Source organism: Anaerostipes butyraticus (assembly GCF_016586355.1).
GTDB classification, from domain to species: Bacteria; Bacillota; Clostridia; order Lachnospirales; family Lachnospiraceae; genus Anaerostipes; species Anaerostipes butyraticus.
In genome coordinates, this window is record NZ_BLYI01000062.1 from 115,344 (window position 1) to 173,014 (window position 57,671).

At 44.8% G+C, this 57,671-nt stretch carries 58 protein-coding genes and 1 tRNA gene (2 of these 59 cut by a window edge); 5 read left to right on the plus strand and 54 right to left on the minus strand.

Going from position 1 to position 57,671, the window contains the following annotated elements:
* From xylB to JMF81_RS13515, 14 genes are all read right to left on the minus strand, one after another.
* On the minus strand, positions 1-1,132 hold the 5' portion of the coding sequence (gene xylB / locus JMF81_RS13450) for a xylulokinase (RefSeq protein WP_201311949.1). 335 nt of this gene lie to the left of the window's left edge; 1,132 of the gene's 1,467 nt are visible here — the first part of the coding sequence; its start codon is at positions 1,130-1,132; its stop codon lies off the left edge, out of view.
* Positions 1,133-1,157: 25 nt separating this feature from the next.
* Positions 1,158-1,577 carry a hypothetical protein gene (locus JMF81_RS13455; RefSeq protein WP_201311950.1) on the minus strand — a complete coding sequence of 140 codons (420 nt, stop codon included), beginning with the start codon at positions 1,575-1,577 and terminating at the stop codon, positions 1,158-1,160.
* Positions 1,578-1,614: 37 nt separating this feature from the next.
* A complete protein-coding gene (locus JMF81_RS13460) occupies positions 1,615-2,157 on the minus strand; it encodes an RNA 2'-phosphotransferase (RefSeq protein WP_201311951.1) in 543 nt (180 codons plus the stop codon).
* Between the two features lie 15 nt (positions 2,158-2,172).
* The gene (locus JMF81_RS13465; RefSeq protein WP_201311952.1) at positions 2,173-2,922 is read right to left on the minus strand and encodes a nucleotidyltransferase domain-containing protein; all 750 of its coding nucleotides are present in this window, start codon (positions 2,920-2,922) and stop codon (positions 2,173-2,175) included.
* 152 nt (positions 2,923-3,074) lie between these two features.
* Positions 3,075-3,746, minus strand: a complete 672-nt coding sequence (gene deoC / locus JMF81_RS13470) for a deoxyribose-phosphate aldolase (protein WP_201311953.1) — start codon at positions 3,744-3,746, stop codon at positions 3,075-3,077.
* Positions 3,743-4,714: an adenosine deaminase gene (gene add / locus JMF81_RS13475; protein WP_201311954.1), complete on the minus strand. Its 972-nt coding sequence runs from the start codon at positions 4,712-4,714 to the stop codon at positions 3,743-3,745. The genes deoC and add overlap by 4 nt, the downstream gene beginning before the upstream one ends.
* A gap of 40 nt (positions 4,715-4,754) precedes the next feature.
* The gene (locus JMF81_RS13480) at positions 4,755-5,570 is read right to left on the minus strand and encodes a purine-nucleoside phosphorylase (RefSeq protein ID WP_201312097.1); all 816 of its coding nucleotides are present in this window, start codon (positions 5,568-5,570) and stop codon (positions 4,755-4,757) included.
* A gap of 24 nt (positions 5,571-5,594) precedes the next feature.
* A complete protein-coding gene (locus JMF81_RS13485; RefSeq protein ID WP_201311955.1) occupies positions 5,595-6,785 on the minus strand; it encodes a phosphopentomutase in 1,191 nt (396 codons plus the stop codon).
* A complete protein-coding gene (gene cdd / locus JMF81_RS13490; protein WP_201311956.1) occupies positions 6,772-7,212 on the minus strand; it encodes a cytidine deaminase in 441 nt (146 codons plus the stop codon). The genes JMF81_RS13485 and cdd overlap by 14 nt, the downstream gene beginning before the upstream one ends.
* Positions 7,213-7,222: 10 nt before the next feature.
* Complete coding sequence (gene udp, locus JMF81_RS13495) at positions 7,223-8,005, minus strand: uridine phosphorylase (protein WP_330611533.1); 783 nt, start codon at positions 8,003-8,005, stop codon at positions 7,223-7,225.
* 121 nt (positions 8,006-8,126) lie between these two features.
* Positions 8,127-8,681 (minus strand): DNA-3-methyladenine glycosylase I, encoded by a 555-nt coding sequence (locus tag JMF81_RS13500; RefSeq protein WP_201311958.1) that lies wholly within the window; start codon positions 8,679-8,681, stop codon positions 8,127-8,129.
* A gap of 23 nt (positions 8,682-8,704) precedes the next feature.
* Positions 8,705-9,208, minus strand: coding sequence for a methylated-DNA--[protein]-cysteine S-methyltransferase (locus JMF81_RS13505; RefSeq protein ID WP_201311959.1), 504 nt, complete (start codon positions 9,206-9,208; stop codon positions 8,705-8,707).
* Positions 9,209-9,297: 89 nt separating this feature from the next.
* Positions 9,298-9,597, minus strand: coding sequence for an MGMT family protein (locus JMF81_RS13510; RefSeq protein WP_330597418.1), 300 nt, complete (start codon positions 9,595-9,597; stop codon positions 9,298-9,300).
* 11 nt (positions 9,598-9,608) lie between these two features.
* Positions 9,609-10,286, minus strand: coding sequence for a Crp/Fnr family transcriptional regulator (locus JMF81_RS13515; RefSeq protein ID WP_201311960.1), 678 nt, complete (start codon positions 10,284-10,286; stop codon positions 9,609-9,611).
* 101 nt (positions 10,287-10,387) lie between these two features.
* On the opposite strand from JMF81_RS13515, the gene hcp reads away from it, so the two are divergent.
* Entirely contained in the window at positions 10,388-12,031 is a 1,644-nt protein-coding gene (gene hcp / locus JMF81_RS13520) for a hydroxylamine reductase (RefSeq protein ID WP_201311961.1), read from the plus strand.
* 52 nt (positions 12,032-12,083) lie between these two features.
* Here the strand turns inward: hcp and JMF81_RS13525 are convergent, their stop codons facing one another.
* Both JMF81_RS13525 and JMF81_RS13530 read right to left on the minus strand, forming a co-directional pair.
* Positions 12,084-13,640, minus strand: coding sequence for an ATP-binding protein (locus tag JMF81_RS13525; protein WP_243282674.1), 1,557 nt, complete (start codon positions 13,638-13,640; stop codon positions 12,084-12,086).
* Positions 13,641-13,646: 6 nt separating this feature from the next.
* A complete protein-coding gene (locus tag JMF81_RS13530) occupies positions 13,647-14,642 on the minus strand; it encodes a carbon-nitrogen hydrolase family protein (RefSeq protein ID WP_201311962.1) in 996 nt (331 codons plus the stop codon).
* 195 nt (positions 14,643-14,837) lie between these two features.
* On the opposite strand from JMF81_RS13530, the gene JMF81_RS13535 reads away from it, so the two are divergent.
* Entirely contained in the window at positions 14,838-15,725 is an 888-nt protein-coding gene (locus JMF81_RS13535; protein WP_201311963.1) for a LysR family transcriptional regulator, read from the plus strand.
* 8 nt (positions 15,726-15,733) lie between these two features.
* Here the strand turns inward: JMF81_RS13535 and JMF81_RS13540 are convergent, their stop codons facing one another.
* The 22 genes from JMF81_RS13540 to JMF81_RS13645 all read right to left on the minus strand — a co-directional run bounded on the left by JMF81_RS13540 (position 15,734) and on the right by JMF81_RS13645 (position 36,941).
* A complete protein-coding gene (locus JMF81_RS13540; protein ID WP_201311964.1) occupies positions 15,734-16,570 on the minus strand; it encodes an AIM24 family protein in 837 nt (278 codons plus the stop codon).
* Between the two features lie 151 nt (positions 16,571-16,721).
* Entirely contained in the window at positions 16,722-17,345 is a 624-nt protein-coding gene (locus JMF81_RS13545) for a hypothetical protein (RefSeq protein ID WP_201311965.1), read from the minus strand.
* Positions 17,346-17,373: 28 nt separating this feature from the next.
* Positions 17,374-18,678 carry an AAA family ATPase gene (locus JMF81_RS13550; protein ID WP_201311966.1) on the minus strand — a complete coding sequence of 435 codons (1,305 nt, stop codon included), beginning with the start codon at positions 18,676-18,678 and terminating at the stop codon, positions 17,374-17,376.
* Between the two features lie 219 nt (positions 18,679-18,897).
* Positions 18,898-19,107, minus strand: a complete 210-nt coding sequence (locus JMF81_RS16815; protein ID WP_334297471.1) for a type II toxin-antitoxin system RelE/ParE family toxin — start codon at positions 19,105-19,107, stop codon at positions 18,898-18,900.
* Between the two features lie 92 nt (positions 19,108-19,199).
* Positions 19,200-19,382, minus strand: coding sequence for a hypothetical protein (locus JMF81_RS13560; protein WP_201311967.1), 183 nt, complete (start codon positions 19,380-19,382; stop codon positions 19,200-19,202).
* Between the two features lie 150 nt (positions 19,383-19,532).
* Positions 19,533-21,437: a lysine--tRNA ligase gene (gene lysS / locus JMF81_RS13565; protein WP_201311968.1), complete on the minus strand. Its 1,905-nt coding sequence runs from the start codon at positions 21,435-21,437 to the stop codon at positions 19,533-19,535.
* A gap of 15 nt (positions 21,438-21,452) precedes the next feature.
* Complete coding sequence (greA, locus tag JMF81_RS13570) at positions 21,453-21,932, minus strand: transcription elongation factor GreA (protein WP_201311969.1); 480 nt, start codon at positions 21,930-21,932, stop codon at positions 21,453-21,455.
* 95 nt (positions 21,933-22,027) lie between these two features.
* Positions 22,028-23,023 carry a tRNA dihydrouridine synthase DusB gene (dusB, locus tag JMF81_RS13575; protein ID WP_201311970.1) on the minus strand — a complete coding sequence of 332 codons (996 nt, stop codon included), beginning with the start codon at positions 23,021-23,023 and terminating at the stop codon, positions 22,028-22,030.
* Positions 23,010-23,774, minus strand: coding sequence for a type III pantothenate kinase (locus JMF81_RS13580; protein ID WP_201311971.1), 765 nt, complete (start codon positions 23,772-23,774; stop codon positions 23,010-23,012). Before JMF81_RS13580 ends, dusB begins: the two co-directional genes overlap by 14 nt.
* Positions 23,775-23,778: 4 nt before the next feature.
* On the minus strand, positions 23,779-24,114 hold the full coding sequence (locus JMF81_RS13585; RefSeq protein ID WP_201311972.1) for a DUF6145 family protein: 336 nt from the start codon (positions 24,112-24,114) through the stop codon (positions 23,779-23,781).
* Between the two features lie 24 nt (positions 24,115-24,138).
* Positions 24,139-25,119 (minus strand): biotin--[acetyl-CoA-carboxylase] ligase, encoded by a 981-nt coding sequence (locus tag JMF81_RS13590; RefSeq protein WP_201312100.1) that lies wholly within the window; start codon positions 25,117-25,119, stop codon positions 24,139-24,141.
* A 4-nt stretch (positions 25,120-25,123) separates the two neighbouring features.
* On the minus strand, positions 25,124-26,068 hold the full coding sequence (gene argF / locus JMF81_RS13595; protein ID WP_201311973.1) for an ornithine carbamoyltransferase: 945 nt from the start codon (positions 26,066-26,068) through the stop codon (positions 25,124-25,126).
* A 55-nt stretch (positions 26,069-26,123) separates the two neighbouring features.
* Positions 26,124-26,795: an SGNH/GDSL hydrolase family protein gene (locus tag JMF81_RS13600; protein WP_201311974.1), complete on the minus strand. Its 672-nt coding sequence runs from the start codon at positions 26,793-26,795 to the stop codon at positions 26,124-26,126.
* Positions 26,796-26,934: 139 nt separating this feature from the next.
* Entirely contained in the window at positions 26,935-27,666 is a 732-nt protein-coding gene (locus JMF81_RS13605; RefSeq protein ID WP_201311975.1) for an amino acid ABC transporter ATP-binding protein, read from the minus strand.
* Positions 27,656-28,342, minus strand: a complete 687-nt coding sequence (locus JMF81_RS13610) for an amino acid ABC transporter permease (protein WP_201311976.1) — start codon at positions 28,340-28,342, stop codon at positions 27,656-27,658. The genes JMF81_RS13605 and JMF81_RS13610 overlap by 11 nt, the downstream gene beginning before the upstream one ends.
* A gap of 15 nt (positions 28,343-28,357) precedes the next feature.
* Entirely contained in the window at positions 28,358-29,122 is a 765-nt protein-coding gene (locus tag JMF81_RS13615) for a transporter substrate-binding domain-containing protein (protein WP_334297473.1), read from the minus strand.
* Positions 29,123-29,187: 65 nt separating this feature from the next.
* The gene (locus tag JMF81_RS13620) at positions 29,188-30,117 is read right to left on the minus strand and encodes an SPFH domain-containing protein (protein ID WP_201311978.1); all 930 of its coding nucleotides are present in this window, start codon (positions 30,115-30,117) and stop codon (positions 29,188-29,190) included.
* Positions 30,118-30,120: 3 nt separating this feature from the next.
* Positions 30,121-30,942, minus strand: coding sequence for an NfeD family protein (locus JMF81_RS13625; protein WP_201311979.1), 822 nt, complete (start codon positions 30,940-30,942; stop codon positions 30,121-30,123).
* 1 nt (position 30,943) lies between these two features.
* Positions 30,944-31,717 carry a TrmH family RNA methyltransferase gene (locus tag JMF81_RS13630; protein WP_201311980.1) on the minus strand — a complete coding sequence of 258 codons (774 nt, stop codon included), beginning with the start codon at positions 31,715-31,717 and terminating at the stop codon, positions 30,944-30,946.
* A gap of 86 nt (positions 31,718-31,803) precedes the next feature.
* Positions 31,804-32,793 carry a 6-phosphofructokinase gene (gene pfkA, locus JMF81_RS13635; protein ID WP_201311981.1) on the minus strand — a complete coding sequence of 330 codons (990 nt, stop codon included), beginning with the start codon at positions 32,791-32,793 and terminating at the stop codon, positions 31,804-31,806.
* A gap of 80 nt (positions 32,794-32,873) precedes the next feature.
* On the minus strand, positions 32,874-36,329 hold the full coding sequence (locus JMF81_RS13640) for a DNA polymerase III subunit alpha (protein ID WP_201311982.1): 3,456 nt from the start codon (positions 36,327-36,329) through the stop codon (positions 32,874-32,876).
* A gap of 3 nt (positions 36,330-36,332) precedes the next feature.
* Positions 36,333-36,941: a GerMN domain-containing protein gene (locus JMF81_RS13645; RefSeq protein WP_201311983.1), complete on the minus strand. Its 609-nt coding sequence runs from the start codon at positions 36,939-36,941 to the stop codon at positions 36,333-36,335.
* A 125-nt stretch (positions 36,942-37,066) separates the two neighbouring features.
* On the opposite strand from JMF81_RS13645, the gene JMF81_RS13650 reads away from it, so the two are divergent.
* Positions 37,067-38,422 (plus strand): UDP-N-acetylmuramoyl-tripeptide--D-alanyl-D-alanine ligase, encoded by a 1,356-nt coding sequence (locus tag JMF81_RS13650; protein WP_201311984.1) that lies wholly within the window; start codon positions 37,067-37,069, stop codon positions 38,420-38,422.
* Positions 38,423-38,860: 438 nt separating this feature from the next.
* Complete coding sequence (locus JMF81_RS13655; protein WP_201311985.1) at positions 38,861-40,552, plus strand: carbon starvation CstA family protein; 1,692 nt, start codon at positions 38,861-38,863, stop codon at positions 40,550-40,552.
* A gap of 90 nt (positions 40,553-40,642) precedes the next feature.
* Here JMF81_RS13655 and JMF81_RS13660 read toward each other — a convergent pair whose 3' ends face one another.
* From JMF81_RS13660 to JMF81_RS13670, 3 genes are all read right to left on the minus strand, one after another.
* A complete protein-coding gene (locus JMF81_RS13660) occupies positions 40,643-42,013 on the minus strand; it encodes a sodium-dependent transporter (protein ID WP_201311986.1) in 1,371 nt (456 codons plus the stop codon).
* A 66-nt stretch (positions 42,014-42,079) separates the two neighbouring features.
* Entirely contained in the window at positions 42,080-43,435 is a 1,356-nt protein-coding gene (locus tag JMF81_RS13665) for a sensor histidine kinase (protein WP_201311987.1), read from the minus strand.
* Positions 43,432-44,106: a response regulator transcription factor gene (locus JMF81_RS13670; protein WP_201311988.1), complete on the minus strand. Its 675-nt coding sequence runs from the start codon at positions 44,104-44,106 to the stop codon at positions 43,432-43,434. Before JMF81_RS13670 ends, JMF81_RS13665 begins: the two co-directional genes overlap by 4 nt.
* Before the next feature lie 135 nt (positions 44,107-44,241).
* On the opposite strand from JMF81_RS13670, the gene JMF81_RS13675 reads away from it, so the two are divergent.
* Positions 44,242-44,754: a membrane lipoprotein lipid attachment site-containing protein gene (locus JMF81_RS13675; RefSeq protein ID WP_201311989.1), complete on the plus strand. Its 513-nt coding sequence runs from the start codon at positions 44,242-44,244 to the stop codon at positions 44,752-44,754.
* Positions 44,755-44,856: 102 nt separating this feature from the next.
* On the opposite strand, the gene JMF81_RS13680 is transcribed toward JMF81_RS13675, so the two are convergent.
* The 13 genes from JMF81_RS13680 to JMF81_RS13740 form a co-directional block, all read right to left on the minus strand.
* Positions 44,857-44,929, minus strand: a tRNA-Thr gene (locus JMF81_RS13680).
* Between the two features lie 21 nt (positions 44,930-44,950).
* Positions 44,951-45,208 carry an HPr family phosphocarrier protein gene (locus JMF81_RS13685; protein WP_201311990.1) on the minus strand — a complete coding sequence of 86 codons (258 nt, stop codon included), beginning with the start codon at positions 45,206-45,208 and terminating at the stop codon, positions 44,951-44,953.
* Positions 45,205-46,131, minus strand: a complete 927-nt coding sequence (gene whiA / locus JMF81_RS13690; RefSeq protein ID WP_201311991.1) for a DNA-binding protein WhiA — start codon at positions 46,129-46,131, stop codon at positions 45,205-45,207. Before whiA ends, JMF81_RS13685 begins: the two co-directional genes overlap by 4 nt.
* A 3-nt stretch (positions 46,132-46,134) precedes the next feature.
* Positions 46,135-46,989, minus strand: coding sequence for an RNase adapter RapZ (gene rapZ, locus JMF81_RS13695; protein WP_201311992.1), 855 nt, complete (start codon positions 46,987-46,989; stop codon positions 46,135-46,137).
* 11 nt (positions 46,990-47,000) lie between these two features.
* Positions 47,001-47,909 carry a UDP-N-acetylmuramate dehydrogenase gene (gene murB, locus JMF81_RS13700; RefSeq protein WP_201311993.1) on the minus strand — a complete coding sequence of 303 codons (909 nt, stop codon included), beginning with the start codon at positions 47,907-47,909 and terminating at the stop codon, positions 47,001-47,003.
* 19 nt (positions 47,910-47,928) lie between these two features.
* Positions 47,929-48,864, minus strand: coding sequence for an ROK family glucokinase (locus JMF81_RS13705; protein WP_201311994.1), 936 nt, complete (start codon positions 48,862-48,864; stop codon positions 47,929-47,931).
* Positions 48,864-49,808: an HPr(Ser) kinase/phosphatase gene (gene hprK / locus JMF81_RS13710; protein ID WP_201311995.1), complete on the minus strand. Its 945-nt coding sequence runs from the start codon at positions 49,806-49,808 to the stop codon at positions 48,864-48,866. Before hprK ends, JMF81_RS13705 begins: the two co-directional genes overlap by 1 nt.
* A gap of 54 nt (positions 49,809-49,862) precedes the next feature.
* Positions 49,863-51,731 carry an excinuclease ABC subunit UvrC gene (uvrC, locus tag JMF81_RS13715; RefSeq protein WP_201311996.1) on the minus strand — a complete coding sequence of 623 codons (1,869 nt, stop codon included), beginning with the start codon at positions 51,729-51,731 and terminating at the stop codon, positions 49,863-49,865.
* Between the two features lie 124 nt (positions 51,732-51,855).
* Complete coding sequence (locus JMF81_RS13720; RefSeq protein WP_201311997.1) at positions 51,856-53,793, minus strand: FUSC family protein; 1,938 nt, start codon at positions 53,791-53,793, stop codon at positions 51,856-51,858.
* A gap of 226 nt (positions 53,794-54,019) precedes the next feature.
* Complete coding sequence (locus JMF81_RS13725) at positions 54,020-54,568, minus strand: Ger(x)C family spore germination protein (protein WP_201311998.1); 549 nt, start codon at positions 54,566-54,568, stop codon at positions 54,020-54,022.
* Positions 54,552-55,610, minus strand: a complete 1,059-nt coding sequence (locus JMF81_RS13730; RefSeq protein WP_201311999.1) for a GerAB/ArcD/ProY family transporter — start codon at positions 55,608-55,610, stop codon at positions 54,552-54,554. The genes JMF81_RS13725 and JMF81_RS13730 overlap by 17 nt, the downstream gene beginning before the upstream one ends.
* Entirely contained in the window at positions 55,600-57,111 is a 1,512-nt protein-coding gene (locus JMF81_RS13735; protein WP_201312000.1) for a spore germination protein, read from the minus strand. Before JMF81_RS13735 ends, JMF81_RS13730 begins: the two co-directional genes overlap by 11 nt.
* Positions 57,112-57,238: 127 nt before the next feature.
* Positions 57,239-57,671, minus strand: partial view of a GntR family transcriptional regulator gene (locus JMF81_RS13740; RefSeq protein ID WP_201312001.1) — the 3' portion only. 242 nt of this gene lie beyond the right edge of the window; 433 of the gene's 675 nt are visible here — the last part of the coding sequence; the start codon falls outside the window, past its right edge; its stop codon occupies positions 57,239-57,241.

A 57,671-nucleotide genomic window follows, 5' to 3' on the forward strand; every position in this document is an offset into this window, starting at 1 on the left:
AGTCTCTGAGTCCGAACGCAACGCCTTCCAGCATCGCCTGGGTCATATCTTCTCTGGTGGTGTCCATGCTCATTCCCACAAATGCTGCTCTGGCATCCGGATCATTGTGGGGCGATCTTTCACCCATCAAATATGGCAGATAAAATACCGGATTCTCTCCCAGTTTCCAGATTCCTTCCTGCTCTTTCTGATACTCTTTAGTTCTCAGAATTTCTTCCATCCACCATTTATTACAGGATGCCGCGCTCAGCATGCATCCCATTAAATGATAATTGCCGTCTGCATGGGCAAAAGAATGAAGGGCATTATGTTCATCCACGCCGAAATTTTTACTGGAAATAAATACGGTTCCGGATGTACCCACAGACAGGTTGCATTGTCCTTCGCCTACTGTTCCCGTTCCCACAGCCGCCGCTGCATTATCCCCTGCTCCGGCTATGATTTTTACATCCTGAGGAATTCCCAGTTCTTCCGCAATTTCCGGCTTTATGGCTCCGGTCGGTTCCCAGCTTTCATAAAGCTTCGGAAGCTGAGATTCTCTGACGCCGCAGATTTCCATCATTTTTTCTGACCAGCGCTTATGCTCCACATCCAGAAGCAGCGTGCCGGAGGCATCAGAAAAGTCTGTAGAAAATTCTCCAGAAAGATAAAATGCCAGATAATCTTTCGGCAGCATGATTTTTCGGACACGGGCAAAATTCTCCGGTTCCTTTTCCCTCATCCAAAGGATTTTCGGCGCCGTAAAACCTGCAAATGCAATGTTTCCAGTATAACGGGATAAAGTTTCCTTTCCAATCTCCTGATTCAGGTAATCCGTCTGTTTTCCCGTTCTTCCGTCATTCCAGAGAATGGCCGGCCGGATGACCTGATCCTTTTTATCCAGGACTACCAGACCGTGCATCTGCCCTCCAAAGCTGATTCCTTTGATCTGACTCTTGTCACACTGTGCGGTCAATTCTTTGATTCCCTCCATGCTCTGCCGGATCCAGTCCTGAGGATTCTGTTCTGACCATCCCGGCTGCGGGAAATACAAAGGATATTCCTTTGATACGACTTTATGGATTTTCCCCGTTTCATCCATTAATAACAATTTTACTGCCGACGTTCCGAGATCGACTCCAATGAATAACATATTCCGATTCCTCCTTTCAGCTCTTTCAATTTGTTTCCAGCTGTATCCTCATATCGCAGCTGCCGCACCCGATGGTTGTTTTCCCGTTTTCGCTGGATATCAGCCCGACCTTTCCTCCGCAGAAGGGGCAGATCCAGTCGATGTCTTTTCCTTCTTTTACCACCTCCATCATCGCGGTAAACTTAGGAATGTCCACTGTCCTGGATGTACACGTCTCGGTCCAGTTTTCATCCGGCACTTTTTGCAGTTTTTTCTCTTCATCCAGAATCACCTCGTCTCCTTCTTTGATTTCCCTTTGATACAGCATCTGGTCTTCCTGCCGGAGTGTGATTTCCATTCCTTCTTCGTCCCTTAAAGTCACAACTGCCATGACCGGCTGGTTTTCATCTCTTTCTTCGCATCCGTAATCGATGTCTTCGTCTATTCGCAATACCGTATATTTCATATGTTCAGCTTCCTTTTCTCTTATTTTCTGATATGTTTTATTCGCTTTTGATTTTTCTGAGAAACTCTGCCGGCACTTTCTTTGTCAGCCACACGCCGTTTACCGACTGATAAAATGTAAATCCCTGATCCGCCATCTCGCCTGCCAGCACTTGATAAATAACCGGTTTCCCGTGGCGGGCGCCTACTATTTTTGCTGTGGCTTCATCCGGAGACAGGTGCACATACAATCTGCCCCTTGGCAGCAGCCCCTGGCGGTCGATGGAATTTACAAATTTTTCACCGGTTCCATGGTACAGAATCCGGGGCGGCTTCTTTTCCGGAAGTTCTACGTCTACAGGAATCGAATGTCCCTGATTGGCACGAATCAGCGTCTTGTTTTCATTAAAGGAATACCGCTGCTTCTTGTCCGTGCGGACAATCTCTTCCAGCATTTCCATGGAAAACGGATGCCGTTTGGAGATGCCCTGAATCAGCTCATCTACCCTGGCCCACCCATGTTCATCCAAAGAAATCCCAATGGCTTCTGGTCTGTGTCTTAAAATCAGACTGATAAATTTACTCGTTTTCGTAAGATTCATTGACTGCCTCCTCTTTTATGATAACAGGGATTGGAAATAATGGTTCAGAGAATCCCAGGATGTTTCCGTTTTTGGCATGTCATCTGCCAGTTTTTTAAACTTTTCCAGATTTGACTCCACATATGCATTGATCTTCCGGCTTCCCGGTACCAGCTCCATTTCATCCATTTCTTTTTTCATAACAAGAAGCCGTTCTGTTTCCGGCTTTAAATCTTCCTCCAGCTCTGCTTCCATTAATTCTGAAAACAGCATCGGCGGCCATATTTTCTTTTCCGCAATCCACTTTGCCGCCAGAATCGGACGGAGGACATAAAAATATTTCTTTACTTTGATCTGGTCACACTGCAGAAACTTTCTGTAGTTGGATTCTGCCATATGAAGATAGTGGTACAGGCTCTTTTTCGGCGAAAAGTATGCTTTCCTTAACTGCTTCATCTGCTCAAATGCCTCACTGGTTCTATATACAATCGGCGACTCACACCACTCAAATACCGTAGGATTGGAATTGTGCATGAGCTGCAGCGCTTTCTTTACATCCCATCCATTGATATCCAGCACATCGTCCAGCTGCCAGTCAATGACATCCCGAACCGTATCCAGCCTCAGATAATCCTCCTTTTTCCTTACATAGATAAAACGCACATCGTAATCACTGTCCGGCGATGCAAATCCCCATGCCCGGCTTCCGGATTCCACCGCCATAAGAATGGTCACATTCTCTTTTTCTTCTATTTCTTTTAATTTATCTTTGATGATTTTCTGCATGGCTCTTCCTCCTCTCACAGGCATATCATACCATTCTCTTTTTTCCTTTTTGTTTTTTATATCTTGTAAATAAGTATAACAAAAAAGGCAGGGCATGCAAGTTAATGTCATGCAGCCTTACCTTTTTATCCTGTCCTTATACGAAGCTTGTTTTAATATCCGGCTCCTGCATCCGGGCTGTTTTTCATGATTTTAACCAGCCGGCTGGTTCCCAGGCGTTCTGCGCCGAGACGGATGAATTCCTCTGCATCATCAAAGGAAGAAATGCCGCCGGCCGCCTTTACTTTTACGTTTTCTCCCACATGTTTCCTCATGAGATCTACATCCTCAAACGTTGCTCCGGCTGTTGAAAATCCCGTAGATGTCTTGATATAATCCGCTCCTGCTTTTGTGACGATTTCGCACATTTTGATCTTTTCATCTTCTGTCAGCAGACAGGTTTCAATGATTACTTTTAATATTTTCTCACCGCAGGCTTCTTTGATCTGTCGGATCTCGGCTTCCACGTCCTGATACCGTTTATCTTTCAGCATGCCGATGTTGATGACCATATCAATCTCGGACGCTCCGTTTTCAATGGCATCCTTTGTCTCAAACACTTTGACTGCCGTGGTGCTGTAGCCGTTTGGAAATCCGATGACGGTACAGATCGGAAGTTTCCCTTCCACATATTCTGCTGACTGTTTTACATAGGCTGCCGGGATGCAGGCTGACGCAGTACTGTATTTGATTCCGTCATCCAGAATTTCTTTGATTTCTTCCCATGTGGCAGTCTGTGTCAGCAGTGTGTGATCTACATGTTTTAATACTTCATCTCGGTTCATTTTGAAAGTCCCTCCCATTTTTCTTTAAAAATATCCTGAATGTCAGGATCAAAGGCAGTTTCTGCCGCATTTTTCAGCAGTTTCATAATCAGCTGATCATCCTGTCCATATTGTTCATAAACTCTGATCAGCTCCTTTGTCATTGTCGTTCCGCTGACCGTCCTGTTATCTGTGTTGATACTTACTTTGATGCCCGCTTCTAAAAATTCCATCAGCGGATATTCTTCCCAGCTTTCCACAGCTTTGGTCTGAAAGTTGCTGGTCGGACACATTTCCACGCCGATTCCCTTTTCACTGTAACGTTTGATCAGTTCCGGATCATCTTTCAAGGCAATTCCATGCCCGATTCTTGCAGCCTGAAGTTCATAGGCTTCTCTGACATTTTCAAGACTTCCTGTCTCTCCGGAATGTATGGTGTACGGCATTTCCAGGCGTCTGGCTTCCCGGAAAATATCCCGGAATCCGGATGTCGGATACATGGACTCATCGCCTGCCAGATCCAGCGCGCAGACACCATGCCCGAGGAATTCCCTTGCACATCTTAACATTTCCATGTTCTTCTCTGTGGTATGACTGCGCATGGCACATACAATGATGCCATAGCGGACGCCAAAATCCTCTCTGCCCCGTTCCATTCCTTTTCTCACTGCTTCGATGACTTTACCGCAGCTCAGATCGTCATGGACTGAAAGCATCGGAGCGAATCTTACTTCGATATACTGCACATTTTCTTTGGCAATATCTTCCACAAAGGCATAAGCGCCTTCTTCCAGTCCCTTTTCATCCTGAAGGCACTGCAGCGGAAGATCAAATTTCTCCAGATATTCCGTCAGACTCCTGCAGTTGTCCGATACAGTCAGCTCACTTTCAGATACCGGACGGCCCAGATACCGTTCCATCATCGTTTTTACAAGAGATCCATCAAGATGACAGTGAAGTTCCAGCTTTGGCAGTTGTTGGATGTTCATTCATATAACTCCTTTCCCAGACCGTACCGCAGCGGCCTTGTTATTTCATATTTTCAATGACTGCTGTTATCAGTTTCTTAAATTCCCCGGATACCTTATCGGCAATTTCCTGCACTTCCTGATGATCCAGCGGCCGGTCAGATACCCCTGCAGCCATATTTGTGATACAGGAAATGCCGCAGACTTCCAGTCCCATATGCCGCGCCGCCATAGCCTCACAGGCCGTGCTCATTCCTACAGCGTCACCGCCCAGGATTCTGCACATTCTGATTTCTGCCGGCGTCTCATAATTCGGTCCTGTCAGCTGTATATACACGCCTTCTTTGAGATCAATGCCGCATTCACCGGCTGATTTTCTCACAATGTCCTGTAACTTTTTACTGTACACTTCGCTCATATCCGGGAACCTGGTTCCGATTTCATCCATATTCGGACCGATCAGAGGACTCGGTACATGAGTTGATATGTGATCTGTGATCATCATAAAATCTCCCGGAGAGAATGTCTCATTGATGCCTCCCGCCGCGTTGGTCAAAATAATTTTTTTCGCTCCCATCATTCCCATCAGACGGGTTGGCAGAACCACGTCTGACATATCGTATCCTTCGTAGTAGTGGACCCTTCCCTGCATGATCACCACCGGTGTTTCTCCTACATAACCAAACACGAACCGTCCTTTATGTCCTTTTACCGTAGACACCGGAAATCCTTCAATCTCTGCGTATTGCACAAATGTTTCCACTTTAATTCCATCTGCATAATCTCCCAGACCAGATCCCAGAATCAGACCGATCTCGGGTTTGAAATCCGTTTTTTCTCTTATGCTTGACAGGCATTTTCTCAATTTGTCATACATCATACTCTGAATCCTCCTGATCTGTTATTTTAAATCCGCAAGCAGCGAAGTTCCAATCGTACCTTCCGGCATGGATAATCCAAAATTGTCAAGAACTGTCGCTCCAATGACCGCAAAGGTTTCCTGTTCCGGCAGGACACCATTTTCTTCCATTGATTTTGAATATGCCAGAAATGGAACTTTTTCTCTCGTATGATCCGTCCCTGTGTACGTCGGATCATTGCCATGATCCGCTGTGATGATCAGAAGATCATCCTCCCGAAGTATTTCCATCAAAGTTCCAAGTTTCTGATCAAACGCCTCCAGTTCCTTTGCGTATCCTTTTGGATTTCTTCTGTGTCCCCATTTAGCGTCAAAATCTACAAGATTCACAAAACACAATCCATGAAAATCAGTCTCTGCAAGTTCTATGGTCTGTTCCATGCCGTGAACGGATGACCTGGACTTATGTCCTTCCGTAATTCCTTCCCCGTCAAAAATATCCCGGATCTTCCCAACGGAAATCACATCAAATCCTCCGTCTTTCAATACATTTAAAGCCGTTCTGACCGGCGGTTTCAGCGCATAGTCATGACGGTTGCTCGTTCTTTCAAACTCTCCCTTTTTCTTTCCGATATAAGGCCGCGCAATCACCCTTCCGACTCTCCATTCTTCCTTCATCGTCAGTTCACGGGCAATCTCACAGCAGCGGTACAGTTCCTTTAAGTCAAATGTTTCTTCATTTCCGCAGATCTGGAGCACTGAATCCGCAGAAGTGTATACAATCATATGACCTGTAGCGATTTCTTCTTCACCCAGTTCTTCAATAATTTCTGTCCCGCTGGCACTTTTATTTCCAATGACTTTATGACCGGTTCGTTTTTCCAGCTCATCGATCAGCTCTTTGGGAAATCCGTGTTCTGTAAAAGTCTTAAATGGTTTCTTTGTCTCAACGCCCATCATCTCCCAGTGTCCGGTCATTGTATCTTTTCCATTGCTCTTTTCCCGCAGAATCCCCCGGTATCCAATTGGCTCCTTCAGAGGCTTCACCTGTTTTAACGGCGTCAGATTCGCCATTCCAAGTTTTTGCAGATTCGGGATTTCAAAAGAATCTACAGACTCTGAAATATGTCCTAAAGTATTGGTTCCCGCATCTCCAAACCTTTCCGCGTCCGGCATTTCTCCGATTCCAAGAGAATCTATCACGATAACAAATATCCTTTTACACTTCTTCATGTCTTCCCTCCCGTAAATTACCTGGTCCAAATCCAAGAGGCATCAGATCTTTCAGTTTATACATCTTATAATCATCTGCTCCCTTTGCAAGAATGATCTCAAACTCTTCCGGTGAGCAGAATTCCATCATTACCTGACGGCATACGCCGCACGGAGCAGTATAGTCTGTTAATTTTCCATTCATACCCCCGGCAATACAGATGGCTTTGAACGTTCTGACCCCTTCACTGACCGCTTTAAAAAAAGCGGTCCGCTCTGCGCAATTGGTTGGAGTATACGCGGCATTTTCAATATTGCATCCTGTATAAATTGTTCCGTTCTCTGCCAGGAGCGCCGCCCCAACCTTAAAATGGGAATAAGGTGCGTAAGAATAAGAAAGCTGTCTGACTGCCGTTTTGATCAGTTTCCGAATCACTGCTTCTTCCATACCACCCCTCCTATTCTTCTGCTTCCTGATCCTGTCTGATCAGCCTGCGGATGGCTTTTACTGCTGTCTGAACTGCCATATCCGTATCATGAACCACAGGATTGTCCAGGCCTTCCTTTTCTCTCTCCTGATTCGCCATTACAAGAAAGCATGCACCTGCCCTTACTTTTAAGTGGCTTGCGACAACAAACAAGGCCGCGGATTCCATCTCGGAGGCAAGACACCCCAGCCTCTTCCATGCTTCCCATTTATTGAGAAGTTCATAGCTGACCGGTTTTGTCTCCGGCGAATGCTGTCCATAAAAAGAGTCTTTACTCTGCACCACGCCAATATGATATTTCTGTTCCAGTTCATCCGCTGCCTGCATCAGGGCATTGGTAACCCGGATATCTGCTACTGCCGGAAATTCAATCGGCGCATATTCCCGGCTGGTTCCTTCCATACGGATGGCTCCGCTGGCTATTACTACATCTCCGCTTTTTACGTCCAGCTGCATACCGCCGCAGGTGCCAATCCTGATAAAGGTATCTGCTCCTGACATAACAAGTTCTTCCATGGCAATCGACGCTGACGGTCCTCCAATTCCTGTGGATGTTACACTGACTTTAACTCCGTCCAGATAACCTGTATAGGTCGTGTATTCTCTGCTGTCAGCGATCAGCCTGGCATCATCAAAATATCGGGCAATCTTTTTACATCGTTTCGGATCCCCAGGAAGGATCACATATCTGCCTACGTCGCCTTTTCCTACCTGGATATGATACTGCTTATTCGCATCTTCTGAATAATTCACTGCCATACCTCCTTACCTGTTCTTATGTAACTGTTACTTCTATTTTAACTTTAAATGAAAACCAGCAAAAGATGTTTTGTATCCTTTTTTCATTTTGCGCGTTTTATGCTACTCTTCTGTTTCAATGTGCTAAAAAGCACGCATCGTCATGAGAATAAATAATGCCAACGGCCTGCATATAAGAATAAAGGATCGTCGTTCCCACAAACTTCATTCCCCGTTTCTTCAGATCTTCTGATACCCGGTCTGAAAGCTCTGAGCTGGTCTTTCCCTGTTCATAGATGACTTGGCCATTTGTCCAGTGCCAGATATAATTGGAAAAACTCTGATATTCCTTTTGTATTTTCCGAAAAATCCTGGCGTTATTGACGGCCGCCCGGATCTTCAGGCGGTTGCGGATGATTCCTGGATCTTCTTTCAGTCTTGCTTCATCCTCCTGGGTATAGGCGCAGACTTTTTCCAGATCAAAGTTGTCAAAAGCTTCTCGAAACGCCTCACGCTTATTAAGCACACATTCCCAGGACAAACCAGCCTGAAAAGATTCCAGCATCAGCATCTCGAACAGATGATGATCATCATAGGAAGGCACGCCCCACTCTTCATCATGATACCTTACATATGTCTCATTCTTTGGATTCGCCCACCGGCATCTTATCTTTCCATCTTTCCAGTCCATTCTCTTCTTTCCTTTCGTTAAAATTACAACACAGCCCCTTCATGTTCCAGAAGTTTTCTCTTCTTCTCAATTCCTCCGGCATAGCCTGTCAGATTTCCATCAGATCCGACTACCCGGTGACATGGTATGATGATGGAAATTGGATTATGGCCTACGGCTCCGCCGACTGCCTGAGCTGACATGCTCTCCAGTCCCCATTCATCGGCGATTCTCTGCGCAATCTCCCCATATGTTGTCACTTCCCCATACGGAATCTCACATAAAATCTTCCAAACGTTCTGTCTGAATTCCGATCCAATCGGACGCAGCGGCAGTTCTCTGATCTCCGGCCGTTTCCCTGTAAAATAACGTTCCAGCCAGTTTTTTGTTTCCCTGAAAATCTCCAGGCCGTCTTTTTGATGCATCGCTCCTGAGATGGACGCCGCAAAATATTTCTGTCCGTGAAACCAGAGACCGCATAAAGCATCACCATCGCTGGCAAGAGTCACTGTCCCCAGCGGTGTGATCAGTTCTGTTGAATAAAACATATGCTTCCTCCTATTATTCTTTATTATACTTCTCAAAATAACATATTACAATATTTTATCGAACATATTTTCGATTTCCAGATCTGAATTCAACATCCGTCCCATTGATATTGTTTCAGATCCACATGCCGGCTGTCCTTTAATTCCACTCCTTCCTGCTGAAGCAAAACCCCCTGGTCCGGCCAGCCCGGGACCAGTCTTCCGGCATGGTTTACAACTCTGTGACACGGATATTCCCCATATTTCTCTGCCATTCCAAGCACTTTTCCTATAAGCCTGGCGTTTTTATCTCTTCCGATCAGCCTGGCAATCTGTCCATAGGTGGCAACTTTTCCTTCGGGTATTTCAGCCACCACTGACAGTATTTCATAAATCAATGATTCCTCCACGATACCACTCCTTATCCCATAAACTCCATTCCATTTTCCAGCAGTTCAAAATGATTTCTCTTTACTTTTATCAACCCGTCTTTCTGCATTCTGCTTAATTCGCTGGACATGGCAGAACGGTCTACTCCAAGATAATCTGCCAGCTGCTGCCGGTTGAATACAATGTCAAACTCATTTTTCCCATAGATCAGCGCCTGGTCTGACAGATAAGACAATAATTTCGCACGGATTGTTTTCGGTGATGTATGAAAAATCCTTCGTGACAGACTCAGATTTTTCTGGGCTGAAATCGCAAGGAGATTTTTTATCAGCCTTCCATGAAACTGACAGGACTGAGGGCATGTTTCAATGACACGTTCAATATGAAAAAACAGCACTTTTACATCAGTTGCCGCCGCCACATTTACCATCAGCTTTTCTCCTGTCACGCATGCATAAGTTTCCGCAAAAATCTGTCCCGGACCAATCTGATCTAAAATACTTCGATTTCCCCATATATCATCATTTTCAATCAGAACGCTGCCTGATATGACCATTCCCAGAGACGATACTGTATCTCCCATACGCAGAATCATTTCACCCTTTTTGTATTTCTTTTCTTCAGTCCGCAGACAGTCCAGCATCAAATGAATCTCCGGCTCAGAAATTCCCTGAAACAACTTTGTATCCGATAATCTAATTTCTTTCATAATTTTCCCCTTTTGTTGTTTTTACAACATACCGTTATCAACAATTATATTATACTCTTGCCACAACATGAAACAAGTACAAATCAAGGAGGGTATGATTTATGAAACATACAGCAAACATGTTCTGCTACCAATGTCAGGAAACCGCAGGATGCAAAGGATGTACCATATCCGGTGTCTGCGGGAAACAGCCGGATGTTGCAGCCATGCAGGATTTATTAATATATGTGACCAAAGGACTTTCCGCTGCTGCCACACAGCTTCGCGAGGAGAACTCCTCTGTCCCTGCAGAAACCAGCCGGATGATTCTGACCAATCTGTTTACAACGATCACAAATGCTAATTTTGACAAGGAAGCGATCATTTCCCGCATCCATGAAACACTGAAGAGGAAAGAAGAACTGCTTTCCTCTGTAAAGAATCAAGATTCTCTTCCGGAAGCTGCTTTCTGGAATGGAAAAGAGGAAACCTTTGAAGAAAAGGCTTCTTCCGTCGGCGTTCTTTCCACAGAAAATGAAGATATCCGAAGCCTCAGAGAACTGATCACATATGGTCTGAAAGGTCTGGCAGCCTACGCAAAACACGCTGCTGCCCTTGGAAAAGAGAATCCGGAAATCAATGCATTTCTGGAACACACTCTGGCTGATGTCCTGAATGATAGTCTTTCTGCAGATGATCTGACGGCACTTGCTCTGAAAACCGGAGAATACGGCGTTCAGGTTATGGCTCTTCTTGATGAAGCCAATACACAGGCCTATGGAAATCCGGAAATTACAAAAGTAAAGATCAGCGCAGGAAACCGCCCTGGAATTCTCATATCCGGTCATGATCTCAGAGATCTGGAAATGCTTCTGGAACAGACAAAAGATACCGGTGTAGACGTCTACACTCATTCCGAAATGCTTCCGGCTCACTACTATCCTGCCTTTAAAAAGTATTCCCACTTTGTCGGCAATTATGGAAACGCATGGTGGAAGCAGAAAGAAGAATTTGAAAGTTTCCATGGTCCGATTCTTATGACCACAAACTGCATCGTTCCGCCAAAAGACAGCTACAAAGACCGGCTGTATACTACAGGCGCTGCCGGTTATCCGGGATGTCCGCATATTCCGGGAGGTGTCGGCGAGACCAAAGACTTCTCCGCCATCATTGAACATGCAAAACATTGCCAGCCTCCTAAATCCATCGAGGAAGGCGAGATCACAGGCGGATTTGCCCACGCTCAGGTTCTGGCTCTTGCGGATCAGATTGTAGAAGCAGTGACTTCCGGCGCAATTAAAAAGTTTGTTGTCATGGCAGGCTGTGACGGCCGCGCCGCATCAAGAAATTATTACACAGACTTTGCCAAAGCCCTTCCAAAGGATGCTGTCATCCTGACTGCCGGATGCGCAAAATATAAATACAACAAACTGAATCTGGGTGACATCAACGGAATTCCCCGCGTGCTGGATGCGGGACAGTGCAATGACTCTTACTCTCTTGCCGTTATTGCACTGAAATTAAAAGAAGTATTCGGACTTGACGATATCAACCAGCTGCCGATTATTTACAATATCGCATGGTATGAACAAAAAGCTGTGATCGTTCTTCTGGCTCTCCTGTCACTGGGCGTGAAAAACATCCATCTGGGTCCGACACTTCCTGCTTTCCTGTCACCAAACGTTGCCTCTGTTCTGACGGAAAACTTTGGAATTGCGGGGATTGGAACCGTTGAAGACGATATGAAATTATTCTTTGGAGAATAAAAAATGATATGCCGGCTTTTGGGAATATATCTTCTCAAAAGCCGGCATCAATTTAAGTATAATATAATTGTCTGGAACTGCTTGGTTTTTCCGGAATACTTAAATGAATCAATCCTCTTTCAATCAACGGATTTACATACTTCTGAATCGCATACGTGGTAGATGTCAGACCCAGAAAACCTGCTATTTCTTTTCGTGTCCGCGGCGTTTTACAAAAAATCAGCAGATTTTTTGTCTCATCCATATCCCGCAATAATGTATCCTCATATTTATTTTTATGTTTATACAAACGAACAACAAAAGTTCCTCTCTCCTCCGCAAATTCCGGAGCCGGGAGCTGATATTCTTTCATGGTTCTCCGCATTGTCGGTATCCCTGAATATCGATTTTCTGTTACTCCTAAAACTTCCAGTGCTGTAACGAGAACCGGATTCCTTGTGTCCGGCTGGACCATACCTAATTGATTCAGCTGCATCCTTCCATAGATTCCTCCCGGATTACGGATCTCCATCCGGTCTTCATACATGATCACCTGGATTGGCATTCCTTCTGTATGAATGCTGTAATCTCTATGGACCAGCGCATTTAATACTGCTTCTCTGACAGCAATCACAGGATAATCTGTCTGATCCACCCGCCTGCCTGTCGTCTCATCAATGATTGTTTTTGTCCTCATATTTTTTTTGACAAACTGCATTGTTTCATCCAGCATTGTCATAATATCCCCTTCGATTCTTTTATTATCTAAAAACCTTTCTCCCATATCTCCAATTCCGCCAATCTCTTTTCCCGGAACAACAACTGCATGGATACAAAGCTGAGGGAAATAAGCCTGAGGATACAAACTAAATAATAAAACAGAAGCTAATGTCGGAATGCGATTTCTGGTAATGCTCATTAACTCATACAGATCTTCTTCCGGAATATTTGATAAATTTGGTCTCCCCATCTTCAATTTTTTTACATATTCTTCCAGGCTATTTAGATTCATTGCTGAAAAAGTCGCTCTTGGTATTTCCCGGATATCATCCTGATACTTCTTACGGAATGCCTCATAGCTGTATATTTCATATTCCGTCATAGCTTCATCACTATCACCAATCCGAATATAAGACCCCTTTATCCTTCCGGTTCCTTTGTAATAACACGGCCGCTCTGCCAGATCTATTCCCGGAATTTCCGCAGAAACAAAACTCTTTCCATTCTTTTCCAGCACAGTCAGCAGCGGCCGGACAACCGGCTCCATCTGCAGGCACTGGGCATTGATCCTTTTTTGCAAATCCTGTGCATCATACACACCTGCTTCCTCAAAACCATTTTCTTCATCGATTCCAAAAACGATAATTCCTCCTTCATCCTGATTGGAAAAACTGGATAACGTATCAAATAACCTTTTCGGACATCCTCTATTGGCACTTTTTAATTCCAAATTTTGAGTTTCACACTGGTATTTTTGAATTTCTTTTAACAATTCTTCTAATTCTTCTGTTAATATTTCAAATTCCCCTCCTTTCATTTTAATTTTAACATCAAATTTTAAATTTTTCAATTCTATTTTTAAAAAAAGCTGCCGTTTACACGGCAGCCCCTGATTCAAATGCAATTCCATATGATTTTATTTCTCTTTCTGCAATTCTTCATATTTCACAGAGCATTCTTTCTCTTCTCCAGCAAAATTCACCACCGGCTGCGGATCCTGATCCACCAGCATCCGGAGCGTCTTATTGGAATAATGTCCCGCCGGATCAATCTGATATTTACAGTCTACAATCTTTTCCAGGTCTATATCCGCATATGCCAGTCCCTCGGCATTCTTCGGAAGCTTCTCTGTCAGAATCTTCCCATTTGGCCCGATAATGCAGGCATCTCCGCCGCCATATTCAACGAATCCTTCATACGCCGGCAGTCTGCCCATTTTTTCATAGATTTCCTGCGTGTGAATCTGTGTACTGCTGATGACGTAAGACTGTGTCGCCAGTGCATAGAATCTTGCGGATATTTCATTTGGCGCCTCTGATGTCAGCGCTTCGTCGTCGGGAACAAAACACGGCCAGGACGCCACATGCACCTGCTCATTTTTGGCGTTCATTGCCTGAATGTTCAGAGGAATCCAGTGTTCCCAGCACTGAAGCCCGCCAAGCCGTCCGATTTCTGTATCAAATACCGGCATCATGCTGGCCTCACCATCGCCCCATATGAGCCGTTCCCCTCCGGAAGGCTTCATTTTCCGGTGTTTTCCCATAAGATCTCCCAGAGGATTGAACCATAACTGTGTGAGATAAAGGGAACCCCCTTCCTTTTCTGATACGGAAATACATACGTAGATATTATTTTTTCTCGCAGCTTCACTCAGCTTCTTTACGACGGGCCCCGGAATTTCCACCGCATTTTCCATTAGTTTCTGCTGCAGCGGTGATCCTGTGATCGGATCCGTCAGCCATACCCACCACGGATATCCGGAAATAAATCCTTCCGGGAAACCAATCAGTTTCGCCCCGCCGGATGCTGCTTTTTCTATCAATTTACATGCTTTGTCTGCTGTTGCTTCTGCGTCGAGAAATACAGGCGCTGCCTGAACTGCTGCTGCCTTGAATTTTGGATAATCTGTCATGATACGCCTCCTGTACATAAAAAAATAAGGCGCCATTCCTGCAAAGAATGACGCCTTTGTCGTTTCGTTTCTATGTTCCTGATTATAGTCGGAATCATTTTCCAAATCAATCAGAATCTGGTTGACCCTTATCAACCTTTTTATTGATTCTGGCGCTTATTTTCACTATAATTTAATCAGAAAGGATGACTGCATATGACAACAAAAGAACTGGAATATTTTTTATCGGTTTATGAAACGCACAGTATAAAAAACTCTGCCGAAAAACTGTTTATCTCTTCCCAGGCACTCAGCAAATCCATCAAAAAACTGGAAGCTGAAATAAATACAACTTTGTTTACGCGAACCAGTTCCGGTCTGATTCCAACCCATTCCGCTGACAAACTGGCCGAACGCGCTCATGTCATTATCAATGAATTTGACAATATTACATCAGATTTCTCCGTTGCCGAATCCAACAGCAGTACGGTTCTTACTGTGGCCGCAACTTACGGCGTACTGGATTATCTCGGATACAATTTCGTAAAAAACTTTTATCTGCAATTTCCCAATATTAAACTGAACCTGATTGAGCTGCCAGAGACCCACATCAGCGAAATGCTTGCAAATAACCAGGTTGAAATCGCATTTATGCCGGCTCCCATTGATTACACAAAATTTAATGCCAAATTCTGTTTTTCCTGGAAACACTGTCTGATTATCAACCGAAAACATCCTCTTGCCGTTAAAAAGAAGATTCCATATTCTGATCTGGATGGTATTCCTCTGGCATTAAAAGGACGCTCTTATTCTGTCTTCCCAAGCAATATCAGCCGGTTTCTGAAAGAAGGCGTCAATCCGAATATCCTTCTTGAAACCACCTCAGAATCCCTGATTCACCAGGTTGCGGAAACAAACGCCGGCATTGGAGTTTCTCTGTCCTTTCTTGCCGAAAGAATACATTCTTCCAGTACCGTTATCCGGGAATTCGACGATCCCAACTGTCAGAAAGAAGTCTATCTCGTGACAAAAAAAGATATGATTCCATCCTCAGACGCCAGCTGTTTTGTAAGCTATCTTGACCGATGGCTGTCGCTGCATTAACTCCTGGTCTATTTCCCAAATGTATTGCTGTCTTTTGCCGCTGCTTTTGCGCTCAATGTATTGGTGGCTTCAAACAGAGAGCCTGTAGGCGCAACCGGACACATCAGAACTTTACCTGTTCCCCGGTAGACATTGACAAGTCCCTCTCCGCTGACAGCTGACCCAACCAGCGATTTTGTGCTTCTTTCTACCGTAAAATCAAGATTAGAAGACCAGCATACTGCCAGGTTTCCATCGATTTTCAGTTCATCATTTTCCAGAATAATCTCAATCAGCTCCTCTTCCGGAACATTTGATTCCAGTGCAACTGCACCATGACCCTGAAGGCTGAGATTAAAGAATCCTTCTCCGCCTAACACCGTAGATGAAATATTTTTCCTTGTCACAACGTTTTGTTTTACATTGGCATCACAGGCAAGAAACATGCCATCTTCGATCGTCATTCCCGCAGGGCCCCATTCTTCTACGTCTTCCAGGATAATATATTTGTATGTAGGTTCCAGAACAAGACATCCCTCACCGACATATTCCGGTTTTACCGCGGTTTCCTTGGTCACCGCTCCTTTCAGTGCCTTGCCGAACAAATCTCCGATTCCTTTGACTCCGGATGTTGCTTTTACCGCGCCGCCCATCCACTGCATAGCTCCTGCCTGAATGACTGCGGAGTGATTCTTATCAATATCAATGACAACCTGCCGTCTTCTTACATTCATCTTGCTCATAAAATATTCATTCAGCGCGTTGAACGGTGAAACACTGGCATCCTGTGTATATTCCAGGACATGGAAATTATCAATGGATTTGATGAATTTTCTGTTTTCATTCTGTAAGTTTTGAATCTTCATAGCAGCAACCTCCTCTTTTGCCTGAACTCTTTCTCAAGACTCCTTCGAGTCCCCACGAGGAATTTCTCCCCGTCTGATTACAGGATACCTTATTATATGACGGATAGCAAGAAATAGAAGTGCACATCTTCTCTTACACATACTGATTGTTCTATTTCTTACGTTTTATGCCCATTATCATCTTCCTGCATCGTTCCCAGAAAGACGAATTTCCTTTTCCATTTTCTTTCTGTGAAGTATCTTTATCCGCCGCGAATTTTCTTTCTATTTGTCCCGCTGCTGTTTCCTCCACTGTAATCCACGGATATAACTGCATGATCAGCATTTCCCACTGGACCAGTCCTTTCCTGCCGCCCGGCGGCACCTGCAGTTCCAGGGTCCATTCGAGATGCCGGACATTGACTGCTCCGTCCAGCTTTTCCAGGTAATTCAGCAAAGCAAACATAGTGCAGGCCATTACCGTCTGGATCTTATTTGTAAACCAGACATGAAATATCCCCTTTTGAAGATCCTGCTCGACCGATCCCAGACCCAGACCGGATAATACCTTTATCACTGTTTCCTTGTCTTCTTCCTCCAGATTATCAAATTGTTCCGGTGAAATCCTTCCGCCGGCGTCCGTCATCAGCAATCCGCAATTGGCTTTTGCTTCTGCGAGCGCCTGTATTTCCAGCTGTTCCAGCAGACGGCCAATGGACTCATTCTCCTCCGCCTTTTCATATACCAATTCTATTTCGTCAAATTCATAACTTTCCCATCCTATTTTTCGATTCATTTTTTATTCCCCCTGTCTCCCGGCGATTTTACAGCTTTGCCAGTGAAGCATTCTTGTATGCTTCGTCCTCTGTTACTTCCCGAATTACCTTTAGCATCTTCGGAAATCGGATCTCTTCCTCCGGATCCGATAATTCGATTTCCAGAATTGCCTGGTCATTCCAGAACGGATAAATATCAATTTCAAAATACTGATTTCCATCCGCCAGACAATATCTGTCTTTCCGTATAGGCATTCTTGTCGGGTCTGCGTCCATCAATCTTTCCAGATATTCATCCTTTGTCAGTCTTCGTTCTATCTCGATCCTTTTTAATCCGCTGATGGTCTTCTTGCGGGTTTCAAAATAAATATAATTTCCTCTGCTTCCCCTCTGCCGGATCCGCACTTCATCATCATGATCCGCCTGCAGATATGTCTGTATGATTTCTACCTTCTCACAATTCGGAAGTGCCTCAAGAGCACTGATTTCCGGATATTCGATCAAATATTTTCTTTCAATCTCATATGGCTCCGGCTCCCCTAAAAACAATGCGATTTCCTTGATGAGACATTTCATTTTCTCCTCAAACCCCTCTGCGTTATCAATGATTCTCAGATGCGGATGCCCGGTCCAGGCCGCAATCAGCTTATCATCAAGGGCTGCCGCCTCCTCCGGTGTCTCCGTGCGGGCTGTATTGTTAGCGGTTGTATAGAATTTCTGAGCTCCTTTTGCTGCTGTCACAAGGTGAAATACCGCATCATATCCGTCTCTTAATTCTACCTCATTTGCCCCGACATAATTTGCTGCCACGGCAAACTCGGCGTCCGTCATATAAGCCTTATTATCCAGCGCGCCCCGGTCACAGACAATCAATATCTTTTCAGAATCCATTGTCCTGGCGGCATATTCAAATACCTTTTCTTTCTCCATCTGCAGCTTTAACTGGCATTTCTGGTACTCGCCGTTGGACCCACAGGTCCATGGCGCCACCCCGCCTGAGATCAATTCCGTTGCTATTTCCGGAATGAAAAGTACCGTATAGCCTCTTTCTGTAAAGGCATTCTGAATCCAGCTCATGCCCGTTGTTTTGCCGGCGCAGGGACCTCCCGTGATTACAATCTTTGAAATGCTCTTTTTCTTTTCACCTTCCCGAATCCTCAGCAGTTCCTCAATCGAAACATTCCAGAGGGCTGCAAGTTTCCTCAGAATCTCCGTCTTTGGCTTTGCCGCGCCGTTTTCCCATTTAGAAACTGCCTTTCCTGTTACGCCCAGTTTACGTCCCAGTTCATTTTGGGATTCCCCGGTTTCTTTTCGCTTTTCATACATGTAATTTCCAAAAGAATAATCATTCATACAACCACCTCCCGATTACATCATATCAATATTAATGCCGGAATGGAAGAAACATATCGTCGAATATTGGTAGAATTTATACATTATGATTTTAAACTATCATTTATTTTTTATAACAGAGCAAATTATAGATAAGTGCAAAAAAAGATGGCCAATAGCAGCCATCTTTTTTTGTATTGTAATAAAATTTAATCAAGGATTATGAAACATACCGCTGTATTAGATCATCCGCTTTTCATAATCCTGCAATTCGTGAAAAATATTATCTACAAACACAACATCTTCAACAATCCGATACATTATAAAATACCTGTGTGAATGAAAATTAATCCTTCGATATCCCAATTTTTTTAATCGAAGATTATCACATAATTTCAGACTTCCTGCAACATTTTCTAGGCTTCGAATTGTCTCTCCAAAATCATCCAAAACATTTGTCGCTGTCTGATCATTTTTCCACTATAAGCAGATATTGGATATATCGATTTAAATCTTCTTCTGCATCTTCTGTTACTACGACTCTATATTTCAAACTTTCTCCTCATATCAGCAATCACATCCTCCGAAGTTCTATAATTACCTTGTAAAGCAGATTTCCTGGATTGCTCCAGTTTCTTCATTAACATATCAATACCAAGATCCTTGAACAATTGATCTGATTTTTTCTTTAATTCATCATCTGCACACTCTCGAATTTCAGCCATCCTCCATTTTCCCTCCATTCTCTCTTATATTATAATATAAATTATTACTATTTCACCATTAATTTAATATGAATTTTAACAACAAAAAAGATACCTTCCGTATTTCTCGAAAGGTATCCTTCTGTTAGCTTATGTTTTCTTATTCATTTTTTAGTACAGCTTTGCTCCTGCCGGGATTCTGTCATCTACCATCAGAAGGTTCAGTCCTTCTTCTCCGTCATTTTCATATACTGCTGAAATCAGCATACCGCAGGAATCAATTCCCATCATCTTGCGCGGAGGCAGATTTACAATGGCGATGCATGTCTTTCCAACCAGTTCTTCCGGCTCATAATAATCATGGATTCCGCTTAAGATCACACGATCTGTTCCTGTTCCGTCATCCAGAACAAATTTCAAAAGCTTTTTGCTCTTTGGAACTGCTTCACATTCTTTTACTTTCACTGCTCTGAAGTCAGATTTGCTGAAGGTATCAAAATCTACCATCTCTTCAAAGAGCGGTTCAATCTTCACTTTGGAGAAGTCAATCTTCTCAGACGGCGCTGCAGGCTGGGCTGCTGTTTTGTTGGTGCTCTTTTTGGCATCCAGAGATTTCATGGTCGGGAATAATAACACATCTCTGATGGCCTGAGAATCTGTCAGCAGCATAACCAGACGGTCAATTCCATAGCCGATACCTCCTGTCGGAGGCATTCCGATTTCCAGTGCATTTAAGAAATCTTCATCTGTATGCTCTGCTTCCTCATCTCCCGCTGCCGCATTGGCATCCTGCTGTGCAAAACGCTCTCTCTGATCGATCGGGTCATTTAACTCAGAGTATGCATTGCACATTTCCCATGTATTGATAAATAATTCAAAACGCTCTACTTTATCCGGATCTGACGGTTTCTTCTTCGTCAATGGAGAAATTGCCAGCGGATGATCCATAACAAAGGTAGGCTGAATCAGTTCTTTTTCACAGAATTCTTCGAAGAACAGGTTGATGATATCACCTTTGGTATGACGTTCTTCATATTCAACATTATGCTGATCTGCCAGCGCTTTTGCCTCTTCATCTGTCTCTACGGTATCAAAATCAACGCCTGTGTATTTTTTGATGGCGTCATTCATTGTAATACGCTCGAATGGTTTGCTGAGATCAATTTCTGTTCCATTGTAGCTGATAACGGCACTGCCGCAGACAGTCTCTGCCAGATAACGGAACATGCTTTCTGTCAGCTCCATCATTCCTTCATAGTCTGTGTATGCCTGATATAATTCCATCAGAGTAAATTCCGGATTGTGTCTTGTATCTACGCCTTCGTTACGGAATACACGTCCGATTTCATAGACTTTCTCCAGTCCTCCGACGATCAGTCTCTTCAGATAAAGTTCCAGAGAGATGCGGAGTTTTACATCTTCATTCAGCGCATTGTAGTGAGTTTCAAACGGCCTTGCCGCAGCTCCTCCTGCATTGGACACCAGCATTGGGGTTTCTACTTCCATAAATCCGCGTCCATCCAGGAATTTGCGGATTTCCTTGATGATCCTGGAACGCTTGATAAATACTTCTTTGGATTCCGCGTTCATGATCAGATCCACATATCTCTGACGATATCTTGTGTCGGTATCGGTCAGGCCATGGAACTTCTCAGGAAGCGGACGAAGGCTCTTGGATAATAAGAGAACTTCTGTCGCATGGATAGATTTTTCTCCTGTCTTTGTTGTAAAGACAGTTCCCTTGATTCCCACGATATCTCCGATATCCATTTTCTTGAAATCTTTGTATTCTTCCACGCCGATTTCATCTCTTGCAACGTATGCCTGGATACTTCCCTGAAGATCCTGTACGTTGCAGAAGGAAGCTTTTCCCATCACGCGTTTGAACATTAAACGTCCTGCTACGGATACTTCTTTTCCTTCCAGCTCGTCATAGTTGTCTTTGATTTCCACAGAATGATGGGTCACATCATATTTTGTGATCTCAAAGGGATTCTTCCCTGCTTCCTGCAGGTCCGAAAGCTTCTGCCTTCTTACTTTGATTAATTCGTTTGTATCTTTATTCTGCTGTGCCACTTTTCCAACTTCCTCTTACTTTCTCTGTACATCAATGACTCTGAATTCATTGACCTGATCAACGCCTTCAACCTGAACGACATCCCCGATTTTCTTTCCGAGAAGCGCTTTTCCAATCGGCGCCTCATTGGAAATCTTATTCTGAAGAATGTCTGCCTCTGTAGAACCTACAATATGATATGTTACTTCTCTTCCAAGAGAAATATCTTCCAGAGTCACCAAACATCCAAGGCTGATTACACCTTTTTCAAATTTCTCATCGATTACAACAGCGTTCTTTAAGATCTGTTCAATCTCTTCGATACGGGCCTCCATATCTCGCTGTTCGTCTTTTGCTGCATCGTATTCTGCGTTCTCTGATAAGTCTCCCTGTTCTCTCGCTTCTTTGATTTTCTGTGCAATCTCTTTACGTCTTACGACTTTTAATTCCTGTAATTCATCCTCTAATGCTTTTAAACCAGCCGGTGTTAAAATATTCTTCTTTGCCTCTGCCATAACACTCTTCCTTTCGTTCTAAATGTTAACTGATTAATTATAGCTTACATAACTTTCGTTTGTCAATTGATATTCTCGCTATTTCACGTATCCGCCTATCTTCGGCTGGATTCCAGATAATTTGTCAGAAGTTCTTCCAGATCCTGATAGGTCTCCGTGTGATTTACTTTATCTCTCAGCTTCGCTGCTCCAGGGAACCCGAAGGTATACCATGAAACATGTTTGCGCATTTCTCTTACGCCGATGTACTCTCCTTTGAAGTCAATCATCATGCGGCCGTGACGCAGCATCATAGCCACGACTTCTTCCAGAGACGGCCTTGGAAGTGTTTCTCCGGTTTCAAAATAATGAATCATTTCTTTGAAAATCCAGGGATTTCCCTTGGCTCTTCTGCCGATCATAAAGCCGTCGCAGCCAGTTTCCTCATACATATGCAGGGCATCTTCCGGGCAGGTGATATCACCGTTTCCGATGACCGGGATGGATACCGCATCTTTTACTCTGCGGATAATGCTCCAGTCTGCCTTTCCGGAATAATACTGCTCCCTGGTCCTTCCGTGAACCGCAATAGCTTTTGCGCCGTTTTCTTCCGCAATCTGTGCCATTTCCACCGCATTGATATGATCATCATCGAATCCTTTACGGATTTTTACTGTTACCGGCACTTTGACCGCAGACGCCACTGCTTTTATGACCTTCCCTGCCAGTTCCGGCTGCTTCATCAGCGCGGAACCGTCACCATTATTTACGATCTTTGGAACCGGACATCCCATATTGATATCGATCATCTGGAATTTGCCATTATCTACTTTTGCCGCCATCTCTCCCATGATATCCGGATCGGATCCGAAAATCTGAAGAGCCGCCGGCTGTTCTTTTGGATCTGTCGCCATCAGCGGTTCGGATTTGCGGTTGCCGTAATACAGACCTTTGGCGCTGACCATTTCCGTGCACATAAGCCCTGCTCCCTGTTCTTTGCACAGAAGTCTGTACGGCAGGTCTGTAACTCCTGCCATCGGCGCCAGGGTAAATGGATAATCGATTACCACATTTCCAATCTGGAGCGGTTTTAATCTGTTATTGTTTTTCATATATTAACTCTAATCCCTTCAATGTCAGCATTCCATCATAGTAGTCGATCTCTTCTACTTCTTTGGCGATCATTTTGCCCAGACCTCCGGTTGCAATGACTTTAAGATTTTCAAAACCTGTCTGTTCTTTCATCTGCGCGATAATGTGTTTTGTCTCACCGACCACACTGTAGAACAGGCCCGCCTGCATACAGCTTACGGTTCTTGTGGCAAGAATCGTATCCGGCTTTACAATCTCAATCTCCGGCAGTCTTGCCGCTCCCTGAACCAGAGCGTTGGCAGATGTACGGATTCCCGGTACGATCACGCCTGCAAGAAATGTCCCGTCATCGGTTACGACATCATATGTTGTCGCCGTTCCATAATCAATGACCAGTGCCGGTCCTCCAAATAATTCATATCCGGCTACCAGATTGACGATTTTATCAGCTCCGACTTCTCCTGGATTCATACGGCTCAAATTGATGCCTGTTTTAACGCCAGGTCCTACAATGATCGGTTTAATATTGAAATATTTCACAATTCCATTGACCAGCGAATGCATGATATTCGGAACAACCGAACAGATAATAGCCGCCTTTACTTCTTTACAGTCTTTCCCTTTGGTCTGTAAAAGGTCTGAGATGATCATTCCGTATTCATCCGATGTTCTCTGGATCTTTGTCGTAATACGGAAAGACTCTATGATTTCTTTCCGGCGGAATACACCGATCGTAATATTTGTATTCCCAACGTCCAATGCTAATAACATATTTCTATACCTCTTCCTCTTCTCCTAAAAAGAATACTTTGTAATATAATTCCAGGGATTCCCACAGATCCCTTTTTTCCTGCTGCATCTGCTTTATTTTCAGAGCTCCGCCGATCTCATCGTAGAAAAAATCATTTTCTTCTGCCTGAGTCACAAATGACAGTTTCCCATCTTCATCAAATTCAACCGTGAGAATTCCTCCCACTTCCTCCGTGTACAGCACACAGGCAATTTTCAGTTCATCTTTTACCTGATCCGGAAGTCCCTGAAAGTCTTCATTCAGATAATATTTCTTCTGATATGCGTTGGAACCGCACAGGGTTACCTTTTTCTGATACATAACAACTCCTTGTCATTTTCCTTTTTAAACATATCCCAAAATTCCGCGCACAGATACTTCACCGGACAGCACTGTGGTCTTCCTTCCGGCGTCATCTTCCACCATCAGCTCCCCTTTGTGATCGATTCCCCTCGAAATATAAAAATCCTCCCTGGATTCTCTGACCACACGGATTCGCTGGTTCATATGGACCAGCAGACGGTTGTAATCATCTGCAAAGGCAGACAAATCTTCTGTTTTAAGAAACTGCTCATAGTACTGTTCAAAATACTCCAGCACCCTGGCTGCCAAAGGGGCTCTTCGCACCTTCCGGCCTGTCTCTATCTGGATGGAAGTCGCTTTCTCTTTTAAGTCTTCCGGAAATTCCTTTACGTTTACATTGATTCCCAGACCTACAACGACATAATTCAGTTCATCCATCTGCGCGCTTAATTCTGTCAGGATCCCGCAGACTTTTCTGCCTTCTGCAATAATATCATTCGGCCATTTGATCTGGCACCTGAGACCTGTCTCCTCCATGACCGCTTTCTGCACCGCCAGGGCGGCGATCAGCGTCAGCATGGAACTGTTTTCTACCGCAATCTGCGGCCGCAGCAGGAAACTCATCCAGATTCCGCATCCTGCATCTCCCAGCCAGCTGCGTCCTCTTCTGCCTTTTCCGCTGGTCTGCTTCTCCGCAACGACCGTCGTTCCATGGGGAGCTCCTTCTTCCGCCAGTCTCCGGATTTCCAGATTGGTGGAATCCAGGGTCTCATAAAATCTGAAATTTCGTCCCAGCCATTTTGTATGCAGACTGCTTCCGATTTCTTCTGCCGTGACACTGTCCGGCATACTTAAAAGCTTATACCCTCTGTTGGTGACAGAATCAATTCCATATCCTTCTTCTCTCAGTGCATTCATATATTTCCACACTGCTGTTCTGGATACCTGAAGTTTTTCGCAAAGTTCCTGGCCGGAGACATAATCCCCGGCCTCTTTTAATTCCTTTAGAATCCTGGTTTTCATCATCTTAAGCCTGTTCTCCTAATGTGGCTACCATGACCGCTTTGATCGTATGCATCCGGTTCTCCGCTTCATCGAAAATAACATCTGCATTTTCCTCAAACACATCTTCTGTAATCTCATTTCCTTTGACAGCCGGCAGGCAGTGCATAACAATGGTGCTGTCTTTTCCAGTCTTCGCCAGCATCTCTTTGTTTACCTGATATGGTCTTAAAATCGCCATACGTTCTGCAGATTTTTCTTCTTCTCCCATGGAAACCCATACATCTGTGTAAATACAGTCCGCACCTTTCACCCCTTCATCTACATCTTCCGTAAATGTAAGTTTGGCTCCGGATTCCTCTGCATAGCCTTTGCACAGTTCAATCAGTTCTTCTTTCGGCCAGAGACTCTTCGGCGCCAGACAGGTAAAGTTAACTCCCATCTTGGAACATCCGATCATCAGGGAATTACCCATGTTATTTCTTCCATCTCCTGCAAATACAAAGTTAAGACCTTTTAATTTTCCAAACTGTTCTTTTAATGTCAGGAAATCTGCCAGGATCTGTGTTGGATGATAGTCGTCTGTCAGACCGTTCCACACTGGCACACCGCTGTACTTAGCCAGCTTCTCCACATTTTCATGTTTGAAGCCGCGGAATTCAATACCGTCAAACATTCTTCCAAGAACCCGTGCCGTATCTTCTACTGACTCCTTATGGCCCAGCTGAATATCATCTTTTCCAAGATATTCCGGATGACCGCCCTCATCGATGCATCCGATGGTAAAAGCACATCTTGTCCGTGTACTTGGTTTTTCAAAGATCAATGCGATATTTTTACCTTTTAAACTGTTTCCTGTAATTCCTTTCTTCTTGTCTGCTTTTAATTTAGCCGCAAGTTCCAGTAAATATTCAATCTCATCCGGCGTGAAATCTTTCAGCGTCAGAAAGTTTCTTCCTTTTAAATCCATCTTTTGTTCCTCCGGTTTTTTACTTATTTATCTGCTATTATATATGAACCATTCTTCAATGACAACCCTGCCAGGCCTGTATTCCAAGGATTTCTGCACATTTTGCAGCCACTGCCTCCCCTAAGGAATGATGGCTTTCTGCTGACAAATGACAGGCGTCAAGATCAGATGCCCTGGCATACCTGGCCGCGTCCAGAAATTCTATTCCATGAAACCGGGCCCATTCCTCATAAACAGGCGCCAGCCTTCTGGAGTATTTTATGCCTCTCTCAAATCCCATCTCTTCTCCTGATGGAATTTCACACAAATTTTCTCCCAGATGCGGCGGCGACATCAAAAGAATCTTTGCCGGCATTCCATCCAGGCGTTTCTGGGGAGTCACCGATAAAATCGTACGAATCAGCCGGTCCACCGCCTTGCCGATATCCGTCGGCGTCAGCTGGAACCGGATTTTCAGGTCATTGGTTCCGAGCATCAGCACCACAAGATCAATGGGACCGTGGCTGTGCAGACATGGTTCCAGATAGGAAAATCCATTTCTTCCCGGCCGTATCTCATCTTCAAAACAGGTGGTTCTGCCGTTCAGTCCTTCTGGAATCACCAGCACGCTGTTTCCCAGCCGTTCCTGCAGGATCGTTGTCCATCTTTGCTCATAGGGATAGCGAAAACCTGTGGCCGGGTCATAACCATAAGTATTGGAATCCCCATAACACAGAATCGTCTTCATGATACTCCTCCTTTTTCTATTCTGCATTCATCTCTCTGTCTCATATTTCTTATTCCATAAACGATTTCTGTAAAATCTCCTATGGAATAAAAAATATCCCTGCAAAACCATCTTGCATGTTTTACAGGGATGTACTTCCTTATAATACCTGGTTTAAGAAATTGATCGTTCTTTCTTCTTTTGGATGTCCGAGAACTTCTTCCGGAGTTCCTTCTTCTACAATATAGCCTCCATCCATAAAGATGATACGGTCTGCGACTTCCCTCGCAAATCCCATCTCATGTGTTACAACGACCATGGTCATTCCTTGTTTTGCCAGTGTCTTCATAACATTCAGTACTTCTCCGACCATCTCCGGATCCAGAGCAGATGTCGGTTCATCAAACAGCATAATATCCGGATGCATCGCAAGAGCTCTCGCGATCGCCACACGCTGTTTCTGTCCTCCGGAAAGCTGTGCCGGATATACATCGGCTTTCTCTGCCAGTCCGACTTCCTTCAGCAGGCTTTCTCCGACTGCTTCTGCCTGTTCCTGTGTCATCTTCTTTAATTCCACAGGCGCCATTGTAATGTTTTCCATGACGGTCTTATGTGGAAACAGATTAAAGTGCTGGAATACCATTCCGATATTTTCACGCACTTTATTGATATCTGTGTTCTTATCTGTAATATCATATCCATCGATGATAACCTGTCCGCCTGTAATGGATTCCAGCCGGTTCAGACATCTTAAAAAAGTACTTTTTCCTGATCCGGAAGGCCCGATCAGACATACAACCTCACCGTCTTTTACTTCGACGTCCATGCCTTTTAAGACTTCCAGATTTCCAAAATTCTTTACCAAACCTTTGACGATTACTTTATTTTCCATATGACATTCTCCTTTCCAGAACTTTAGCCACCTTAGAAAGGATTGTACAGATTACAAGATAATAGATCGCTGCAATCACGTACACGTATAATACTCCGGCTGACTCATTGGCTGAAATCATCCTTGCGTTCATTGTCAGCTCCCGGATACCGATAACGGAAATCAGGGATGTATCTTTTAATGAAATAATAAACTGGTTGATGATAGACGGAAGCATCGTGCGGATTGCCTGCGGAAGGATTACCTTGCGCATGGCTTTTCCATAAGTTAATCCAAGGCTTCTCGCAGCTTCCATCTGGCCTTTGTCTACCGCTTCAATACCGCCTCGTACAATCTCTGCCATATAGGCACCTGCATTTAAGCTGAGAGCGATACATCCAGCGGTGAAAACTCCTCCCAGATCGTTCCAGCTGATGCCGAAAACCGGTCTTAAGATCGTTCCTCCTACACCATAATACATGATGAACACCTGCACGATCAAAGGCGTTCCTCGTATGATATCTACATAAATACTGGAAATCACATTCAGCACCTTATTGTGGGCGATACTGAACATTCCAAATATAATTCCCAGAATGCTGGCACAGATCAGAGATACGATCGTCAGCTGCAGTGTGAGAATCAGAGCTTCGTTAAAGGTTGGTGCATAATATGAAAATAATTCTATAAAATTCATGTCCTAACCTCAGTTCTAATTTTCTTTTGCGTATTTATCAATAATTTTCTGATATTCGCCGTTTTCCTTGATCTTCTTCAATCCACTGTTGAACATATCGATCAATTCACCGTTTTCACCTTTTAATACGGCAAATCCATATTCGCTTCCTTCATCGGAAATAAACGGAACTTCCAGCGGCTGTCCGTTCTCTTTAATCTCGTAGTTCATAACAGGGTAATCTTCGAAACATGCTACTGCGTTGCCTGAAGTTACTTCCTGGTACATCATTGCGGAACTCTCTACCTGTTTCACACTGAAGTCATATTTCTTTGCCATTTTTTCTGCATAGCTTGCTCCAACAGTTCCGACTTTGGCTACAACATCTTTTCCTTTCAGATCTTCCAGACTGTCAATGTCAGATCCCTTTTCTGTTGCAAAACATACTTTTGATGTATAATAAGAATCAGAAAAATCATATTTTTCTTTTCTTTCATCTGTAATAGACATTCCGGCGATCATTCCGTCACTCTGTCCATTTTCCACAGATGCCATTGCCGCATCAAATCCTACAGCGTCAATTTCATACTTAAAACCTTCTTCATCGGCAATTGCTTTCAGCAATTCCAAGTCAATTCCTACTCTCTTTCCATCTTTGTTTTCGAATTCAAACGGTGCGAATGTTGTATCAGAAGCAATCTTATATGTTTTTTCTCCCTTACTTTCGTCTGAATTTCCGCCACATGCTACAAGGCTCAGCCCCATAATCGCAGCCAGAGACAATGTCAATAACTTTTTCAATCTCATGTGTCTTCCTCCTATTTTCTTAAATCTTCGTTAAGTTTCTATTAACGCATCGTAATGTATTATACATTAATTTCTTCATTTTGTCCAATTTCAGTCACAGATTTTACCATTCCGGCCAGACTTTGAATCTCAGAAGGAATGATAATCTTTGTTGCCTTGCCGTCTGCGGCCTTGGCAAACGCTTCCAGACTCTTGAGCTGGATCACTGCATCGTCCGCTCCTGCACTCTTAATAAACTCAATTCCCTGAGCGTTGGCCTTCTGCACTGTTCTTATGGCTTCCGCCTGTCCTTCCGCTTCTCTTATGGTTGCTTCCTTCTTGGCTTCTGCTCTTAAAATTGCGGATTCTTTCTCACCTTCCGCTTCCAGGACAACGGATTCTTTATGTCCCTCTGCCCTCAGAATCGCTGACTTCTTCTCTCCTTCCGCGATCAGGATGGCTTCTCTTCGTTCTCTTTCTGCCTTCATCTGTTTTTCCATGGCATCCTGAATAGCTGCCGGCGGAATGATGTTCTTAAGCTCTACCCTGTTGACTTTGATCCCCCACGGATCGGTTGCCTCATCCAGGGTCGCTCTCATCTGTGTATTAATCGTCTCCCTGGAAGTCAGTGTCTCGTCCAGTTCCAGATCCCCGATTACATTTCTCAGTGTTGTGGCTGTCAGGTTCTCAATGGCCATGATCGGATTTTCCACTCCATAGCTGTAAAGCTTTGGATCTGTAATCTGAAAGTATACTACCGTATCAATCTGCATGGTAACGTTGTCTTTGGTAATAACCGGCTGCGGCGGAAAATCAACAACCTGCTCTTTTAAATTCACTTTTCTTGCTACTTTATCAAAAAACGGAATCTTAATATGAAGTCCTACGGACCACGTTTCCTTATAAGCACCCAGCCTCTCTACCACATAAGCGTAGGCCTGAGGCACGATCCGGACTGTCGATAAAATAATAACAACTGCCAGTATAATGAAAATAATCAATAAAATCATCTCTTACTCCTCCTTCTCCTCTTCCTGCTGTTCTATGGAATCTTCCGGTTCCTCCTGGATATCTTCGATCTGTTCTATGAAATCTTCCGGTTCCCCCTGGATATCTTCGATTTCTTCTTCGTCCGGTGCTGTTTCGGGCTCCTCTTCCTCTGTTTCCGTTTCGTCTTCCTCTATATCTGTCTCGTCCTCGTCTTCTTCGATGTCTCGTGTTTCCATCTCATCCTCATCGTCATCTTCTTCCCAGATATTTTCCACCGGTTCTTTTTCTTCTTCTGAAGCCTCAGAAGTTTCTTCTTCCTCTCTCCAGATTTCAGGAATTTCTTCTTCCTTCGGCGGAATATCCTGCATTTCCTCTTCTTTAACGACCCGGAATCCTTCTTCTTCCTGTTTCTTTGGCACAGGCAGCGCTTCCACGATCAGCTTCACTCCCTGAATCTTGTGGATCACTACTTCTGTGTCTTCTGATATTTCTTCTCCATTCAGCGACCGGGCTGACCAGTCCATTCCATTGACATAGACCAGTCCTTTTCCGTGATTATTATCAATCGCTTCTTTTACGATGCCATGCTGCCCGATCATCGCTTCCACATTTGTCTTTTCCACGCTGCTGTTCAGATATTTCTGCGCCAGAGGTCTCGTAAAAACAAACAGCAGACAGGATGCCGCGACAAATATGACCATCTGAAGCAGAAGAGGCGCTCCTAAAAACGCCGCAGCTGCTGCCAGCACAGCACCTCCCGCAAACCATATGCTCGTCAGGCCGAGAGTCAGAATCTCAATCAGCAGCAAAACTGCCGCTGCTCCCATCCAGTATACTGCAAACATATCAATCTCCCCCTTCCTCTCTTTGGCGCCGCGCTTCATACATCAAAAGCCCTGCCGCCATTGCGGCATTTAATGATTCGACGTTTCCACTCATAGGAATTTTGATCTTCCGGTCTGCAGCCCGGGTCAGTCCATCGCTCAGCCCGTTTCCTTCATTGCCGATAAAAAAGGCAGAACTTTTCCTGTAATCTTCTTTTGTATAGTTTGTTCCGTCCAGATGCGCGGCATACGCGGTAATCTGATTTTTTTTGAGAAATTCCATAACCTGTTCCATATTATCTGCATAAACAAAAGGCACCCGGAAAATGGATCCCATCGTTGAGCGTATGACTTTTGGATTATAAATATCCACAGTATCCCGGCTCATAATAATTCCTGTCACCCCTGCTCCTTCTCCCGTCCGCAGAATCGTCCCCAGATTCCCAGGGTCCTGCAGATTCTCAAGCACTAAAAGCAGTGCGTTCTCCTCTGCCAGCTGTTCCATTTGAAATTCCTTCATTTTTACCAGCGCCAGCACTCCCTGCGGCGTCATCGTATCAGAAATTTCCTTCATAACCTGAGGAGAAACCAGTTCCGGTTCCATCTTTGAAAACATCTCCTGGTGGGCTTTTTGAAATTCCTCTGTCGCATAGACTTTGTAAAGACGGTCTGCTGGAATTTCTTCAAACATACGGATGCCCTCCACAAGGAACAGCTGTTCCTTACGGCGTTCCCTTGCGCTTTTCTTCAGTTTTAAGATCCTTTTTACCTGCTTGTTCTGACTCGTCGTAATCATACTCTTCACCAAATCTAAATGAGAAAAAAGGAAAGCATGACGCCCTTCACGGAAAAGGCCATGCTTTCCTAGATGTCCTGTTTGTTTTATTTACCTAACAAATGAGCAATCTGCAGCTGATAATCATCGATATGCTTTGTCATAGCAAGACCTTCCTGGATATCCATGTCCATAAATTTACCATTCTGATATCCAACGACACGATTGCTCTTTCCTGCGCAAAGCAGATCAACCGCGTAAGCACCCATCATGGACGCATACATTCTGTCTTTTGCCGTCGGGCTTCCGCCTCTCTGCATATGTCCAAGGATTGTCGCTCTTGTCTCAATTCCTGTTGCAGATTCAATTCTCTTTGCCATGCTGTAGGAATGTCCCACACCTTCTGCGTTGACAACCAGATGATGTGTCTTTCCTCTTGCTCTGTTGCGGAGCAGATGTTCAATGATCTGCTGCTCTACTTTTGGAAGGTTGCCGTCGAAACTTTCCGGAATCAGGATATCCTCAGCTCCTGTCGCAACACCGCACCATAAAGCGATATATCCGGCACCGCGACCCATAACTTCTACGATACTGCATCTCTCATGAGAAGTTGATGTATCACGGATCTTGTCAATTGCCTGCATTGCAGTATTGACTGCCGTATCAAATCCGATCGTATATTCTGTACATGCAATGTCCAGGTCGATCGTTCCCGGTACGCCAATGGTGTTGATTCCCAGCTCGGCAAGTTTTCTTGCTCCCTGGAAGGATCCGTCTCCACCGATAACAACCAGTCCTTCGATTCCATGTGCTTTGCAGACTTCTGCGCCTCTCTTCTGGCCTTCTTCTGTCTTGAATTCGTCACATCTTGCAGTTAAAAGGATTGTTCCTCCACGCATGATGCTGTCTGCTGTTACCTTTGGAGTCATATCAATGATCTCTTCGTTCAGCAGTCCATTGTATCCCTTCTTGATACCTTTGACATTCAGTCCTCGTTCCTTACCAATTCTAACGACCGCTCTTACTGCGGCATTCATTGCCGGTGCATCTCCACCACTGGTCAATACACCAATTGTTTTAATTTTTGGTTTTCCCATGTTACATCCTCCATTTAGCTCATACAATTCTTAGCTAGGATTATTCTAATCCATTTGCCCTGATTTTTCAATAGTCTTTGTTATAATCCTAACGAACGAAATCTGATATTTTCTTTTCCATACCACTCTTCCAGTTCATATATCAGATCCGGATCCGGCTCCACCATCCAGTCATGTCCCAGACGATTGACTGCCCGCTCCGCCTTGCAGTATACGACCACTGCGCTCTTGCCCTGATATGTCCGAAGAGATTCTTTCAAATGCTTTTCTTCACGGAAAAACGCCTCTTTCGTTGGAAACTGGATCCACAGTTCCCTGACAAGTCCGTCAAACGGAATGATCTGATTGCAGATCAGCTTGCTTTCCTCCTCCGATACAGAAGCGGTTCCTTTGATAAATACTTTTGCATCTTCTTTCAGCAGTTCCTGATATGCTGCGTATTGTCTTGGGAATACAAGGACTTCCACTGTTCCTCTCAGATCCTCCAGGGTTAAAAACGCCATATTCTGATTCTTCCTTGTCAGTTTCACGTTCAGTTCACTGATAATGCCTCCCATCACACAGCTCTGCTGGTCTTTTACCACCGTCCTTCCTGTCTCTTCATCTATGAGAAAATCCGCCGTACTGGCGCTGGTGCTCTGCTCCAGCAGCCTGATATCATCATCCAGAGGATGACCGCTTACATAGATTCCAAGCACCTCTTTTTCCATAGACAGAAGCTGATCTTTGTCATATTCTCCTACATCCGGATAAGTGATCTGAAAGGATGTCTGTTCCTCCTCTGAAAGCAGATCCATCAGACTCATCTGTCCTTCAATTTCATTTTTTCGTTCTTTCTGAATGCTGTCCATGATCTCCGCATACACAAACATCTGCTGCTTTCTCGTTGCGCCAAAACTATCCAAAGCACCTGATTTGATCAGATTTTCCGCTGTACGCTTATTGATCTCCCGGCTGGAAAGCCGTTCTACCAGATCCTGGAAATCCCGGTATTCTCCGTGAGCCTTCCGCTCCCGCAGAATTGCTTCGATCACCGGTTTCCCAAGACTTTTAATCGCCGTGAGTCCATACCGTATGTTTCCGTGATCGACCGAAAATCCTCCTTCTCCCCGGTTGATATCCGGCGGAAGGATCCGGATCCCAAGTTTCTTGCACGCATAACTATATTCCGCGATCTTTGACGTATTACCCAATACTGATGTCAGAAGAGCTGCCATAAATTCCACCGGATAATGGCATCTCAGATACGCAGTCCGGTAAGCGACAACCGCATAGGCAGCCGCATGAGATTTGTTGAATGCGTATTTGGCAAAATCCAGCATCTCATCCCAGATCTGGTTGGCTGTTTTCTCATCAATTCCATTCTGAATGCATCCCGGGATTCCTTCTTCTTCATTCCCGTAAACAAAGTTCTGGCGTTCTTTCAGCATTACATCGCCCTTTTTCTTGGACATGGCACGCCGTACCAGGTCGCTTCTTCCCAGGGTATAGCCCGCAAGCTTCATAACAATCTGCATAACCTGCTCCTGGTATACGATACAGCCGTACGTAGGCTCCAGAATCTCTTCCATCTCTTCGCATTCATAATGAATGGAATCCTGGTTGTTCTTTCCTTCAATATATCGAGGAATAAAGTCCATCGGTCCCGGACGGTAGAGGGAAATTCCCGCAATGATGTCTTCCATGTTCTCCGGCTTTAATTCCTTCATGAATGTCTTCATACCCGAACTTTCCAGCTGGAAAACCCCTTCCGTATGTCCGTTTCCAATCATCTCATACACTTCTTTGTCATCCGGATCTACCGTGGTAATGTCAAAATCCGGAATCCGTTCACGCACCATTTTCTCTGCATCCTGAATCACCGTCAGGGTTCTTAATCCCAGGAAATCCATCTTCAGAAGCCCCAGTTCCTCAATGGTCGTCATGGTAAACTGTGTCATGACCGCATTATCCGCGCCTGTTGCAAGAGGCACATATTCGTCAATCGCAGTTTTGCCGATCACAACGCCTGCCGCATGCATGGACGCATGCCTTGGAAGTCCTTCCAGACGTTTGGACATATCGATCAGATATCTGGTCTCGTCATCTTCCCCATATGCTTTCTTCAGATCGGGACTTATTTTTAACGCTTTATCAATCGTAATATTCAGTTCATTCGGCACCATTTTAGCAATGCTGTCTACTTTCGCGTATGGAATATCCAGCACCCTGCCTACATCACGGATGACCATTCGTGCCGCCATGGTACCGAAGGTAATAATCTGTACCACCTGATCTTTTCCGTATTTTTCTACGACATAATCAATGACTTCCTGCCGCCGTTCATAGCAGAAGTCCACATCAATATCCGGCATGGAAACACGCTCTGGATTCAGGAAACGCTCAAAGAGCAGCTGATACCGGATCGGGTCGATATCCGTAATCTCCAGACAGTACGCCACAATACTTCCTGCCGCGGATCCTCTTCCAGGGCCAACCGCAATGCCATGCTGTTTGGCATAATGGATAAAGTCCCAGACGATCAGAAAATAATCCACATATCCCATATTTTCTATGGTTTTCAGCTCGTAATCCAGCCGTTCTCTCAGCTCATCTGTTACTTCTTCATACCGGCGCACGATTCCTTCTTCGCACAGATGCCTCAGATATTCCACTGCGGTATATCCTTCCGGCACATCATATTCCGGCACTTTCTGCTCACCAAATACGATCTCTACATTACACCGCTCTGCGATCTTTCCCGTATTCTCCAGCGCTTCCCTGGCATAAGGGAACAGTCTCTGCATCTCTTCCGGTGATTTCAGATAATACTGTCCGCCTTCATAGCGCATCCTGTCTTCATCCTGGACTTTTTTCCCTGTCTGAATGCACAGCAGGATATCATGAGCCTCAGCGTCTTCTTTAAAGGTATAATGAATGTCATTGGTCGCCACCAGACCGATCCCGGTCTCTTTTGACATCTTAAGGAGTGCCGTATTTACTTTTGTCTGGGCGCTGATTCCATGATCCTGCATCTCCAGGAAAAAGTTTCCCTCTCCGAAGATCTCCTGCATCTTAAGCGCTGCAGACTTTGCCTTCTCATAGTTATCTTCACAGATATAAGAAGCCACCTCTCCTGCCAGACAGGCGCTTAACGCGATGATTCCTTCATGGTAGCGTTCCAGCACCTCATAATCCACTCTCGGCTTATAATAAAAACCTTCCGTAAATCCCCTGGAAACAATCTTCATCAGATTATGGTATCCCTGATCATTTTCCGCCAGCAGCACAAGATGGTAGTATCTGTTCTCTCCCTGTCTTGCCTCTTTCTGGAACCTGGATCCTGTCGTCACATAAATCTCACATCCGATGACCGGCTTAATCCCTTCTTCTTTTGCCGCCTTATAAAAATCGATCACGCCGTACATAGCGCCGTGATCTGTAATGGCAATGCTGTCCATTCCAAGTTCTTTTGCCTGATGGACCAGCTCTTTGATCTTGCTGGAACCATCCAGAAGACTGTATTCCGTATGAACATGTAAATGTGTAAAACTCATTCGTCAGTTAACTCCTATCGGTTCGTCATATGTTTTATTTCCTGTTTCCAGCGGATGTCCATTTGTATAAAAGTAAAACTGGTCTGCTCCAAGATTCCTGCAAAACGTCTTTGCGACCGCTTCCGCTCTCATATTCGCTTCTTCCGGCGCCATCCGCATCAGAAGGACTCCGCATTCCGAATTAAAATCCACCTTAATCGTGTCCCCGTCTTTCTCATAAGAAAGAATCTTGCAGGACTCATCCAGCACCTCTTCATCCTGAAGAGCCGCCATGATCTTATTCTCGTCCACCGGCGTTTCCATCCGGATACTCTTCTCTTTGATCTCATTCGGCTCAAACACCGGGTAAAAAACTGCCGCGGACGTAAAGCTCACCTGACCTCCATCAGAAGATTCCGCTGCCGTCTGGCTTTCTGCCGCTTCTGTGGACGCCGTGGAAGCTGTCGTTGATGCTGCTGCCGTATCCTGGGATGATGCTGTCTCACTGGCAGCCTCAGAAACCGCTTCTGTCGTACTTCCTGCAGAAGAACCTTTCTCTCCGGTTCCGGAACATCCCGCTAACGATACTGTCATTATCACTGCCAGTATCCCGGTTATCATTCTTTTTTTCATACTTTTCTGCCTTTCCCTACTGACCTGTCACAAAAAAATCTTATCGATATAATTTTAACATAATATGATAAGTTATGCTATAATCACAAGAGAAGAAAATATTATGTTTAGAGCAGAGGTTTATTATGGAAAATATTACAATTCAGGACATTTTAAAAGCAACTGGCGGCACCCTGCTGTGCGGCGATCCTTCCATGAAGATCGACCGGATCAGCACTAATTCCATGGAAATGGGCCCGAACACCTTGTTCGTTCCTATTATCGGAGAGAGAGTTGACGCTCATGTCTTCATTCCAAGCGCTCTGGAAAGCGGCGGCGCCTGCCTGACACAGGAACATGACGAAGCATCCGGAGACGCCCCTTATATTAAAGTTCCCGATACGTTAAAAGCCATGCAGCAGATTGCAGCTTATTACCGGAATAAAATGTCTCTTCCGATCATCGGAGTCACAGGAAGCGTTGGAAAAACAACGACAAGAGAAATGATCGCACATGTACTCAGGGGAAAATACAAAGTATTTGAGACCATCGGCAACCAGAACAGCCAGGTGGGTGTTCCTCTGACTCTGGATCATCTTTCTTCCAATGATGAAATCGGAGTCCTGGAAATGGGAATGAGCGAACCTGGACAGATTACAATTTTAGGTGAGATCATCCATCCGAATATGGGGGTTGTTACTAACGTCGGTGTATCCCACATTGAAATGATGGGCTCACGCGACAATATCTGCCGTGAAAAACTGGATATCCAGAATGGTCTCCCGGAAGACGGATCCCTTTTGCTAAACGGGGATAATGACATGATCCGGAAACATTTATCTTACGTCAAGAAACCATATGAATTCTATGGTTTCGCGCCGGACTGCACCTACCGTGCGGAGAATATCCGGGAAGAAAACGGCCAGACTCATTTCACTTTCTGTTATAACGGTCAGAGAGAGGATGTCACTCTGAATGTACTGGGTGAACACAATGTGTCCAACGCTCTGGCAGCTATCGCCATCGGACTAAAATACCAGGTTCCAATGGAGGCTGTGAAACAGCAGCTGTCCACATTCTCCGGCCAGCGTCAGAATATTATCAACACCAATGGCTATACAGTGATCGATGACTCTTATAACGCAAGCCCGGATTCCATGAAAGCAAGTCTTAAGATCCTGTCTGATTTCCATGCAGACGGGCGCAGGATCGCCGTTCTTTCTGATATGCTGGAACTGGGGCCTGACGCTCCTTCCTACCACAAAGAGGTCGGACGTTATATCGCCTCCACTAAAGTAACAGATCTGTATATTACAGGAGAACTATCCCAGGAATACATCACCGAAGCAGCCGCCGGAAATCCGTCCATCCGAACCCGGCATTTCTCCTCCAACAGTGATCTGACCGGGTTCCTGAAGGACTATCTTTCTGAAGGGGATGTGGTTCTGGTCAAAGCCTCAAACGGCATGAATTTAAAAGAAGTCGCTGCCGCCTTGATCTAGATTGTATCAAAAAATGTACATCTTTTTCTCTTGACATCGTGATTTTCGAGGTCTACAATAAGTGCCAACGAAATACAAGAATACAAAATGCAATGAGCAGGACACGGAAGCTGCGGATTCCTTTTTGCAGAAAGCTGCCGGTTGATGTGAGACAGTAAAAGCCCGTTCCTTTCATCCCCTGCGAGCAGTCAGCTGAAAATGCAGAGCATGAGTAAGTGGAACCGGATTCCTTCCGTTATCAGGGGACTCATTACAGGATGAGCAGAGAGATTACAGTTGATGTAATAAAATGAAGTGGTACCGCGGAGAATTTTTCGTCTTCTAAAATGCTGAAGCATTTTAGAAGGCGTTTTTTATTCTTTTCAATGTCTTATCCCGACAAACTGTATCCGGTATTTCGTTTATGAGTTTATCAGAATTTTTAGAGGAGTGATTAAAATGAATAGTTTGACAATCATTGCCATCGCCATCGTTGCGCTGGCTGCCGGTTACATTCTTTACGGACGCTGGCTGGCAAAATCATGGGGCATCGATCCAAAAGCCAAGACCCCGGCTTATACCCATGAAGATGGAGAAGATTATGTCCCAACACCGAAACTTGTTGTATTTTCACACCAGTTTTCTTCCATCGCAGGAGCCGGTCCTGTCACCGGTCCAATCATTGCCGCAATGTTTGGATGGCTTCCGGTTCTTTTATGGCTGATCATCGGAGGAATTTTCTTCGGCGCCGTTCAGGATTTCTCTTCCCTTTACGCTTCTGTAAAGAATGAAGGAAAATCCATGGGTGTGCTGATTGAAAAATACATCGGAAAAACAGGAAAGAAGCTGTTCCTTTTATTTGCATGGCTGTTTACACTGCTTGTTATCGCTGCCTTCACCGACATCGTTGCAAGTACATTTAACGGCTTTACCGCAGACGGAGCCAAGAGCTCACCAAACGCTGCTGCTGCTTCTATTTCCATGCTGTTTATTGTTGTTGCCATCTTATTCGGTCTTTTCACAAAATATGTAAAACCGAATCAGGTAACTGAATTTATCATCGGAATCGTTCTTCTGCTCGCAATGCTGGCAGTCGGAATCGCTTTTCCGCTGTATTTTGACAAAAATGTATGGCTTGGTGTTATCATGGCTTACTTATTCCTGGCTTCTGTTATGCCAATGTGGCTTTTAATGCAGCCAAGAGATTACTTAAGCACTTTCCTTCTTGTAGGTATGATCATTGGTGCTGTGCTGGGCGTTTTCGTTGCTCATCCAGCTATGAATCTTCCTGCATTCAACGGATTTACAGTTTCAGGAAGCCACCTGTTCCCTACATTATTTATTACGATCGCCTGCGGTGCTGTTTCCGGATTCCACAGCCTGGTTTCTTCCGGTACATCTTCCAAGACGATCAGCAATGAAAAAGATATGCTTGCAGTAGGATATGGATCCATGATGGTAGAATCCCTTCTGGGAGTTGTTGCCCTGGTTGTTGTAGGAGCTGCAGCCGTAGGCGGAAAAATGCCGTCCGGCACTCCGTTCCAGATTTTCTCTTCCAACGTGGCAGGATTCCTGACACTGCTTGGAATTCCGGCACATGTTGCTACCTGCTTTATGACCATGTGCGTATCCGCTCTTGCGCTGACATCTCTGGATTCTGTCGCACGTATCGGACGTATGTCATTCCAGGAATTATTCTTAGGTGAGGCCGCTGACGGTTCTGACCTGACAGGTATCCGCAAATTGTTTGCGAATAAGTATTTTGCAACTGTAATTACTCTTGTATTTGGCTTCTTATTATGCCTTGGCGGATACAACAATGTATGGCCGTTATTCGGAGCTGCCAACCAGCTTCTTGCATCTTTAGTTCTGATCGCTATTTCTGTCTTCCTGTTAACAACCGGAAGAAAAGGATGGATGCTGTACGCACCAATGTGCATTATGCTGGTCGTTACTTTCACAGCCTTAGTTCAGGCAGTTATCGGCATCTTTACAAAGATCTTCGTTACCGGAGGATTTGTCTTTATGATCGACGGACTGCAGCTGATCGTAGCACTGCTCCTGATGGCGCTTGGACTTATGGTCGCTATTTCCTGCTTCAAGAAACTCTTCCATAAGGATAAAGTGCAGGAACCTGTTACAGCAAAATAGAATTTCTCAATAAACAAAAAGGAGAACCGCAAATCTTTCATGATCTGTGGTTCTCTTTTTTCTTCTATATTTTATAGTCTTTGATTTTTTCTAGAAAAACTTATCCGCGTATCCCTGGATCAGCAGGAATAATACAATCAGCGGCAGAATATACGTTACATATCTTCTTGCCCATTTCGGGAAACGGATTCCTTTTCCTGCATTCGCTTCCGCCAGGAAATTCTTCCATCCCCATCCATATCTTGTCACACAGAATAACAGATAAACCAGCGATCCCAAAGGAAGGATGTTATTGCTGACAATAAAATCTTCCAGATCCTGTATGGTAGTCCTTGCACCAAGCGGCTGGATAAAACTAAACATATTAAATCCCAGAGCACACGGCAGAGATAAAACTGTAATGATCACTGCGTTAAAGGCAATGGCTTTCTTCAGATCCCATCCCCAGAGATCCTGGGCAAAAGAAATAATATTCTGGAAGACCGCAATGATCGTAGATAATGCCGCAAATGTCATAAACAGGAAAAACAAAGCTCCCCAGATCCTGCTTCCAGGCATCTCGTTAAATACATTCGGCAGTGTAATAAACACCAGTTTCGGTCCACTGTCCGCGCTGACTCCAAACGCAGAACATGCAGGGAAGATCACCAGTCCTGACATCAGCGCCACCAGAGTATCCAGAACACCAACACTGATGGCTTCCCCTGTCAGTCTTCTGCTTTTATCAATATAACTTCCAAAGATAGCAATAGCTCCGATTCCAAGACTTAACGTAAAAAATGACTGGCCCATGGCCGCCGAAACTACCGTCATGATTCCCTGCTCTTTCATCGCCTGGAAATTCGGTACAAGATAAAATTTCAATCCCTCTGCCGCACCTGGAAGTGTAACGCTGCGGACGATCAGGATTACGATTACTACAAACAGACAGGACATCATTACCGTTGTGATCTTTTCCACACCGTTTTGAAGTCCTCCGGAACATACCAGAAATCCAAGAGCAATCACGACCAGCATCCAGAAAATCTGAAGGCCCGGATTCCCCATCAGATCATTAAAAATTCCTTCTACCTGCACCGTTGTTTTCTGTACAAAATCTCCTTTGAGCATTTTAAAGAAATAGCACAGCATCCATCCTGTAATGACCGTATAGAACATCATCAGCAGATAGTTTCCCGCCATTCCGATATAGCTGTACCAGTGCCACTTACTGCCTTTCGGCTCCAGCTCCTGAAAAGAAAGGGCAATGCTTCTCTGGCTGGCCCGTCCTACAGAGTACTCCATGACCAGGATCGGCAGTCCCAGAATCAACAGGAAGAACAGATAGACCAGCACAAACGCCGCCCCTCCATACTGTCCCGTAATATACGGAAACCGCCAGACATTTCCCAGTCCAATGGCACATCCGGCTGAGATCAGGATAAATCCGATCCTTGATGAAAACTTTTCTCTCTTTTCCACAATTTCCTCCTCCCTTTCCTTGCTTTTTCCACAAAGAGTTATTGTAACATATCTGGTTCAAAAAGCCTATCTGTTTTCCGGAAAGGAAAAGGAAAAAACACTGCCCTTTCCTTTCTGGCTTCTGACCCGGATCCGGCCCCCATGTACTTTCACGATCCACTTCACCATGGAAAGCCCCAGACCGGTTCCTTCTTCTTCCCCTCTGCTTTTATCTTCCCGGTAAAAGCGGTTCCATATCTTGTCCAGATTTTCCTTCCGGATTCCGATTCCGTCATCTTCCACTTCCCCGTTTACCATTCCATTTTTTTCAAACACCCGGACCCAGACATTGCCGCCTTCCCTTCCATAAAGGACCGCATTCTGGATCAGATTCATCATCATCCGCATCAACAGCGTCTGGTCTCCCCGCACGATCTGCTGCTCCTGCACATCCACATGGATCGAAATTCCCCGTCCGGCCGCCTGGCTCTCCATTTCCTCAGAAACGATTTCCGCCAGCATTCCAAAATCCACATCCTCAAACTGTTCCGGATCTGCCATCTTCTCCTCTCTGGCAATCATGAGCATCTGGGATACCAGGGCCGACATTTTTTTCGCCTGACGCAGTATAACCTGGACTTCTTCTTTCTGTTCCTGACCAAGCTCCCCGTGTTCCAGAAGATATTCACATTGTGATATCAGAACAGCTACCGGCGTTCTCAGTTCATGAGAAGCATCTGACGCAAATTGTTTTTCCTTTTCAAAAGATTTCTGAAGCCGCTCAAACATCTCATTAAACCGCTCTGTCAGATGATACATTTCATCCCGGACTTTTGGAAGCGGGAGTCTCTGGCTCAGATCGTCTCCTCCGCTGATATGATCTGCCCGCTCACAAATATCATCAACCGGACGAAGGGCCCGTTTGGTCATAAAGTATCCGACTGCCCCGATCAGCAGAACGATTCCCGGAAACAAAATCAGCAGCGCTCTGCGGGCCATTAAAAGAAAAACTTCCATATTATGGATGGATGTGATTCCCCGGACCCATAATGCTTTCCCGTTTCCATATGAATAAGCCGCGTCATAGATCATCCACTGCTTCTGCCCATTCTCTATGATCCGTGCATTGTGGGACTGCAGCGCTGTCCGGCTGGGAAAATCAACCGGCATGCTTCCGTACAGAAGCTGTCCATCCTGATCATAGACGCAAAACATAATGCCGTCATTATAAAATTCCGTATCTCCATCCATATAAAATGTGCCGTCCTGAAACCGAATATTTCCCACAAAACCAGTCACGGCTCCCTGGACCTCCTCTTCCGTTACCGACAGCCCGGTCACGTTGGTAAAAATAAAGATTCCAGCCAGCACAATCCCGAGAATGACCGACAGGATTCCCGTATACCAGAGGGTTACTTTCATTTTAATCGAACATTTTCTCATGCTTCTTCCCTCATTACATATCCTGCGCCTCTTACAGTGTGAATCAGCTTCTGATCGAATCCCTCATCAATTTTCTTCCTCAGATACCGGATGTACACATCGATCACATTGGACCCGCCTTCAAAATCATAATTCCAGGCGTTTTGTTCAATCTGACTCCTGGACAGGACCACATTCTGATTCCTCATCAGACATTCCAGCACCATAAATTCCTTTGCTGACAGGCTGATCTCCTTTCCTGCCCGCCATACCTGCTTTGTATCCCGGTCCAGCACCAGATCCGCGATCTTAAGGCGATTGGATGTATACTGGGGCTTCCGGCGCATCATCACACGGATTCGTGCCAGCAGTTCATCAAAGGCAAAAGGTTTTACCAGATAATCATCGGCTCCCAGATCCAGCCCTCTGACGCGATCCTCGATCCCGTCCCTTGCAGTCAGCATGAGAATCGGCGTATCATCCCCTTTATCCCGGACTTCTTTTAATATTGTCAGACCATCCTTTCCCGGCACCATAATATCAAGAATCATACCGTCATAAGAAGCCATTTCAATATAGTCCATGGCTTCCAGTCCGTCTTTACAGGCATCTACGCTGTAATTCTCTTTTTCCAGTCTTTTTTTTAAAACTTCTCTTAAATCTTTTTCATCTTCTACAATCAGCAGTCTCATAATGTACTTATTATAATACAATTTGAAATTATCATAAATATTTTTCTTTTTTTAATTTTATTTTAATGTTTGGGTATTATGATAAAGACAACATAAAACAAAGCCAATTAAAAAAACAAAAAAGGAGGAATTCTTATGAAAAAAGTATTATTATTTTTAGTTTTTACCTTAATGGCAGGCCTTGCACTGACAGGATGCTCTCAGAATGACGGAGGAAACGCAGAAGCCACCACAACACAGGATATCGCCACAGAAGCGGCAGACAGCAGCGCAAAAGACAACACAGATGATGCCGGAGCCGCAACAACAGAAAAAGCGGCTTCCACTACCGCTCAGAATACCAACAGCGGTTCTTATGATTTTTCTTCCTATGAAAAACGGATCGACTCTGTAACCAAAGAAGTGAATAACGCAAAAACAAGCAGCAGCACTAAAACAAATCAGGATCGTTTCTTCGCTCTGAAGCAGAAGATCAACGCAATCGACAACGACCTGGATTCTCTCGACGATACCTTTGAACACGCTTATGAATCCGGTGATATGACATTCGATACGTATAAGAGCAGAGAACGTTCTATTGAAAAATTAGAAGATCAGCTGGATCTGGCCGAAGACGCACTGGAAAACAAATTCGGAATTGATGACTAAAAAACTTTTTGCAATTCTCATAAAATCCTATAAAAAGAAGAAGCACCCTTTCCCGGGTGCTTCTTCTTTGCCGCAAACGGCGCAAATACGCCATTTCTTATAAGCCGAAAATCGGACTTGAACCGACGACCCCTTCATTACGAGTGAAGTGCTCTACCGACTGAGCTATTTCGGCATATATGAAAGCATAGAAAATCTATGCTCCTTTTGTAAGATAATTTTCAATCTGTGAAACAGCTTCTTCTTCATCCACACCGTCTGCTACAACTGTCAGATGGTCGATCTGATAAAGTCCAAGACTCATCATCCCCATGATGCTCTTCACATTCACCTGCTTATCGCCTGCTTCAAACAAAATCCTGCTTTCAAATTGACTGGCCATCTGTACGAGAAATGCTATCGGTCTGTCCTCTTCCTTCAATTCTGCCTGAACTTTGACATTCTTAGAAATCATTCTCTTCCTCCTAATCTCATCTCTTCTGCCATTCTGCTTATTTTCTTCAGCCGGTGATTCACTCCCGACTTCCCTACCGGGGGATCCAGCATATCACCCAGCTCCTTCAAGGTAGCTTCTGGATTCTCCAGACGCAAATAAGCAATGTCCTGTAAGCCCTGATTCAAATGATGAAGACCCTTATGATCCATAATGTACTTAATGTCCTCTACCTGCTTCATCGCAGCAGAAACCGTCTTGCTGATATTGGCCGTCTCGCAGTTTACACGGCGGTTGACCCGATTACGCATCTCCTTCAGAATCCGGACATTCTCAAACTCCATCATCGCTACGTGAGCTTCCATAAGGCTCAATACATCCGAAATCTTAGCCCCTTCTTTGATGTATACAACGTAATACTTTTTCCGCAAAACAATTTTAGCATCTAAATCAAAAAAATTCAAGACTTCTTTTAACTGATCCGCAGTTTTTTTATCCGTTGAAACGATTTCAAAATGATAGTTTTTTTCTGGATCACTCATGGATCCTGCGGCCTGGAAAGCTCCTCTGATATATGCTCTCTTGCAGCACGTATTCTGAAGGACCAGACCAAAATCCTCATGCTCCAGTAATTTCACTGCCTTCAATAATAAAACACAATCAGGATGGTTGTCAATACTTACTGTATAATTTCGACTTTTTTTTAGAAAATCATTTCGGCTGATTTCGATTCTCGCCTGTATCCCAAACACTTTTTTGACCAGCGTATAAAACCGTTTGGCCACATAAACCATTTCTGTGTGGATCTTTATGGAATACTGCCCGTCTTCTTTCCTGATCTCTCCGCAGAATTTCAGAAACCCGGCCAGCTCTGCAAGTCTGCAGTGTCTGGCGCTGGTTTCATTTCTTGATAATTCTTCTTTTACATTGCTTGAAAATGACATTTGCTACCTCGTTATATCCCTATGCTCTACTTTCACAGAATATGGCATTTTTTTCAGCTCCTTTGCCAGGGCATTGGCAATGGTCACTGACCTGTGTTTTCCGCCGGTACATCCCACGCCGATGACCAGATTATATTTTCCTTCTTTGATATAATTCGGGATCAGAAATTCCAGCATATCGTAGAGTTTGTCCAGAAATTCCCCTGCTTCCTCATACTTCATGACAAAATCCTGGATGGGTTTGTCATTTCCTGTCAGAGGCCGCAGTTTCAGATCATAATATGGATTCGGCAGAAACCGGACATCAAAAACAAGATCCACATCTGCCGGTATTCCAAACTTAAATCCAAAAGATACGACCGCGATCTGAAAACGTTCATTTACTTCTCCATCTACATAAATGCGGTCAATTTCTTCTTTCAGCTCACGAATCAGAAGCTGGCTGGTATCAATTACATATGTTGCTTTTTTCAGCAGGAATTTCATTTCCTCCCGCTCTTTGGCAATCCCGTCTTCTACTCTTCCGTCCCGTGACAGCGGATGATTCCGCCTTGTCTCTTTATACCGCTTCAGCAGAATCCGGTTGCTGGCATTCAGAAACAGAATTTCAAAAGAGATTCCCATATCTTTGATCTCCTGAAGCTTCTGTTCCAGTTCCTTAATCCCTTCTCCGCTTCTGATATCGATTCCCAGAGCAACATTCTGGATCTTTACTGTTTTATCCAGTGTAATCTGCGCAAACTTATCCAGCAGTTCCACAGGAAGATTGTCCACGCAGAAATATCCTATATCTTCCAGCATTTTGAGAGCACTGCTTTTTCCTGCTCCTGACATGCCTGTAACGATTACAAATCTCATAGTTCTCCTCTTTAAAACCGGCCGACTCTTTTTACTTCCGGTTCCAGTACAACATCAAATTTTTCTTTTACAATTCTCTGCACATCCCCGATCAGCTGCATAACATCTGCTGCCGTCGCGTGATCCTGATTGACTACAAATCCACAGTGCTTATCAGAAACTCTGGCACCTCCAACCTGGTATCCCCGAAGTCCTGCGTCCTGAATCAGCTTACCTGCAAAATATCCTTCCGGACGTTTAAAAGTGCTGCCGGCACTTGGAAGCTCCAGCGGCTGTTTTGTCCTTCTGGCTGCGGAATACTTATCCATCAGGGCTTTGATCTGCTCGGGGTCTCCTTTTTCCAGAGCAATGGTCCCGCTCAGCACCACATATCCATTTTTCAAAATATTACTGGTACGATACCCAAGTTCCAGATCCTGTGCCGGGATCGTCTTTACTTCTCCTTCCGGCGTAAGAACATCCACTTCTTTTAAGACCTGTACCATCTCGCCTCCGTAAGCACCTGCGTTCATGACCACAGCTCCTCCAAATGTGCCCGGGATTCCTCCGGCGAACTCAAATCCCGTCAGTTCTTCTGTCTGAGCAGCCTTTGCGGCTGTGCTCAGAAGAGTTCCTGCCTGGATGGTCAGCTCATTTCCGCTGACCTCAATGCCGCTGAAATTTTTATAAATCTGGAGCACAATACCGTCCATTCCCTGATCTGCCACCAGAAGATTACTTCCATTTCCAAGGACAAACAATGGAAGCTTTTCTTTCTTCGCAATGGAGCAGACATGTGCAATATCCTCTGTTGTCTTTGGGATTATGAAGATATCTGCAGGTCCTCCGATGCGAAATGTCGTATGCCTGCACATCGGCTCATTGACCAGAACCTGATCTTCCTCCAGTACTTCTTTTAACTGTTCGATTACTGTATCCATGATTCCTCCATTCTGTCTCTTATGAGAGCATCAGGCTTGCCGCTCCATAGATTCCGGCATCATTACCCAGAGTCGCAAGCACAAATTTTCCCTCTTTTGCCTTTCCAAATGTATATGTACCAAAATGTCTGGAGACAGCATCCAGAAGGATCTGCCCGGCCTTAGATACGCCTCCTCCGATAACAAATACTTCAGGATCTACCATCAGCGCGATATTTCCCAATGCCAGTGCCAGCTTCTGCCCCAGTTTGTCTACCTGCTCTGCCGCAAAAGCGTCTCCTTCTTTTGCAAGATCAAAAATGTCTTTGGCCGTAATATTTTCCATGCTGCGCAGTGCCGTATCTGCATCACTTTTTTCCAGCGCTTTCTTTGTCTCATATACAATTCCGGTCGCAGATGCGTATAATTCCAGGCATCCGGTCTTTCCGCAGTTGCACACTCTGTCATCTGCCGGATCCACTGTCATATGTCCGATCTCTCCGCCGTATCCGCGGCTTCCATCTACGATATGTCCGTCAATAATGATTCCTCCTCCGACGCCGGTTCCCAGGGTTACCATGACCGCACTTTTGTAATCCGCCGCGGCTCCTGTCCAGAGTTCTCCCAGCGCGGCTACATTTGCGTCATTGCTGACTTTTACCGGACATCCGATCATTTCAGACAATTCTTCTCCTACATTTACGCTTCCCCATCCCAGGTTCACACATTCATTTACTTTCGTAAATTCAAGCACAGCTCCCGGCACTCCGACTCCGGCTCCGGCCAGCTCTTCCTTTGAAATATTGTTCTTTGCCGCATTTTCTTTCACCGCATTTCCAATATCCTGAAGGATATACTTTCCGTTCTCTTCCGTTCTTGTCGGAATCTCCCATTTTTCCATCAGTGTGCCGTCTTCAGAAAACAGCCCCAGCTTTACTGTCGTTCCTCCAACATCAATTCCATAGATCTTTTTCATTATTTTTCTCCCTCCCTGATCTGTCCTGTGACACGTTTATATAATTCTTCCGCTGCATTATATCCCATCTTCTTCTGTCTGTGATTGATCGCAGCGGTTTCCACAATAATGGCCAGGTTTCTTCCCGGACGGATCGGAAGTGAATGAGCCACTACCTTGTTTCCAAGATATTCCACATATTTTTCTTCCAGACCGAGCCGGTCATAATCTGTCTCTTTGTTCCAGTCTTCCAGCTGAATGACCAGATCAATATTCTGGGTCATTCTCACGCTTTCGACTCCAAACAGTTTTCTGACGTCAATAATTCCAATTCCCCTTAATTCTATAAAAAATCTTGTAACTTCCGGAGAAGATCCGACAAGCGTTTCTTTGCTGACCCTCTTGATCTCAACAACATCGTCTGATACCAGACGGTGTCCGCGCTTGATCAGCTCCAGCGCTGCCTCACTCTTTCCGATTCCGCTCTCACCCGTGATCAGGATTCCTTCACCGAAAACATCTACCAGCACACCATGGATGGAAATGCTTGGCGCAAGTTCCACGCCCAGCCACCGGATTACCTCTGCCATAAACTCAGAAGTCGTCTCTCTGGATATGAGGATCGGCACGTTATATTTCTTTGCAATATAGGTCATGCGGTTATTCGGTTCCAGATTGTTGCAAAAGACAAGACATGGAATCCCGGCGCTGAAAAGCCGTTCAAAGATAATTCCTTCTGCTGCGTCATCTTTGCGGATCTCCTGCAGATACAGGTATTCCACATTTCCTATGATCTGTATGCGTTTGTTCGAAAAATGCTCAAAAAAACCTGCCAGCTGAAGTGCCGGACGATTGATCTCTGCCTGTGTGATAAAAATCTCACGGGTATTGATTTCCGGAATGACTTCCTTCAGGTTCAGTTGTTTTGTCATGTCGTATACAGAAACTTTATGTTCTTTATTCATATCGATAGATCCCTCCTTACTTTCCAGATATAATTATGTTTATTTTATCATATTTTACACTTTAGAAGAATGGAAAAAGCAGTATATTTTCTCTGCTGTACTCCGGTTCATTCCCGGCACCTTGAGAAGTTCTTCCTGGGTTGCTTCCCTGATCTCCCCAATATTCTTAAAATATTTCATCAATGCCTTCCTTCTCTTAGGACCCACTCCCTTGATATCATCCAGCACTGAATGCACCTGCCCTTTTGCCCGGAGCGAGCGGTGGTATTCTATGGCAAACCGATGAGCCTCATCCTGAATCCTGGTAACCAGCAGGAAGGCTTCGCTGTTTTTTGGAAACATGATTTCCTCATTCTGGTAATACAGGCCCCTGGTCCGGTGATTGTCATCTTTCACCATACCGCAGACCGGTATATGAAGATCCAGCTTTTCAAGCACTTTCTCCGCCACATTGACCTGTCCTTTTCCTCCATCCATCAGCAGCAGGTTCGGAAACTTCGTAAAGCTGCCCAGATCTGTATCTTTTCCTTCCTGACGCAGTTCTTCCAGTTCTTTTTTCCCGTGAAGAAATCTCCTGGTCAGCACCTCTTCCATGCTGGCGTAATCATCCGGTCCCTCCACTGTGCGAAGGCGGAATTTTCTGTAATCCTGCCTGCGGGCTTTTCCTTTTTCAAAAACCACCATAGACGCCACCGTCTGAAAACCGCTGATATTGGAAATATCAAACGCTTCCATCCGGTCAAGTCCGGAAATTCCCAGCAGTCTTTCGATCTCATGAACGGCTCCAATGGTTCTTTTTTCTTCTCTTTTTAATTTATCCCGGTCCATCCTCAGAACATTTTGAGCATTCTCTCTGGCCATTTCCACCATCCGGTGTTTTGACCCCCGCTTCGGCACCTTAAGATGCACTCTTGCGCCTCGGCGTTTCCCCAGCCACTTCTCTATAATGTCCATATCATCGATCGGGTATTCGAGAAATATCTCACCTGGATAATACGGCGTTCCGGCATAAAACTGCTTGACAAACGCTCCCAGGATCTCCGAATTACCTGTCTCTTCATTCAGCTCCATATGAAAATGCTCTCTGCCCAAAAGCTTTCCCTGCCGTACAAAGAAAATGGAAACCACCGCGTCTTTATCATCCTTTGCCATGGCGATCATGTCCCTGTCCTCGAATCCCTGCGTGTTGATCTTCTGCCGGTCCATGATCTTTTCTATGCTGCGGATCAGATCCCGGTATTCCATTGCCTGTTCAAATTCCAGCTGGGCTGATGCCTGCTCCATCTTTCTTTTCAATTCTTTTTCCACTTCTTTATAATTTCCGTTCAGAAAATCTATGGCCTGTCCAATCTGTTCTCCATATGCTTCTTTGGATATATAACCCTGGCACGGAGCATTGCACTGTTTGATCTGGTAATACAGACACGGCCGGTCTTTCCCGATATCTCTTGGAAGCCTTCGGCTGCAGGTACGGATCCGGAAAATCTTGCGCAGCAGCTCGATGATGTCATTGACTGCCCCCGAGCTGGTATAAGGTCCGTAATATTTACATCCGTCCTGTTTCATTTTCCTGGCCAGCAGGATTCTTGGATATTCTTCATTGGTCGTTACTTTGATGTAAGGATAATTTTTATCATCCTTCAGCATCGTATTATACTTCGGCCTGTGCTCCTTGATCAAATTGCTTTCCAGTACAAGGGCCTCCAGTTCTGAATCCGTAATAATGTATTCGAAATAAGCTACGTTCTGGACCATATGCTGTATCTTTACCGAAAGATTCCGGCTGTCCTGAAAATACTGGCGCACCCGGTTGCACAGTTTGACTGCTTTTCCCACATATATGATTTCATCTTTCTTATTGTGCATTAAATAAACCCCTGGCTTTGCCGGGAGTTTCTTTAATTCTTCCTGAATATCAAACACCGCAGATCTCCTTTGTTTTACGTCTCTTTTTCTCTTTTCTTCCGGTCCGCTGTCCGGATGCTTCATATTCTACCATATTTGCATGACAGAAAAAAGAGGGGGGCTTCCCTCTCTTCTCTTTCCTTTAAAATGGAATGCAGTCTCTGTAATTCAGGAGCAGCTCCGCATGTTTTAAATATGCCGTCAGCACATAGCCGATCTCTCTCTCCTGTTCCGGCAGTTCCTTTCTCAGGGAAACGATGTTTTCATACGAAATGATCGGATACAGATCTTCCTGCACTGCGCAGATCACCCGGATCAGCGCCTCTTTTTCTTCTCTCTGAAGATGTTTGGTTCTCACAAGATAATGCATCTGCTCCAGTTCCGAAAACATATGCCACAAGATCAGCATCACGTTTCTTAGTTCCTTCCTCTTTGGCATTTCTTTATGACTGTGCAGATACGCTTCACACTCTTCATACAGCATATGAAAATATGTCAGAATCTCTCCGGAAACAGACAGCCGTGTCAGCCGAAACATCCCACGGCGGATAATATTCCAGTAATTGTTATGAAGCCGGAACAATGCTTTGTAATTATACCGGAACTGAACATCCTTTCGCATCGGAAAGAAAAACCGGTTCCCTATGAATACGATCAGAACCGCCGCTCCCAGATAAATCAGACGCAGAGTAATCGCTGTCGTCTCATTCATCATCATTGCAGCAAGGGTCAGTGCATAGCAGGTGGAAAAAATCGGATGATACCAGGTTCCCGGAACCGCACAGTACATCAGTGAGATCATCAGGAGAGCAAACACCAGCTGCCCCGCAAGCCCCGGCAGCAGCGGATGCACGAGAAATTCCACCCCGCATCCGATCACTGTTCCGATCGGGCGGGTTTTCATGCGGTAGCTGCTCTCCTCGAAACTTGGCTGAAGAAGGAGGAATGCATTCAGCGGGATCCAGTAGGCATGCGTAACCGGCAGAAGATAACTGACCGTACAGCTGATGGTCATAACAATGGAAAGCCGCATGGCAAACCTCATCTCAAAAGATTCCAGAGTGCATCGGAATCGAAACTGATACATTAATTCCCCCCAGTCAATTTTCCTGGCCAGTTTCTTTTCCCGGGGTACTGTCTTATAAGCGTTCAAGATTAATGTCATCATATGAAGAAGGCTTCTGCAGAAAACACGAATCCTTCCTTCCGGCACATTCATGCGATCCAGAAGTTTCTGGGCTGCTGCTGCCTGACGTTCTCTTGCTGCAATTCCGCGGCTGGCTGCTGTTTCCTTCAGGAACAATGAAATCTGAGTCAGCACTACCACATGTCTCTGATCCATTTCTTTTCTCCATTCCTGATCGGACACCAGATAGGAAAATCTCTGAATCAGGGCCGAAACCATATCATACAGCTGGTTTTCTCTGGTCTGTACCGAAAAAAAATTTTTATGATACGACATCTGCTGAAAATCATGTGCCAGACGCCAGAATCGCTCTTCCAGCTCCTTCTGTCTTTCCGGCTGCGCCAGCAGCAGAATCAGCTCTGATAATTCCACAAAAGTTCCGGACGCCGTCTGGGAAGATGGGGCCGGCTTGGATCCAAACCATCGAAAAACCGTGATGGCAGATGCCAGAATCAGCACACACATCCAGAACGCCAGCATTTCTTTTCCCAGCCCTTGAAGATCCGCCGGCGGAATCAGACTGGTAAAAGCAAAGATCATTGCATAGGTAAAATATCCCTTTGGATTAAACTGCGAACTCTGCGTAAAAACAAGCACAAACGGAACACAGATATTCAGCAGGATGCACGCCGCCAGATTCCTGGAACTTAAGTAAGCCAGCAGAATCAGCAGACTGCCGACGACAACCAGACGGATATATCTCTTCCATGTATTGTTGCTGCGTTTATATCTTACTTTAAAAAAAACCGTGATCACGGAAACCAGCATCACGTACTGAAAGCCGAAGATTCCATATACCAAAGCAAAAGAAAGCAAAAAAAATAAGATCACAGGGAATGCCTCTTTTACGGAACGTCTGAATTTGTACAGGTAAAGTATCAGTTTCTTCGGCATAAAACTTTTCCTCTCTTTCATATCTTTCTTTTTTATTATATCACAGGAATCCGTTTTTCTGTGATATAAAAAAATCCTGCCGCTCCCGGCAGGATTTTTTCTATCAAATGAAAAGAGAGGATTAAAATATATGAAAAACTATGTTTTTAGTATATCAAATTCCCGCTTTGATACAATATATAAGAAATAAAAATTTCTAAACAAATTCTAAACAACTATAAACAATTCATTGTTTCTCATCTTCCATGTAAACTCTTCCCAGAGTAAATTTTTTCGGACTGGATATTTTTTCCGAATTTTCCACTGCTTCCACCATATACTCTCCAAATGAGACAGGTATTTTTTCTTCTGCCGCAAACACTTCCCTCAGGGTTTTTTCCGTTTCCAGAACAAAAACAGATTTCGCGATCTGAGGATGAGAAAGCAGTTCCCGGATAACCGCAGGATCTTTTTCCCCATTTCCAAAAATGACAACTTTTAAATGTCCGAAGTTCAGCTTTTTCCTCTGATACTGCCCCCATTTTTTGTTCGCATCCGCAAAGGAATCCGCCAGAAATGTTATGGATCTGGATGGTACTTTAGTTCCTGAATTGCTTTTCTCACCGTCAAAATCTCCATAAGAATAACGCACAAGATATTTATCGTTGATCTTTTCAAATCCCATGGCAAGAATATAACTGCTGTCTTCAATATCCTTCCTGTCTCCGCAGCCTCCCATAACGGCTGTCAGCAGACAAAGCAGCAGACAAACGAGCCATTTACTGTTTCTGCGCATCCGTTTTCCTCCTTCTTGCCATTAAAAATAAGATGACCGGCAGCAGAAGCCCGGCTGCCAGATTTCCATACAGGAACAGATTAAAATGCTCCCATATGATATCCCAGTGGTCAAGCAGCAGATTGGTTCCCAAGAACAATCCTCCATAAGACAGGATATTTCCTGCGATCCTGCCTCTGGTTTGAAAAGCCTGACAAAGCCCCTCATTTCCATAAAACAGATATCCGCTGAAAACGCAGAAAACTCCGACAATCCAGAAAGCAATCAGGAAAATATCGAGCCTTGCCATGATCCCGCCGGGAATTGCCACTCCCTGTGCCATGGACATGACCGGATTAGGATCCATCATAGTCAGTTTTCGTCCAAGGGATCCCAAAACCGCACAGAAAATTCCAAGAAACAATAATCCTACAGAAAGGAAAGATCCTGCTTTCATTCCTCCTTCCTTTATACTTCCGCGGTAAAACCACACCAGTTCAATAGGATGCAGCAAAGCCAGCAGAAGCAGGCTGCCCCGGGCGAACTCTTTCCACTGAAAGGAAGTAATCCAAATTTCTGAAAATGCCAGATCCCCGGCGCTTAACAGCAGCACCGCAAGAACCGGAAGAAGCACAAACCAGAAGATTCCTTCCATAACCCTGGCACGGCTTTTCAGCCCTCTGCGATTCATGTAATATGCCAGAACCAGCAAAGGAAGCCCTACGATAAAACTCTGCTTCTGTCTCAGCATATAAGTCTCCGCCATGGATATGATATATCCGTAAAAAAACGCTGCATTGATCCAGAACCGCAGATAATATAAAATAGCAGCCCACCGATAGGTTCCCAGGACTCTTTCCATGGGGATTCCCTTTGCTGTCCTGGAAGCCATCAGCACATAAATCCATGCCAGAATCCAGACCGCTGCCACTGAAAGGACTGCGCTGCGGCTGTTTCCTCTCAGCGCCGTCTGAGGCAGGAAAAGCGCCGCTGCTGAAAATATCTCCAGGATGAAAATCCTGTTGCCCTGTCTCGCCGTGATCCACTGACCGTTACCGTCCATTTTCATCCTCCTTCTGTCTTCTTCTTGCCCCTTTCCGGGTAAATTCCGGCCGCAGCTTCATGCGGCAGAAGGGCGCGCGCATTACATAATCCTGAAATGCCCATACTTTTCCGTCCCCCTTGGCTGTCGTCGGATACATATATGGAACTCCATAGCTTTCCAGCTGAAAAAGATGAAGAAATACCGCCAGAAATCCCAGGAAAAATCCATAAAGTCCCCATACAGCGCACATAAAGATCAGGAAAAACTTCAGCAGCCGGAAAGCTCCGGTAAAAATTTCATTTGGAATTGAAAAAGATGCGATTGCCGTCAGTGCTACGACAATTACCACAATTGTGCTGACCAGATGCGCTTCTACAGCAGCCTGTCCCACGATCAGCCCTCCTACCACTCCGATGGTTCCTCCCAGCTGTCCCGGCAAACGGATTCCCGCCTCCCGCAGCAGTTCAAACGCCAGTTCCATTAATATAACTTCCACCACTACCGGAAAAGGCACTCCTTCCCTGGCAGACACCAGCGCCAGCAGAAACGGAGTCGGCAGGATTTCCGGATGAAATCCTGCGATCGCCACGTAAAATCCCGGCAGCCCCACTGCAAGAAACGCCGAAAGATACCTCAGGATCCTCGCAAAAGTCGCTGTCTCCCAGCGATTGTAATAGTCATCGCTTGCCTGGAAGAAAACATTCGCCGTTACCGGAAGCAGCATCGCCATGGGAGAATTATCCACAATGACAGCCACTCTTCCTTCCATTAATCCACTGGCCGTTTTATCTGGACGCTGCGTCAGCTGATACATAGGGAAAAGAGTCCTGTATTTCTTCTCCAGAAACTGTTCCAGCATCCCGCTGTCAAACACTCCGTCCACACAAATTTCATCGATTTCATCCTGAATCTGGCGCACTACCGCTTCCGGAGCAAGATCTTCAATATACATTAAAGCATAATCCGTCCTGCTCCTTGTGCCTACCTGTTTCTGGACGACTTTGAGTCTGGTGTCACGGATTCTTCTTCTGACCAGCGCTGTGTTGATCCTAAGTGTTTCATTAAAACTGTCTTTGGGGCCGATCATCGCTGCTTCCTGATCTGCAGTCTGCACTCCCCGGTTTGGAAAAAATCTTGTTGATATAGTCACTGCCTGATCCATTCCGTCAATAAACAGCACCGTATTGCCTGACAGAACGCCAGTCACCGCATCTTCCATTTCTGAAATCCATTTCCGGTCAGCGCTTTCTATAATCCCCCAGTCAAAATTGGCTTTTTCCTTTTTTGTCTCTTCCAGCAGCAAAGGTTTTACAATAGATTCCTGAATCATATCTACATTGACCAGACCGTCCATGTAGACCAGGTAGACTCTTGTCTCTTTTTCTTTTCCAATATGAAATTCCTTTTGGATCAGATCACTGCAGTCTTTTAAGACTTCCCTGACATAAATGATGTTTTCCTGCAGATTTTCTGATATCTTTCCTATTAATTTATGATCTCTGCCATGAAACCGATCCATAATAACCGCCTCTTTCTTTTTCCTGTTATCTGTTATTATGGAAAAAGGCGCCTCATTTTATGCAGAAAAAATCCCTCCCGGATGACAGCACAACTGTCAGTCCGGGAGGGAAACGACCACTCTTCTTTTAATTTTCTTCTTTTATGTTGCGGATCACCGTCATTTCCTGATTATCGATATGCCTCTTCATAATCTTTCTGGCATCTTCTTTTCTGCCTTCAACCATTGCTTTCGCCAGTTCCCGATGTTCATTGAGAAGCACCGTGTGATATTCTGTATCTTTTACATATTCCAAACGATAGCGATACATCTGTTCTCTCAGATTATTGATAATCTGGATCAGTCTTGCATTGCCGGTCGCCTCAAAGATCACATCATGAAAGTCTACGTCACTGTCCGCAATGGCGGCATTGTCATCTGACTCAATGGCTTCCTCAAATTCTTTGAGCGCTTTCTCAAGCTTTTCTTTCACTTCATCATTCATACGTTCTGCGGCAAGTTCTGCGGCAAGTTCCTCCAAAGAACTTCTGACTTCCAGGACATCCCTCAGATCTTTTTCC

Excerpts from the sequence above, each read along its gene's own strand:
- JMF81_RS13605 (WP_201311975.1), bottom strand. The coding sequence starts at position 27,666 with ATGGAAAATAAAGTAATCGTCAAAGGTTTGGTAAAGAATTTTGGAAAT.
- JMF81_RS13620 (WP_201311978.1), bottom strand. The coding sequence starts at position 30,117 with ATGATTTTATTGATTATTTTCATTATACTGGCAGTTGTTATTATTTTA.
- JMF81_RS13630 (WP_201311980.1), bottom strand. The coding sequence starts at position 31,717 with ATGATTACGACGAGTCAGAACAAGCAGGTAAAAAGGATCTTAAAACTG.
- pfkA (WP_201311981.1), bottom strand. The coding sequence starts at position 32,793 with ATGGGAAAACCAAAAATTAAAACAATTGGTGTATTGACCAGTGGTGGA.
- JMF81_RS13685 (WP_201311990.1), bottom strand. The coding sequence starts at position 45,208 with ATGATTTCTAAGAATGTCAAAGTTCAGGCAGAATTGAAGGAAGAGGAC.
- JMF81_RS13625 (WP_201311979.1), bottom strand. The coding sequence starts at position 30,942 with ATGTTTGCAGTATACTGGATGGGAGCAGCGGCAGTTTTGCTGCTGATT.
- JMF81_RS13460 (WP_201311951.1), bottom strand. The coding sequence starts at position 2,157 with ATGAATCTTACGAAAACGAGTAAATTTATCAGTCTGATTTTAAGACAC.
- JMF81_RS13675 (WP_201311989.1), top strand. The coding sequence starts at position 44,242 with ATGAAAAAAGTATTATTATTTTTAGTTTTTACCTTAATGGCAGGCCTT.
- JMF81_RS13645 (WP_201311983.1), bottom strand. The coding sequence starts at position 36,941 with ATGAAAAAAAGAATGATAACCGGGATACTGGCAGTGATAATGACAGTA.
- add (WP_201311954.1), bottom strand. The coding sequence starts at position 4,714 with ATGAACATCCAACAACTGCCAAAGCTGGAACTTCACTGTCATCTTGAT.
- murB (WP_201311993.1), bottom strand. The coding sequence starts at position 47,909 with ATGGATACAGTAATCGAACAGTTAAAAGAAGTACTGGAGGAAGATCAG.
- JMF81_RS13515 (WP_201311960.1), bottom strand. The coding sequence starts at position 10,286 with ATGAAAGAAATTAGATTATCGGATACAAAGTTGTTTCAGGGAATTTCT.
- JMF81_RS13530 (WP_201311962.1), bottom strand. The coding sequence starts at position 14,642 with ATGACAGATTATCCAAAATTCAAGGCAGCAGCAGTTCAGGCAGCGCCT.
- JMF81_RS13535 (WP_201311963.1), top strand. The coding sequence starts at position 14,838 with ATGACAACAAAAGAACTGGAATATTTTTTATCGGTTTATGAAACGCAC.
- hcp (WP_201311961.1), top strand. The coding sequence starts at position 10,388 with ATGAAACATACAGCAAACATGTTCTGCTACCAATGTCAGGAAACCGCA.
- JMF81_RS13735 (WP_201312000.1), bottom strand. The coding sequence starts at position 57,111 with ATGGATCGGTTTCATGGCAGAGATCATAAATTAATAGGAAAGATATCA.
- JMF81_RS13485 (WP_201311955.1), bottom strand. The coding sequence starts at position 6,785 with ATGAAGAAGTGTAAAAGGATATTTGTTATCGTGATAGATTCTCTTGGA.
- JMF81_RS13725 (WP_201311998.1), bottom strand. The coding sequence starts at position 54,568 with ATGCGCAGAAACAGTAAATGGCTCGTTTGTCTGCTGCTTTGTCTGCTG.
- argF (WP_201311973.1), bottom strand. The coding sequence starts at position 26,068 with ATGGATTTAAAAGGAAGAAACTTTCTGACGCTGAAAGATTTCACGCCG.
- JMF81_RS13580 (WP_201311971.1), bottom strand. The coding sequence starts at position 23,774 with ATGTTATTAGCATTGGACGTTGGGAATACAAATATTACGATCGGTGTA.
- JMF81_RS13650 (WP_201311984.1), top strand. The coding sequence starts at position 37,067 with ATGGAAAATATTACAATTCAGGACATTTTAAAAGCAACTGGCGGCACC.
- JMF81_RS13560 (WP_201311967.1), bottom strand. The coding sequence starts at position 19,382 with ATGGCTGAAATTCGAGAGTGTGCAGATGATGAATTAAAGAAAAAATCA.
- JMF81_RS13480 (WP_201312097.1), bottom strand. The coding sequence starts at position 5,570 with ATGTATGACAAATTGAGAAAATGCCTGTCAAGCATAAGAGAAAAAACG.
- dusB (WP_201311970.1), bottom strand. The coding sequence starts at position 23,023 with ATGAAAAACAATAACAGATTAAAACCGCTCCAGATTGGAAATGTGGTA.
- JMF81_RS13600 (WP_201311974.1), bottom strand. The coding sequence starts at position 26,795 with ATGAAGACGATTCTGTGTTATGGGGATTCCAATACTTATGGTTATGAC.
- JMF81_RS13720 (WP_201311997.1), bottom strand. The coding sequence starts at position 53,793 with ATGCCGAAGAAACTGATACTTTACCTGTACAAATTCAGACGTTCCGTA.
- JMF81_RS13655 (WP_201311985.1), top strand. The coding sequence starts at position 38,861 with ATGAATAGTTTGACAATCATTGCCATCGCCATCGTTGCGCTGGCTGCC.
- JMF81_RS13610 (WP_201311976.1), bottom strand. The coding sequence starts at position 28,342 with ATGAATTTTATAGAATTATTTTCATATTATGCACCAACCTTTAACGAA.
- JMF81_RS13525 (WP_243282674.1), bottom strand. The coding sequence starts at position 13,640 with ATGGAATTGCATTTGAATCAGGGGCTGCCGTGTAAACGGCAGCTTTTT.
- hprK (WP_201311995.1), bottom strand. The coding sequence starts at position 49,808 with ATGAATAAAGAACATAAAGTTTCTGTATACGACATGACAAAACAACTG.
- JMF81_RS13545 (WP_201311965.1), bottom strand. The coding sequence starts at position 17,345 with ATGAATCGAAAAATAGGATGGGAAAGTTATGAATTTGACGAAATAGAA.
- JMF81_RS13550 (WP_201311966.1), bottom strand. The coding sequence starts at position 18,678 with ATGAATGATTATTCTTTTGGAAATTACATGTATGAAAAGCGAAAAGAA.
- JMF81_RS13505 (WP_201311959.1), bottom strand. The coding sequence starts at position 9,208 with ATGTTTTATTCAACAGAACTGATCACACCGCTGGGGACAGTGACTCTT.
- JMF81_RS13465 (WP_201311952.1), bottom strand. The coding sequence starts at position 2,922 with ATGCAGAAAATCATCAAAGATAAATTAAAAGAAATAGAAGAAAAAGAG.
- JMF81_RS13590 (WP_201312100.1), bottom strand. The coding sequence starts at position 25,119 with ATGAAAACCAGGATTCTAAAGGAATTAAAAGAGGCCGGGGATTATGTC.
- JMF81_RS13730 (WP_201311999.1), bottom strand. The coding sequence starts at position 55,610 with ATGGACGGTAACGGTCAGTGGATCACGGCGAGACAGGGCAACAGGATT.
- JMF81_RS13500 (WP_201311958.1), bottom strand. The coding sequence starts at position 8,681 with ATGGACTGGAAAGATGGAAAGATAAGATGCCGGTGGGCGAATCCAAAG.
- cdd (WP_201311956.1), bottom strand. The coding sequence starts at position 7,212 with ATGGAAGAAGCAGTGATTCGGAAACTGATCAAAACGGCAGTCAGACAG.
- JMF81_RS13640 (WP_201311982.1), bottom strand. The coding sequence starts at position 36,329 with ATGAGTTTTACACATTTACATGTTCATACGGAATACAGTCTTCTGGAT.
- greA (WP_201311969.1), bottom strand. The coding sequence starts at position 21,932 with ATGGCAGAGGCAAAGAAGAATATTTTAACACCGGCTGGTTTAAAAGCA.
- whiA (WP_201311991.1), bottom strand. The coding sequence starts at position 46,131 with ATGTCATTTTCAAGCAATGTAAAAGAAGAATTATCAAGAAATGAAACC.
- JMF81_RS13665 (WP_201311987.1), bottom strand. The coding sequence starts at position 43,435 with ATGAGAAAATGTTCGATTAAAATGAAAGTAACCCTCTGGTATACGGGA.
- JMF81_RS13585 (WP_201311972.1), bottom strand. The coding sequence starts at position 24,114 with ATGTATCAGAAAAAGGTAACCCTGTGCGGTTCCAACGCATATCAGAAG.
- JMF81_RS13705 (WP_201311994.1), bottom strand. The coding sequence starts at position 48,864 with ATGAAAAAGATCTATGGAATTGATGTTGGAGGAACGACAGTAAAGCTG.
- JMF81_RS13670 (WP_201311988.1), bottom strand. The coding sequence starts at position 44,106 with ATGAGACTGCTGATTGTAGAAGATGAAAAAGATTTAAGAGAAGTTTTA.
- JMF81_RS13540 (WP_201311964.1), bottom strand. The coding sequence starts at position 16,570 with ATGAAGATTCAAAACTTACAGAATGAAAACAGAAAATTCATCAAATCC.
- rapZ (WP_201311992.1), bottom strand. The coding sequence starts at position 46,989 with ATGAGATTTGTAATCGTTACAGGCATGTCAGGAGCAGGAAAAAGCAGT.
- JMF81_RS13455 (WP_201311950.1), bottom strand. The coding sequence starts at position 1,577 with ATGAAATATACGGTATTGCGAATAGACGAAGACATCGATTACGGATGC.
- deoC (WP_201311953.1), bottom strand. The coding sequence starts at position 3,746 with ATGAACCGAGATGAAGTATTAAAACATGTAGATCACACACTGCTGACA.